The 56,177-nt window shown below is 72.7% G+C and carries 54 protein-coding genes (2 of these 54 only partly in view); 23 read left to right on the forward strand and 31 right to left on the reverse strand.

Going from position 1 to position 56,177, the window contains the following annotated elements:
* Both ABZ386_RS24165 and ABZ386_RS24170 read left to right on the forward strand, forming a co-directional pair.
* Positions 1–179, forward strand: partial view of an alpha/beta fold hydrolase gene (locus ABZ386_RS24165; RefSeq protein ID WP_358965801.1) — the 3' end only. The gene continues 1,366 nt to the left of window position 1, outside the view; 179 of the gene's 1,545 nt are visible here — the last part of the coding sequence; its start codon lies off the left edge, out of view; the stop codon is at positions 177–179.
* A gap of 135 nt (positions 180–314) precedes the next feature.
* Positions 315–1,784 carry an alpha/beta hydrolase gene (locus ABZ386_RS24170; protein ID WP_351342201.1) on the forward strand — a complete coding sequence of 490 codons (1,470 nt, stop codon included), beginning with the start codon at positions 315–317 and terminating at the stop codon, positions 1,782–1,784.
* Between the two features lie 71 nt (positions 1,785–1,855).
* Here ABZ386_RS24170 and moeZ read toward each other — a convergent pair whose 3' ends face one another.
* The 7 genes from moeZ to ABZ386_RS24205 all read right to left on the reverse strand — a co-directional run bounded on the left by moeZ (position 1,856) and on the right by ABZ386_RS24205 (position 11,241).
* Positions 1,856–3,034, reverse strand: coding sequence for an adenylyltransferase/sulfurtransferase MoeZ (moeZ, locus tag ABZ386_RS24175; protein WP_031114325.1), 1,179 nt, complete (start codon positions 3,032–3,034; stop codon positions 1,856–1,858).
* 63 nt (positions 3,035–3,097) lie between these two features.
* Positions 3,098–3,847, reverse strand: a complete 750-nt coding sequence (locus ABZ386_RS24180) for a spherulation-specific family 4 protein (protein ID WP_358965803.1) — start codon at positions 3,845–3,847, stop codon at positions 3,098–3,100.
* Complete coding sequence (locus tag ABZ386_RS24185) at positions 3,835–4,794, reverse strand: NAD-dependent epimerase/dehydratase family protein (protein ID WP_037766309.1); 960 nt, start codon at positions 4,792–4,794, stop codon at positions 3,835–3,837. Before ABZ386_RS24185 ends, ABZ386_RS24180 begins: the two co-directional genes overlap by 13 nt.
* A 159-nt stretch (positions 4,795–4,953) precedes the next feature.
* The gene (locus ABZ386_RS24190) at positions 4,954–6,357 is read right to left on the reverse strand and encodes a hypothetical protein (protein WP_358965804.1); all 1,404 of its coding nucleotides are present in this window, start codon (positions 6,355–6,357) and stop codon (positions 4,954–4,956) included.
* Positions 6,354–8,084, reverse strand: a complete 1,731-nt coding sequence (locus tag ABZ386_RS24195; RefSeq protein ID WP_356501940.1) for a DUF3492 domain-containing protein — start codon at positions 8,082–8,084, stop codon at positions 6,354–6,356. Before ABZ386_RS24195 ends, ABZ386_RS24190 begins: the two co-directional genes overlap by 4 nt.
* Before the next feature lie 230 nt (positions 8,085–8,314).
* Positions 8,315–10,063, reverse strand: coding sequence for a DUF3152 domain-containing protein (locus tag ABZ386_RS24200; protein WP_358965806.1), 1,749 nt, complete (start codon positions 10,061–10,063; stop codon positions 8,315–8,317).
* Between the two features lie 8 nt (positions 10,064–10,071).
* Positions 10,072–11,241, reverse strand: a complete 1,170-nt coding sequence (locus ABZ386_RS24205; protein WP_355725764.1) for an alpha/beta hydrolase — start codon at positions 11,239–11,241, stop codon at positions 10,072–10,074.
* 268 nt (positions 11,242–11,509) lie between these two features.
* Between ABZ386_RS24205 and ABZ386_RS24210 the strand changes: the two genes are divergently transcribed.
* The 4 genes from ABZ386_RS24210 (at position 11,510) to ABZ386_RS24225 (ending at position 13,418) form a co-directional block, all read left to right on the forward strand.
* Positions 11,510–11,734, forward strand: coding sequence for a hypothetical protein (locus ABZ386_RS24210; protein WP_114255175.1), 225 nt, complete (start codon positions 11,510–11,512; stop codon positions 11,732–11,734).
* Positions 11,735–11,941: 207 nt separating this feature from the next.
* Positions 11,942–12,589 carry a TetR/AcrR family transcriptional regulator gene (locus ABZ386_RS24215; protein WP_031114312.1) on the forward strand — a complete coding sequence of 216 codons (648 nt, stop codon included), beginning with the start codon at positions 11,942–11,944 and terminating at the stop codon, positions 12,587–12,589.
* Between the two features lie 135 nt (positions 12,590–12,724).
* Positions 12,725–12,952 carry a DUF3107 domain-containing protein gene (locus ABZ386_RS24220; RefSeq protein ID WP_031114311.1) on the forward strand — a complete coding sequence of 76 codons (228 nt, stop codon included), beginning with the start codon at positions 12,725–12,727 and terminating at the stop codon, positions 12,950–12,952.
* A 196-nt stretch (positions 12,953–13,148) separates the two neighbouring features.
* Entirely contained in the window at positions 13,149–13,418 is a 270-nt protein-coding gene (locus ABZ386_RS24225; protein WP_037766295.1) for a hypothetical protein, read from the forward strand.
* A gap of 106 nt (positions 13,419–13,524) precedes the next feature.
* On the opposite strand, the gene ABZ386_RS24230 is transcribed toward ABZ386_RS24225, so the two are convergent.
* On the reverse strand, positions 13,525–14,271 hold the full coding sequence (locus ABZ386_RS24230; protein WP_358965808.1) for a ferritin-like fold-containing protein: 747 nt from the start codon (positions 14,269–14,271) through the stop codon (positions 13,525–13,527).
* Between the two features lie 479 nt (positions 14,272–14,750).
* Here ABZ386_RS24230 and ABZ386_RS24235 point away from each other — a divergent pair, with 479 nt between their 5' ends.
* Both ABZ386_RS24235 and ABZ386_RS24240 read left to right on the forward strand, forming a co-directional pair.
* On the forward strand, positions 14,751–17,192 hold the full coding sequence (locus ABZ386_RS24235) for a DEAD/DEAH box helicase (RefSeq protein WP_358965810.1): 2,442 nt from the start codon (positions 14,751–14,753) through the stop codon (positions 17,190–17,192).
* A 296-nt stretch (positions 17,193–17,488) separates the two neighbouring features.
* Positions 17,489–18,361 (forward strand): alpha/beta fold hydrolase, encoded by an 873-nt coding sequence (locus ABZ386_RS24240; protein WP_355718610.1) that lies wholly within the window; start codon positions 17,489–17,491, stop codon positions 18,359–18,361.
* Here the strand turns inward: ABZ386_RS24240 and ABZ386_RS24245 are convergent.
* Positions 18,358–19,260, reverse strand: a complete 903-nt coding sequence (locus ABZ386_RS24245; RefSeq protein ID WP_351348351.1) for an NYN domain-containing protein — start codon at positions 19,258–19,260, stop codon at positions 18,358–18,360. The two genes, ABZ386_RS24240 and ABZ386_RS24245, sit on opposite strands and share 4 nt — an antisense overlap.
* A gap of 219 nt (positions 19,261–19,479) precedes the next feature.
* Between ABZ386_RS24245 and ABZ386_RS24250 the strand changes: the two genes are divergently transcribed.
* The gene (locus ABZ386_RS24250) at positions 19,480–19,632 is read left to right on the forward strand and encodes a hypothetical protein (RefSeq protein WP_003992775.1); all 153 of its coding nucleotides are present in this window, start codon (positions 19,480–19,482) and stop codon (positions 19,630–19,632) included.
* A 171-nt stretch (positions 19,633–19,803) separates the two neighbouring features.
* A complete protein-coding gene (locus tag ABZ386_RS24255; protein ID WP_358965811.1) occupies positions 19,804–21,984 on the forward strand; it encodes a serine protease in 2,181 nt (726 codons plus the stop codon).
* A gap of 17 nt (positions 21,985–22,001) precedes the next feature.
* Here ABZ386_RS24255 and ABZ386_RS24260 read toward each other — a convergent pair whose 3' ends face one another.
* From ABZ386_RS24260 to ABZ386_RS24270, 3 genes are all read right to left on the reverse strand, one after another.
* Complete coding sequence (locus ABZ386_RS24260; protein ID WP_351348349.1) at positions 22,002–22,607, reverse strand: MarC family protein; 606 nt, start codon at positions 22,605–22,607, stop codon at positions 22,002–22,004.
* Positions 22,608–22,709: 102 nt separating this feature from the next.
* Entirely contained in the window at positions 22,710–23,570 is an 861-nt protein-coding gene (locus ABZ386_RS24265) for a PHP domain-containing protein (protein ID WP_355718603.1), read from the reverse strand.
* A gap of 110 nt (positions 23,571–23,680) precedes the next feature.
* Positions 23,681–24,322 (reverse strand): DUF6758 family protein, encoded by a 642-nt coding sequence (locus tag ABZ386_RS24270; protein ID WP_351348328.1) that lies wholly within the window; start codon positions 24,320–24,322, stop codon positions 23,681–23,683.
* A 159-nt stretch (positions 24,323–24,481) separates the two neighbouring features.
* Here ABZ386_RS24270 and ABZ386_RS24275 point away from each other — a divergent pair, with 159 nt between their 5' ends.
* Positions 24,482–25,705 carry an MFS transporter gene (locus ABZ386_RS24275; RefSeq protein ID WP_351348326.1) on the forward strand — a complete coding sequence of 408 codons (1,224 nt, stop codon included), beginning with the start codon at positions 24,482–24,484 and terminating at the stop codon, positions 25,703–25,705.
* A 30-nt stretch (positions 25,706–25,735) separates the two neighbouring features.
* Here the strand turns inward: ABZ386_RS24275 and ABZ386_RS24280 are convergent, their stop codons facing one another.
* Complete coding sequence (locus ABZ386_RS24280) at positions 25,736–26,320, reverse strand: suppressor of fused domain protein (protein ID WP_351348324.1); 585 nt, start codon at positions 26,318–26,320, stop codon at positions 25,736–25,738.
* Between the two features lie 457 nt (positions 26,321–26,777).
* Here ABZ386_RS24280 and ABZ386_RS24285 point away from each other — a divergent pair, with 457 nt between their 5' ends.
* Both ABZ386_RS24285 and ABZ386_RS24290 read left to right on the forward strand, forming a co-directional pair.
* A complete protein-coding gene (locus ABZ386_RS24285) occupies positions 26,778–27,893 on the forward strand; it encodes a magnesium and cobalt transport protein CorA (RefSeq protein ID WP_351348322.1) in 1,116 nt (371 codons plus the stop codon).
* 23 nt (positions 27,894–27,916) lie between these two features.
* Positions 27,917–28,432, forward strand: a complete 516-nt coding sequence (locus ABZ386_RS24290) for a hypothetical protein (protein WP_351348320.1) — start codon at positions 27,917–27,919, stop codon at positions 28,430–28,432.
* Between the two features lie 4 nt (positions 28,433–28,436).
* Here ABZ386_RS24290 and ABZ386_RS24295 read toward each other — a convergent pair whose 3' ends face one another.
* Entirely contained in the window at positions 28,437–29,192 is a 756-nt protein-coding gene (locus ABZ386_RS24295; RefSeq protein WP_351348318.1) for a hypothetical protein, read from the reverse strand.
* Between the two features lie 201 nt (positions 29,193–29,393).
* On the opposite strand from ABZ386_RS24295, the gene ABZ386_RS24300 reads away from it, so the two are divergent.
* Genes ABZ386_RS24300 through ABZ386_RS24310 form a run of 3 tightly spaced genes read left to right on the forward strand, consistent with a single transcriptional unit; the run spans position 29,394 to position 32,446 of the window.
* Positions 29,394–30,680: a CBS domain-containing protein gene (locus ABZ386_RS24300; protein WP_351348316.1), complete on the forward strand. Its 1,287-nt coding sequence runs from the start codon at positions 29,394–29,396 to the stop codon at positions 30,678–30,680.
* Complete coding sequence (locus tag ABZ386_RS24305) at positions 30,670–31,269, forward strand: DUF1003 domain-containing protein (protein WP_351348314.1); 600 nt, start codon at positions 30,670–30,672, stop codon at positions 31,267–31,269. The genes ABZ386_RS24300 and ABZ386_RS24305 overlap by 11 nt, the downstream gene beginning before the upstream one ends.
* Positions 31,270–31,312: 43 nt before the next feature.
* Positions 31,313–32,446 (forward strand): Mrp/NBP35 family ATP-binding protein, encoded by a 1,134-nt coding sequence (locus ABZ386_RS24310; protein ID WP_114255160.1) that lies wholly within the window; start codon positions 31,313–31,315, stop codon positions 32,444–32,446.
* 134 nt (positions 32,447–32,580) lie between these two features.
* Here ABZ386_RS24310 and ABZ386_RS24315 read toward each other — a convergent pair whose 3' ends face one another.
* The 5 genes from ABZ386_RS24315 to sigE form a co-directional block, all read right to left on the reverse strand.
* Positions 32,581–33,252: a hypothetical protein gene (locus ABZ386_RS24315; RefSeq protein WP_351348312.1), complete on the reverse strand. Its 672-nt coding sequence runs from the start codon at positions 33,250–33,252 to the stop codon at positions 32,581–32,583.
* A gap of 224 nt (positions 33,253–33,476) precedes the next feature.
* On the reverse strand, positions 33,477–33,926 hold the full coding sequence (locus ABZ386_RS24320) for a sec-independent translocase (RefSeq protein WP_351348310.1): 450 nt from the start codon (positions 33,924–33,926) through the stop codon (positions 33,477–33,479).
* A 193-nt stretch (positions 33,927–34,119) separates the two neighbouring features.
* Entirely contained in the window at positions 34,120–36,105 is a 1,986-nt protein-coding gene (locus ABZ386_RS24325; protein ID WP_358965813.1) for a trypsin-like peptidase domain-containing protein, read from the reverse strand.
* Positions 36,106–36,242: 137 nt separating this feature from the next.
* Complete coding sequence (locus tag ABZ386_RS24330; protein WP_351348306.1) at positions 36,243–37,292, reverse strand: zf-HC2 domain-containing protein; 1,050 nt, start codon at positions 37,290–37,292, stop codon at positions 36,243–36,245.
* On the reverse strand, positions 37,289–37,987 hold the full coding sequence (gene sigE, locus ABZ386_RS24335) for an RNA polymerase sigma factor SigE (protein ID WP_037766263.1): 699 nt from the start codon (positions 37,985–37,987) through the stop codon (positions 37,289–37,291). The genes ABZ386_RS24330 and sigE overlap by 4 nt, the downstream gene beginning before the upstream one ends.
* A 234-nt stretch (positions 37,988–38,221) precedes the next feature.
* Between sigE and ABZ386_RS24340 the strand changes: the two genes are divergently transcribed.
* Positions 38,222–38,920: an O-methyltransferase gene (locus ABZ386_RS24340; RefSeq protein ID WP_269803235.1), complete on the forward strand. Its 699-nt coding sequence runs from the start codon at positions 38,222–38,224 to the stop codon at positions 38,918–38,920.
* A gap of 118 nt (positions 38,921–39,038) precedes the next feature.
* On the opposite strand, the gene ABZ386_RS24345 is transcribed toward ABZ386_RS24340, so the two are convergent.
* The gene (locus tag ABZ386_RS24345) at positions 39,039–39,206 is read right to left on the reverse strand and encodes a DUF3117 domain-containing protein (RefSeq protein ID WP_003966491.1); all 168 of its coding nucleotides are present in this window, start codon (positions 39,204–39,206) and stop codon (positions 39,039–39,041) included.
* Between the two features lie 384 nt (positions 39,207–39,590).
* On the opposite strand from ABZ386_RS24345, the gene ABZ386_RS24350 reads away from it, so the two are divergent.
* A complete protein-coding gene (locus ABZ386_RS24350) occupies positions 39,591–40,394 on the forward strand; it encodes an enoyl-CoA hydratase-related protein (protein WP_114255155.1) in 804 nt (267 codons plus the stop codon).
* Positions 40,395–40,444: 50 nt separating this feature from the next.
* On the opposite strand, the gene ABZ386_RS24355 is transcribed toward ABZ386_RS24350, so the two are convergent.
* Both ABZ386_RS24355 and ABZ386_RS24360 read right to left on the reverse strand, forming a co-directional pair.
* Positions 40,445–41,032, reverse strand: a complete 588-nt coding sequence (locus tag ABZ386_RS24355; RefSeq protein ID WP_114255154.1) for a DNA-3-methyladenine glycosylase I — start codon at positions 41,030–41,032, stop codon at positions 40,445–40,447.
* Entirely contained in the window at positions 41,029–41,397 is a 369-nt protein-coding gene (locus tag ABZ386_RS24360; RefSeq protein ID WP_351348346.1) for a DivIVA domain-containing protein, read from the reverse strand. The genes ABZ386_RS24355 and ABZ386_RS24360 overlap by 4 nt, the downstream gene beginning before the upstream one ends.
* A 150-nt stretch (positions 41,398–41,547) precedes the next feature.
* On the opposite strand from ABZ386_RS24360, the gene folP reads away from it, so the two are divergent.
* On the forward strand, positions 41,548–42,408 hold the full coding sequence (gene folP, locus ABZ386_RS24365) for a dihydropteroate synthase (protein WP_356501960.1): 861 nt from the start codon (positions 41,548–41,550) through the stop codon (positions 42,406–42,408).
* A gap of 205 nt (positions 42,409–42,613) precedes the next feature.
* Here the strand turns inward: folP and ABZ386_RS24370 are convergent, their stop codons facing one another.
* Entirely contained in the window at positions 42,614–43,372 is a 759-nt protein-coding gene (locus tag ABZ386_RS24370) for a TIGR00730 family Rossman fold protein (RefSeq protein ID WP_114255151.1), read from the reverse strand.
* 119 nt (positions 43,373–43,491) lie between these two features.
* Positions 43,492–44,571, reverse strand: a complete 1,080-nt coding sequence (gene dapE / locus ABZ386_RS24375; RefSeq protein ID WP_351348299.1) for a succinyl-diaminopimelate desuccinylase — start codon at positions 44,569–44,571, stop codon at positions 43,492–43,494.
* A gap of 145 nt (positions 44,572–44,716) precedes the next feature.
* Here dapE and ABZ386_RS24380 point away from each other — a divergent pair, with 145 nt between their 5' ends.
* Complete coding sequence (locus ABZ386_RS24380; RefSeq protein ID WP_356501962.1) at positions 44,717–45,637, forward strand: heavy metal transporter; 921 nt, start codon at positions 44,717–44,719, stop codon at positions 45,635–45,637.
* A 346-nt stretch (positions 45,638–45,983) separates the two neighbouring features.
* Entirely contained in the window at positions 45,984–46,430 is a 447-nt protein-coding gene (locus tag ABZ386_RS24385) for an ATP-binding protein (RefSeq protein ID WP_356524078.1), read from the forward strand.
* A 78-nt stretch (positions 46,431–46,508) separates the two neighbouring features.
* On the opposite strand, the gene ABZ386_RS24390 is transcribed toward ABZ386_RS24385, so the two are convergent.
* Positions 46,509–47,600 carry a bifunctional succinyldiaminopimelate transaminase/glutamate-prephenate aminotransferase gene (locus ABZ386_RS24390; RefSeq protein ID WP_351348295.1) on the reverse strand — a complete coding sequence of 364 codons (1,092 nt, stop codon included), beginning with the start codon at positions 47,598–47,600 and terminating at the stop codon, positions 46,509–46,511.
* A 129-nt stretch (positions 47,601–47,729) separates the two neighbouring features.
* Positions 47,730–48,050: a ferredoxin gene (gene fdxA, locus ABZ386_RS24395; protein ID WP_030929316.1), complete on the reverse strand. Its 321-nt coding sequence runs from the start codon at positions 48,048–48,050 to the stop codon at positions 47,730–47,732.
* A gap of 140 nt (positions 48,051–48,190) precedes the next feature.
* Here fdxA and ABZ386_RS24400 point away from each other — a divergent pair, with 140 nt between their 5' ends.
* Positions 48,191–49,198: a GNAT family N-acetyltransferase gene (locus ABZ386_RS24400; protein ID WP_356501964.1), complete on the forward strand. Its 1,008-nt coding sequence runs from the start codon at positions 48,191–48,193 to the stop codon at positions 49,196–49,198.
* A gap of 30 nt (positions 49,199–49,228) precedes the next feature.
* Positions 49,229–50,080 carry a transglutaminase-like domain-containing protein gene (locus tag ABZ386_RS24405; RefSeq protein ID WP_351348290.1) on the forward strand — a complete coding sequence of 284 codons (852 nt, stop codon included), beginning with the start codon at positions 49,229–49,231 and terminating at the stop codon, positions 50,078–50,080.
* A 113-nt stretch (positions 50,081–50,193) separates the two neighbouring features.
* Here the strand turns inward: ABZ386_RS24405 and ABZ386_RS24410 are convergent, their stop codons facing one another.
* From ABZ386_RS24410 to ABZ386_RS24430, 5 genes are all read right to left on the reverse strand, one after another.
* Entirely contained in the window at positions 50,194–50,808 is a 615-nt protein-coding gene (locus tag ABZ386_RS24410) for a response regulator transcription factor (RefSeq protein ID WP_356615200.1), read from the reverse strand.
* Positions 50,805–51,971 carry a sensor histidine kinase gene (locus ABZ386_RS24415; protein ID WP_356501966.1) on the reverse strand — a complete coding sequence of 389 codons (1,167 nt, stop codon included), beginning with the start codon at positions 51,969–51,971 and terminating at the stop codon, positions 50,805–50,807. Before ABZ386_RS24415 ends, ABZ386_RS24410 begins: the two co-directional genes overlap by 4 nt.
* The gene (locus tag ABZ386_RS24420; RefSeq protein WP_351348284.1) at positions 51,968–52,708 is read right to left on the reverse strand and encodes an ABC transporter permease; all 741 of its coding nucleotides are present in this window, start codon (positions 52,706–52,708) and stop codon (positions 51,968–51,970) included. Before ABZ386_RS24420 ends, ABZ386_RS24415 begins: the two co-directional genes overlap by 4 nt.
* Complete coding sequence (locus tag ABZ386_RS24425; protein ID WP_356501970.1) at positions 52,705–53,616, reverse strand: ABC transporter ATP-binding protein; 912 nt, start codon at positions 53,614–53,616, stop codon at positions 52,705–52,707. The genes ABZ386_RS24420 and ABZ386_RS24425 overlap by 4 nt, the downstream gene beginning before the upstream one ends.
* Before the next feature lie 143 nt (positions 53,617–53,759).
* Positions 53,760–56,177, reverse strand: the 3' portion of a protein-coding gene (locus ABZ386_RS24430; protein ID WP_358965816.1) for a hypothetical protein. Its footprint extends 384 nt past the window's final position; the window shows 2,418 of its 2,802 coding nt (coding positions 385–2,802); the start codon falls outside the window, past its right edge — the gene reads right to left on this strand; the stop codon is at positions 53,760–53,762.

A 56,177-nucleotide genomic window follows, 5' to 3' on the forward strand; every position in this document is an offset into this window, starting at 1 on the left:
CGCCGTACGAGGGCGCGCGGAAGATGGTGGACGCGCTGGGCGAGGGCGTCGGGGTCGAGCTGACGTACCGGGGGCAGGGGCACGGCGCCTACGACAGCGAGAACAAGTGCGTGCGAGCCGCCGTGAACGGTTATCTGCTGGACGGAAAGGTGCTGCGGGCTGGGACCGTCTGCACCTGATCCCGACCCGAACCTCACAAACGCGCAGGTCAGAAGGTTATCCACAGGCTGGGACGGCCGACGCGGGATCTGCCTACCATGGCCTGACCGCCATCCGCGGCACGGAGCGGACGGCCTGCGAGGGGGGATGGGCACATGACGCGCTTCGTACGGTGGACCGCTCTGGCGGTCGCCTCGGCGCTGCTGGCGGCGGGCTGCGCCGGCAGCTCGTCCGACGACGACAAGGGCGGGCTCTCCTGGGGCCGCTGCAAGGCCACGGCCGACGGCCCCGCGCCGAGCAGAGACTGGCAGTGCGCGACGCTCAAGGTGCCGCTGGACTGGTCCGAGCCGGACGGCGAGAAGATCGGCCTGGCCCTGATCCGCGCCAAGGCCCGCGGCGACGACCGCGCGGGCTCGCTCCTGTTCAACTTCGGCGGCCCGGGCGCCTCGGGCGTGTCCATGATGCCGTCGTACGCCCCGACGGTCTCCCAGCTCCGCGAGCGGTACGACCTGGTGAGCTGGGATCCGCGCGGGGTGGGCGCCAGCGAGGGCGTGCGCTGCCGCGGTGACAAGGAGATCCAGGCGGCGGAATCGGTGGACGTCTCCCCGGACACCCCCGCCGAGGAGCAGGCCTACTTCGCGGACGCCGCCGACTTCGCCCAGGGCTGCCGGAAGAACGCCGGGAAGCTGCTGGCACACGTGTCGACCGCCGACTCCGCCCGCGACATGGACCGCATCCGGCAGGCCCTCGGCGACGACAGGATGAACTACTTCGGCATCTCCTACGGCACCGAACTGGGCGGCACATACGCCCACTTGTTCCCGAAGAAGGTCGGGCGGATGACGCTCGACGCGGTCGTCGACCCCGGCGCCGACACCGTGGGGCACGCCCAGAACCAGGCCAGGGGCTTCCAGCGCGCGCTGAACGGCTACCTCGAGTCCACCGGCCAGGACCCGGCCGAGGGTTCGCGGAAGATCGCGGCCCTGCTGCGCCGGATCGACGCCCGGCCCCTGCCGGCGGGCACGCCCGGGCGGAAGCTGACCCAGACACTCGCGGTCACGGGCATCATCCTGCCGCTGTACAGCAAGGACAGCTGGCCGACGCTGACCAGCGCCCTCGACGCGGCGGAGCGGGGAGACGGCTCGGAGCTGCTGGCCCTGGCCGACGGCTACAACGAACGCGACCCGTCGGGCCGCTACGGCACGACGACGCACTCCCAGCGGGTCATATCGTGCCTGGACGACCGGCAGCGGCCGACCGCGGCCGAGACGAAGAAGCTGCTGCCGCAGTTCGAGAAGATCTCCCCGGTCTTCGGGACGTTCCTCGGCTGGGACACGGCCGGCTGGTGCCACGACTGGCCGGTGCCCGGGCAGCACGACACCCCGGAGGTGAGCGCGGCGGGCTCGGCACCGATCCTGGTCGTCGGCAACACCGGCGACCCGGCCACCCCGTACGAGGGTGCGCGGCGGATGGCCGACGAGTTGGGCAAGGGTGTCGGCGTGATGCTCACCTGGCGGGGGCAGGGGCATGGTGCCTACGGCAGCGGGAGCGACTGCGTCGACTCGACGGTAAACGCGTATCTGCTGGGCGGTTCGGTGCCGAAGGACGGCAAGGTCTGCTCATGACGACGGCGGGGGCTCCGGGCACCCGTGGTGCGCGAAGCCCCCGCCGCTCCGAAAGGCAGGCCGGGTGCGGCTCAGTAGACCGGCTTGTCCGGCTCGATCTGGTTGACCCAGCCGATCACGCCGCCGCCGACGTGGACGGCGTCCGAGAAGCCCGCGGACTTCAGGACCGCGAGGACTTCCGCACTGCGGACACCCGTCTTGCAATGCAAGACGATCTTCTTGTCCTGCGGGAGGCTCTCCAGGGCGGTGCCCATGAGGAACTCGTTCTTCGGGATCAGCCGGGCGCCCGGGATGGAGACGATCTCGTACTCGTTCGGCTCGCGGACGTCGATGATGTCGATGCTCTCGCCGTCGTCGATCCACTCCTTGAGCTGCTTGGGAGTGATCGTCGAGTCGGCGGCCGCCGCCTGGGCCTCCTCGGAGACGACGCCGCAGAAGGCCTCGTAGTCGATGAGCTCGGTGACGGTCGGGTTCTCGCCGCAGACCGCGCAGTTCGGGTCCTTGCGGACCTTGACCTGGCGGTACTGCATCTCCAGGGCGTCGTAGATCATCAGGCGGCCGACCAGCGGCTCACCGATGCCGGCGAGGAGCTTGATGGCCTCGTTGACCTGGATGGAGCCGATGGACGCGCACAGCACGCCCAGGACGCCGCCCTCGGCGCAGGAGGGGACCATGCCGGGCGGCGGGGGCTCCGGGTACAGGCAGCGGTAGCACGGGCCGTGCTCGGACCAGAAGACGGACGCCTGGCCGTCGAAGCGGTAGATCGAACCCCACACGTACGGCTTGTTCAGCAGCACGCAGGCGTCGTTGACCAGGTAGCGGGTCGCGAAGTTGTCCGTGCCGTCGACGATCAGGTCGTACTGGCTGAAGATGTCCATCACGTTGTCGGCCTCGAGCCGCTCCTCGTGAAGGACCACGTTCACGTACGGGTTGATGCCCTTGACGCTGTCGCGGGCGGACTCGGCCTTCGGGCGGCCGATGTCGGCCTGGCTGTGGATGATCTGACGCTGCAGGTTCGACTCGTCGACCTCGTCGAACTCCACGATGCCGAGGGTGCCGACGCCCGCGGCGGCCAGGTACATCAGCGCCGGCGAGCCCAGGCCGCCGGCGCCCACACACAGCACCTTGGCGTTCTTCAGCCGCTTCTGCCCGTCCATCCCGACGTCGGGGATGATCAGGTGGCGGGAGTACCTGCGAACCTCGTCTACGGTGAGCTCGGCAGCCGGCTCGACCAGGGGTGGCAACGACACGGGGACTCCGTTGGTCGGTCAATCACTACGGTTGTTCTCCCCGTAACAGTGCCATGTGCTTTTTCATTCCGAGACACCTGTTCCGACCAGCGAGACGATGTCGTCCCAGTAGCCGGGCATGGACTCGAAGGGGTCGGTGCGGCCCCCGCAGTCCGTGTGGTCGGTGAACCAGATCGTGGCGGCGCCCTGCCAGCGGGCGATGCGCAGGGCCTCGTCCAGGTGGGCGCGGGGCACGCCGTGCACGAAGTGGCAGAAGCGCTCGGGCGGATGGTCGGCGGTCCACTCGGCCACCTGCGACCAGCGGTAGTCGCTCCAGGGGCCGGAGAAGGTGACGAGCTGGTCGGCGAGCTCGGCGTAGCCGGGGTTCGGGTGGATGCCGTGGCCGAGGACGATGTGGGCATCGTCACGGATCACGCGGAGCGTGGCGACCGTGCGGCGGACCTCGGGCAGCCCGGTGTGGTCCGCCGGGCAGCGGTCCAGGAGGAAGCCGTCGACGTGGTACCAGTCGACGTACCGGTGGGCGTCCGAGACCAGTTCACCGAAGGCCCGGGAGCCGTACCGGGTGTCGAGCAGGCCGAGGACGCGGACGCCCGCGTTGCGCAGACGGCCGGCCGCCTCCAGGCAGTGCGGGTCGGGGCGGGTGCCGGGGCCGTCGGCCACGTTGAGGACCACCCAGTGCAGCGGGGTGCCGGGCCGGGTCAGTTCGCCCCACTCGGCGGGGGCGAGGAGGGGGTGCGCGTAGCCGGGGACGCCGACGCCGGGGCGGAGCTCGGTGCTGGAGGTGCGCGGTCGGGTGCTGGTCAGATGCGGCATGCCGCCTCCATCCAGATGTCCGCGAGGGATTCCTCGAGGCCGATCCGGGGGCGCCAGCCGAGCCGGTCGCGCGCGGTGCGCACGTCGGCCTGCTGCCAGCTGCCGCAGCCGTCCGGGTACGGGTACGCGACCGGGTGCGCGTGGTCCGAGTCGGGCCGGGGGTGCCCGATGGCCGGGCGCAGCGCGCCGGGCGGGCCGTCGAGTTCGTGGAGGGCGCCGCCGTACCCGGCGACGCGGGCGAGGACCGCGGCGGCGTCGCGCAGCCGTACGGCGCGGCCCGAGCCGATGTTGATGACGCCCTGCGCGGCGGAGAGCGAGGCGGCGTGCACGGCGCGGGCCACGTCGCGGACGTCGACGAAGTCGCGCTGCGCGCCGAGGCCGCCGAGTTTCAGCTCGCCGTCGCCGGACTGCATGGCGCGGCGCATGGCCTCGGCGAGACGGCCCAGTGGGGAGCCGGCGGGGGTGCCGGGTCCGGCCGGGGAGAAGACGCGCAGGACGACGGCGTCCAGGCCGGAGCCGAGGACCAGCTCGGTGGCGGCGAGTTTGCTGACGCCGTACGGTCCGCCGGGCCGGGGCACGGCGTCCTCGGCCGTGGAGGAGCCGGGCTGGCTCGGTCCGTACTCCGCGCTGCACCCGATCTGCACCAGACGGGCACCGCAGCCGCTGCGCCGCAGGGCCTCGCAGACGGTGGCCACGGCGACGGTGTTGTGCCGGGTGAGTTCGCGGGCACCGCCACGGGTGGCGCCGGCGCAGTTGACGACGACGCCGGGGTGGACCGCGTCGAGGAAGCGGGTGAGGGCGCCGGGACTGCCGGAGGCGAGGTCGAAGCGGACGTCGGCGTCGTCGCCGCGGCCGAGGGCGGTGAGCTGCACGGCGGGGTCGGCGAGCAGACGGTCGGCGACGAAGCGCCCGATGTAGCCGTTGGCTCCGATCAGCAGGACTCTCATCGCGCGGCTCCCGGGGTGGCGGTGGCTCCGGGGTGGGTGGTCATGCGGGTTCTCCTTGAGGCGGGAAGGGAGGGGTGGGGCAGGTGCCTTCGGTGGTGGCACGGGTGCCTTCGGCGGTGGGGCCGGTGTCCGTGGCGGTGGGGCCGGTGTCTGCGGCGGTCACCGTGCGGGCTCCGGCGGTGCGTGGGCCGAGGCGCGGGTGAGCTTGCGGGTCGCGTGGATCAGGAGGGCCAGGGCCGCGGTTCCGCAGGCGAGGGCGGGAACACTGCCGGCGCCCAAGGTGGTGACGAGGGTTTCGACCGGGGTGGCCAGGAAGCCGCAGCCAGGGAGGCGGGAGGTGAAGACCGTGGCGAGGGCGGCCGCCTCGACGGTGGCCGTGGCGGTGAGGACCACGGCCGGGGCGTAGGTGAAGCCGTGGGTGGTGAGGAGGCGGGCCAGGAAGAGGAGGGCGCCCAGGGTGAGGGCCTGCGTGTAGGCCGCGGGCTCGTCGAGGGCCGCTGCGCAGAGGGCGAGCAGGGCCGCCAGGGCAGCCAGGAACAGGGCGAACGCGCCGAGCAGGAGCGGTCGTACGGCGGCGGCGAAGTCGTCCAGGCCGCGGCTCGCGGCGAGTCTGCGGCGGGCGCGTCCGCTGAGGAGGTGGGTGATCCAGGCCGTCGGCGCGCAGGCCAGGGCGAGAGCCAGTACGGGCGCGGTGGTGAGGGGCCAGGGGCCGTCGGCCGTGCCGGTGGGCAGGGCGTCGGGGCCTCCGGCGACGGCGTTGCGGAGCAGTCCGTCGCCCAGGAGGGAGTAGCCGATGAGCCAGGCGGTCCATGTGGTGGTTCTGCCGGGGGTGGTGCGGTCGGCCGCGCTCAGGGGGCCTCGGCGCAAGGCCGCGTGGAGGGCCAGGGCGACGGTGAGGGCGCCGGCGGCGGCCGCGAACAGGCGCGTCTGGCCGTCGGTGAGGCGCACGGCCGACACGGCGGCGGCGCACAGCGCCCCCGGCAGGAGCGTCAGGAGGACCCAGTCGGCGCGTACCCGGGGGGCGGTCGGCGGGGTGGGTGGGGGCGCGTCCCCGTCCCGGGAAGCCCGTGCGTACATCTCCTCGGCGAGGGAGAAGACGTCCCGGTGGCGGAAGCGTGCGGCGGTCCGGTCGGTGATGCCGTGTGCTTCCAGCCCCGCGGCGATCTCCAGGGGGTCCACGGCGCGTTCGCAGAGGTCCCGGTGACGGTGCATCAGCGCCTTCACGGGGTCGGCGGCGCCGCGGCGCGGGGCGGCGGCCTTGCGGTCGGAGCCCGTCTCGTGCGCGGACGCCTTGCGGCCGGTGCCCGCCTCCCGCGCGGGCGGCTTGCTGCCGGTGGCCGTGTCCCGCGCAGACGGCTTGCTGCTGCCGGTGGCCCCTTCCGGTTTCGCGAGCGGCTCACCGCCGGTGGTCGCCTCGGTGTTCGCGAGCCGGTCGCCGTCGGCCGCCGCCTCCGGGACGGACGATGCGTCGGTCTCGGGGCTCAAGGTTTCCTCCGAGCGGGCGTCCCACGGCCCCGGGCTGGTCGGGGTTTCCGGCCGGTCCAGTTCGCCCAGGTCGTTCATCGTGCTCCCTCCGGGGCCGGGACGGGAGTGGTGGCTCGTACGGGGTTGTCCGTCGCCCAGCCGGGGCCGCCGCGGGCGACGAGGCGGGGTGACGGCGACGGGTCGGCCCAGCGGACCGGGACGTGGGCCTCGGCCGGGACCGCGAAGGGAAGCGGTGCTCCCGTTTCGTCGAGGACGACCCGGCGGATCGGCGCACGCGAGACGATCTCCAGGTAGATGCCGTGGAACGCCTCGGTGTTCTGCTCGACCGTGAACAGTTCGAGGGCGCGGGCGCGAGCGGCGGCCCCCAGGCGCTCACGGCGCTCGGGGTCGCGCAGCAGGGCCACGCACGCCTCGGCGAGCGCCTGCGGGTTGCGCGGCGGTACGACCAGGCCCGTGCCGCCGATGACCTCCGTGACGGCGCCGACGTCGGTGGAGACCGTCACGCGCCCGCAGAGCATGGCCTCGACGAGGCTGATCGGGAAGCCCTCGACGACGCTGGACAGGACGGTCACGGCGCCCGAGGCGTAGGCGTCGGCGGCGGCCGGGAGCTCCGGCCCGCCGATCTCCTCGAAGGACACCGGGTTGTCGCCGGCGGCGTGCGGGCCGTCGGCCTCGTCGGGGAAGAGCTGGGCGGCCAGTGTCCTGCAGTGGCCGAGATAGGCCGCGCCCTCGGCGCCGGCGGGGGCTCCGACGATGCGCAGGCGCGTCCTCGGCTGCCGCTTGCGGACCTCCGCGAAGGCGTGCAGCAGCGAGACCAGGTCCTTGGCGGGCTCGACGCGGCCGACCCAGACGAGGGTGTCCGGGGCCGCGCAGTCGGGGGACTCGCCGACCTCCGCGAAGGGCCGGGCGTCCATGCCGGGATAGACCGTGCGGAGCTTCCCGCGGTCGGCTCCGCAGCGCTCCTGCCAGCGGCGGGCGTGCGTGTTGCCGGCGGTGACGATCTCGGCCCGTGCGTAGGCCTCGGCCGCGAGCCTGCCGTGGAAGGCGGCGAGCAGGGACCGTACGGCGGGTGGGGCGTCGGGCGCGGTGAGGTAGTGCGTGCGCAGGCGCACGCCGTACTCGGTCACCAGCAGGGGTACGCCGGTGAAATGGCGGGCCAGCAGACCCGGCAGGACGGCCGTGCCGCCGGACGCGGCGTGGCAGAGGTCGACCGCCCCGAGGCCGTTGTCCTCGTACCAGTCGAGGGAGAGGGGGCGCAGGGCGCGTTCCAAGTAGGCGGCCACGGCGAGCAGGTCCGGGACGCGCGCCTCGCGTGCCGCGCGGTGTGCGCCGGGCGCACGACAGGCGCGTTCCAGTGTGCGGACGGCGGCCTCGGAGCGGAGCGCTCCGGCCAGGCCGCCCTCGTCCCGGGCGAGTTCGGCGAGCCCGTACAGAGCGTTGGCGAAACGGTCCGCCTCAGGGGTCGACGTCCCCGCGGAGGCCGACGCGTCACCGGGGACCGCCGAACCACCGGACGCCCCGCACAGCACGGCCGCCAGTTCCCCGAAGCACTCCGTGAAGCGCCGGCGCGCACGGCGGCCCAGCACCACGTCGTCGTCCTCGGCCATCCACAGGGGCGCGGTGCGCACCCTGCGGACGTTCGGCGGCAGCGGGACCCAGCCCTCGTCCTCCTGGTCCTGGCTGCGGCTGAGCGCGTAGACGTCGAACTCGTGCTGGGCGAGCCCGCGCACCAGCCGGTCGCACCAGAGCCTGGCGTCACCGCTCACGTACGGATAGCCACCCTCCGTAAGCAGTCCGATGCGCACGAGTGCACCCCCGATCTCCCGTATGGGGAGCCGCCGTTGCCCGGCGGCTCGCAGCGGGACGAACGTATGCGGACAAGGCGGTGGTGCGACGGACGGTTGTCCGTCGCACCACCAAAAGGGGTGAACGGTCGTAACTTTCGCGTGCGGTCCGCGTTCCGTCGCGCTAGGAGATCAAGCGGACACGGATGGTCATGCGCGGTCGACGGCGCCCGTCCGCTCCGGAATCTCTGTCAGCTCGCGGGGTACGGCCAGGGGTTGGCGCGGCAGTGGATGCCGTCGTGGTCGAGGAACTTGGTCTGCTGCTGCATGACCGGGGCGAGGTCGCCGTCCTTGTCGCAGGTGACGTGCCCGTGGCCGAGGCGGTGTCCGACCTCGTGGTTGATCAGCATCTGCCGGTAGGCGTGGATGTCGCGGTCACCGTACGTCTCGGAGCCCTGGGCCCACCGGTAGGCGTTGATCATCACGCGCTCGGTCGCGGCCGAGTCGCAGGAGACGTTGTCCACGGTGGTGTCCAGGCCGGACTTGGCGCACCAGTCGGCGGTCGTGCCGGGGCTGGCGAGGGTGATGACGAAGTCGGGCTTGCCGGTGTAGATGCGCTCGAAGGCGTACGCCCCGTTGTGGGCCCAGCTGCGCTGGTCGTTGAGCGTCTTCTGCACGGCCTCGGCGAAGAGCTCGCCGTCGAGCCCCAGCCCCTGTTCCACGTCCACTCGGTAGGTCAGCTTCTGCCCCGCGCCCGGCGCCTTGGCGATGCCGGGAACGGCGTCGAACTTCCCCGAGCCCTTCAGCGTGGCGGCGAGCGGGTACGTCCTGGCCATCTTCGCGTCGTACGTCAGCGGCGCCGCGGCGGGGCCCGGGGCGGGCGTCGCACGGTCGTCCGCGCGGGACGCGGAGTCCCGGATGTCGCGGGCCTGGTCGGTGGCGGACTGCGACTGCACACCGGCATCGCCGGGGTCGTCGGCGACCTGGCCGGCGACGACGACGGCCAGCACGGTGGTGACGGCGGCGGCCGCGATGCCGGTGAAAGTACGGCTCTTGGCGCCCTTGCCGGGCGCGGGCGTGCCGGTGGGCCCCGCGTCGTCGTGGTCGTCGAAGCGGGGGTCGGCCGGGGTGCCGGCGCTCCAGTCCGTGACGGAGGCGTAGGCGTCCGCCGCGTGCGCGGAGGCGGGCGTGCGGGGGGCGAAGACGTCGTCCTCCTCGTCGAAGGCGTCGAGGTACTCCTGCCGCGGGCCGGGCCCAGACGCCCGGCGCTGCCGCGGTATAGGAGCACCGCCCCCACCACTCCCCCTCAACTCACCCCAGCCGCCCCCGGCTTCCCGCTGCTCGGGATGGCCTCCCCGGGCATGGGGAAAGCCGCGCGCGGGGGTGCCGTCGGGCAGCCGCGGAAAGCCCTGCGCAGGAGTCCCGTCGGGCAACCGCGGAACACCTGGCGCCGGCGTCCCGTGAGGCAACCGAGAAAAACCACGTCCAGGCGTCCCGTCGGACAGCCGAGGAACACCTCGCGCGGGCGTCCCATCAGGCGCCCTGGAAACACCCTGCGCCGAAGCCCCATCAGGCACCCGAGGAACACCGCGCCCTGGCGTCCCGTCGGAGAAGCGCGGCACCCCACGCGCAGGCGTGCCGTCCGGCAGCCAGCCGTCCGGCAAGCGCGGCACCCCGTGCGGCGGCGTCCCCGGTGCCGAATGCGGCCCCGACGTCGGATGCGACCCCGGTACCGGACGTGGGCCCGGCACGCGGCGCGGCCCCGCGCCCGGCGGCGGCCAGCCACCCTGCCCGGCGCCGGGCGGTACCGGGCGGCCGCCCCGGCTCGTGTCCGGTGCCGGGCTGCCGCCCCGGCTCATGTCCGATGCCTGGCCCTGGCCCTGGTCCTGGCCTGCTCTCGGCCCCTGCGTCTGCGCCTGCCCGGCGCGGCCGTCCCGTACCGCGGTTGTGTCCGCGGTGTCGCCCTTGGCGACGGGCCCACGGCGGCTGTGGCGTCCCACGTCGCGCCTCAGCCCCCCATGCTCTCGTCGGTGCCTTCTCCGTCGCCGGCGTCGCCCGCGCGAGCGCCCGGCTCGCGCGTACCCGTGGCGACCGTACCCGCCGCGACCGACTTCCGCCCGTCCACCGCGCCGGTGTCGTCCTCACCCCCGATGTCCGGCCGGCCCGTGCCCGACTCGGCCCGGCCCGCTCCGGTCCGGCTCCGCCGCGCCCGCTGCGTGCCCAACTCGCCTGAGTCCTCGAGGAGTTCACGAAACGCCAGGGCGACCGTCTCCGGGTACTCCATCATGGCCACGTGTCCCGCGTCCGGCAATGTCACCAGCCGCGAGTCGCGGAAGGCCCGGGCGGCTTTCTGGGCCATACGGAAGCCGACGAGCTGGTCGCGGCCGCCGTAGACGAGCAGGGTCGGCGCGAGGACGCGCTCGGCCTGGCGCCACAGGCCCTGCTGGCCACCCAGCGTGTACGCGTTGACGATCCCGCGCGCGGAGCGCGCCATCGCGTCCCAGAAGTACGGCAGCCGCAGCCGCCGCTCCATCTCCTGCACGGCGTTGCGGAATCCTTCCGGCGTCACCCGCGCGGGGTCGCCGTAGCAGAGCGCCATCACTCCGCGGACCCGCTGCTCCGCCGTCCACGTCCTGGTGAGCCGGGTGAAGAGCGCCGCGACACCGGGCACCGCCAGCAGCCCCGTGGGCACGGCGGAACGCTGCACGCGGATTTCCGGCAGGGCGGGTGACACGAGCGTGAGCGTACGGACGAGATCGGGCCGGACCGCGGCGACACGGGTGGTGATGGCGCCGCCGAGCGAGTTCCCGAACAGGTGGACGGGGCCGCGGCCGGAGGCGTCGAGGTATCGGATGACCGCGCGCGCGTGCCCCGTGACGGAGTAGTCGCCGTCGTCCGGGGGCGGGGAGTCGCCGAAGCCCGGCAGGTCGACGGCCTCGCTGTCGACGACGTCGTCCAGCAGCGGCATCAGCGCCGACCAGTTCTGCGAGGAACCTCCGAGCCCGTGCACGTACAGCGCGGGAGGCAGCCCTTCACGCGCGGGGGGCCTCGACCGCACCGTCAGCGTGGCCCCGGGCAGTTCGACCGACCTGAGCCGCTCGCCCTCGGCGACCCTGACGGCCCCCACCTTCGGCAGCACATTGGCGGGCGGCACGAACGGCAGCTCGGTCGAAGACATGCGGCAATGTTACGAGACGATCACGCAGTGGCTCATGTGTTCGCCGTCACAGGAATCGGCCACATGAGAGGGGCAGACACCAGGCAGGAGGGGCAGATGAGAGGGCACACGGGAAGCAGCAGGGGAGTCAGCCGACGGGATGCGCACTGCGTCACGTTCCGGACGCGGATCGCATAGCGTCCGGATCGGGTGTCTCCTAGGCTCGTACAGAGGGCACCCGCGTGTGGCCCCTGCATTCCCAGGGACGTTCGTAGGAAGGGAGCCCAGCATGGCCGTTGACCCCACCGACCCGGAGACGTTCGAGGCCGAGGACGCGCCGGAGGCGCAGGAGTACGACGTCGAGGCCCCCGAGGTCGACGCGGCCGAGCAGCACGCGGACATCACGCCGAACCGCGACGACCCGCTGACCGGCGTCGACCCGGACCGCGCCAACGAGGCCGACCTGGTGGAGCAGACCCGGATCGTCTCGCTCGACGAGGACGACTACCGGTGACGTCCGTCGCCGCAGGGCGACGGACCGCACCATCGAGCAGGAAAGAGGCCGCATTTTGCCCGCTCTGCCCCTGTTTGAAACCTTCGCAACCGCTTTCGTAACCGTCCGGTCCGTGAAATCCTGCGCTCTCACCGCGCACACCACGGTTACCGAAAAGTACGATGGCGACGCGGCCAGATCCGCACGTGGACGACTATGGGAGGCGGCGTGACAGCCATCGAGCAGACAGAGGCGGTTCGCCCGCGGGGCACACGCCTGCCGCGCCGTGCCCGACGGAACCAGCTCCTGGGCGCGGCCCAGGAGGTCTTCGTGGCCCAGGGCTACCACGCGGCCGCGATGGACGACATCGCCGAGCGCGCCGGAGTGAGCAAGCCGGTGCTCTACCAGCACTTCCCCGGCAAGCTCGACCTCTACCTCGCGCTGCTGGACCAGCACTGCGAGTCGCTCATCCAGTCCGTGCGCAACGCGCTCGCGTCGACGACCGACAACAAGCAGCGCGTCCGGGCGACGATGGACGCCTACTTCGCGTACGTCGAGGACGACGGCGGCGCCTTCCGTCTGGTCTTCGAGTCGGACCTGACGAACGAGCCCGCCGTGCGCGAGCGCGTCGACAAGGTCACCAACGAGTGCGCGGAGGCGATCTGCGACGTGATCGCCGAGGACACCGGCCTGTCGCGCGCGGAGTCGATGCTGCTCGCCTCGGGCCTGGGCGGCCTCGCCCAGGTGGTGGCCCGCTCCTGGCTGCACAGCGACCGCAGCGTGCCGCGCGACCAGGCGGTGCAGCTGCTGACCTCGCTGGCGTGGCGCGGCATCGCGGGCTTCCCGCTGCACGGGACGGACCAGCAGCACCACTGACGGGCGCGTTGTTCCCGCCCGGTGTTCGCTCGTGGCGTTCTCGGGCGGAGCCTGTACGTCCCCTCACCGGGCTAATGTGTGCTGCGTACGGCGCGGAAGGTCGCGCACATCACTGACCGTCGGAGGGACAAAGCCGTGGAGGTCAAGATCGGCGTGCAGCACGCGCCCCGCGAGATCGTTCTGGAGAGCGGTCAGAGTGCCGAGGAGGTCGAGCGGGCCGTGTCGGAGGCGCTGGCCGGGAAGTCGCCGCTGCTGACCCTCGTGGACGAGCACGGCCGCAAGGTCCTGGTGCCGGCCGACCGTCTCGCCTATGTCGAGATCGGCGAGCCGGCGCCGCGCAAGGTGGGCTTCGGCGCGCTGTAGGCGCTTGTGTCGCGTGGGGCGGGGCGGCTGTCGGCCGCCCCGCCCCCGTTTGCGTACTCCGGCCCCGTGCGGCGCACGGGTTCCTTCACGGATGGAGCACAAGTCGCCCCTGGAGGTGGATTGGATTCCGCAGGTCAGGGGTAAGACGGGCTACGACCGTTCCGGCCAGGCCGGCCATGTGGGAGGGACCCCCGACATGCTCCTGGAAGCGCTGAGCTCCGCGATCCTCGGCCTCGCTCTGGCGTGGGCGGCCACGCACCGCCTGCCGCACCGTCTGCCGGCTCGCCCGCTGGTCCTGTCGACCGGCGTCGCCGGCGCCCTCTTCGGGGCCTTCGTGATGCACAGCGCGCTCGACGCCGGGCACCTGCTGCTGGTGCTGCTCGGCGCGGTGATCGTCTCGGTGGCCTCGCTGTCGCTGCTGCTGCGCCCCTCGGGAAGACTGCGCCGCCGATCAGCGACGGCGTAGCGGGCCGGGGGCAACGGCGTAGCCGGCGCGGGGGCGCGGGGACCTGCGCGCCCACCCGGCTACGTCCCGCAGCCGCGGCACAGCCGAAACCACCCCGTACGGAGCCTCAGGCGGCCAAGCCCAGCGCGGCCATCCGCTTGGTGTGCGCCTCGGTGATCCGGGAGAACATCTTGCCGACCTCGGCGAGATCGAAGCCGTCCGCGACACCGCCCACCAGCATGGTCGACAGCGCGTCCCGGTCGGCGACCACCCGCTGGGACTGCGACAGGGCCTCGCCCATCAGCCGCCGCGCCCAGAGCGCGAGCCGTCCGCCCACGCGGGGGTCGGCGTCGATCGCGGCACGCACCTTCTCCACGGCGAAGCCACCGTGCCCGGTGTCGTCGAGGACGGCCAGCACCAGGTCACGGGAGTCGGAATCCAGCCGGGCGGCGACCTCGCGGTAGAAATCGCTGGCGATGGAGTCGCCGACGTAGGCCTTGACCAGGCCCTCCAGCCAGTCCGAGGGGGCCGTCTGCCTGTGGAAACCGTCGTACGCGGCGACGAACGGCTCCATCGCCCGCGTCGGCTCCTCCCCGATCTCGGCGAGCCGGTCGCGCAGCCTCTCGAAGTGGTGGAACTCCGCCGAGGCCATCTTCGCCAGCTCCGCCTTGTCCGCCAGGGTCGGCGCCAGCTTGGCGTCCTCCGCGAGCCGCTCGAACGCCGCCAGCTCCCCGTAGGCGAGCGCGCCGAGCAGGTCCACGACCGCGGCGCGGTACTGCGGGTCGGCGGAGGCCGTCGCCCAGTCCCGGGCGGCGACTCCGGTGTGTTCGGCGGCGGTGTCCGAGGCGTTCTCAGGCTTGTCAGAGCTCGTCATGAAGCGCACAATAGCCCGCTCGCCGGGAGCCGTAAGGCCCTGGTCAATCACTGTGACGACGACTACGTGACCAAATCGGCCATCGCATGTGCGCGATTCCGGGGTATGGTGGTAATGCGCCTGCTGGTACGTCGCCGTACCTCGACAGGCCGCACGTATGAGGATGCCCGGTCGGTGGCCCGATCGGCTCCGACCCGACAGCCCTCCCCGGCGTACGGCACTACGCGTACGAAACCCGGAGGGGACACCCTCAGCGGCACGAGCGCTAGAGCGTCGGCGCGGTCCCGTGCTCTACGGCCCGCCCGTAGGCAGCCGACGTCCCCGGCACGGTCCTTGACACGACCCCCGCGCTCGCCTCGCGCCGCCCACACAGAAGAGGCAGCACCCTGACTACGACGTTCCGAGAGCTCGGGATCCTTCCCGAGACCGCCGAGGCCCTGGAGGCCGTCGGCATCATCACCGCCTTCCCCATCCAGGAGATGACGCTCCCCGTGGCCCTGTCGGGCTCGGACGTCATCGGCCAGGCCAAGACCGGCACCGGCAAGACGCTGGGCTTCGGCCTCCCGCTCATCGAGCGCGTCACCGTCCCCGCCGACGTCGAGGCCGGACGCGCCAAGCCCGAGGACCTCACCGACGCCCCGCAGGCCCTCGTCGTCGTCCCCACGCGCGAGCTGTGCACGCAGGTCACCAACGACCTCCTGACGGCCGGCAAGGTCCGCAACGTCCGCGTGACGGCGATCTACGGCGGCCGGGCCTACGAGCCCCAGGTCGAGGCGCTCAAGAAGGGCGTCGACGTGGTCGTCGGCACCCCGGGCCGCCTGCTCGACCTCGCCGGGCAGAAGAAGCTGAACCTGAAGCACGTCAAGTGCCTGGTCCTCGACGAGGCCGACGAGATGCTCGACCTGGGCTTCCTGCCCGACGTCGAGAAGATCATCAACATGCTGCCGGTGCGGCGCCAGACCATGCTGTTCTCGGCCACCATGCCGGGCGCGGTCATCGGCCTGGCCCGCCGCTACATGTCGCAGCCCACGCACATCCGCGCCACGGCGCCGGACGACGCGGGCGCGACGGTCGCGAACACCAAGCAGTTCATCTACCGCGCGCACAACATGGACAAGCCGGAGATGGTCGCGCGCATCCTGCAGGCCGAGGGCCGGGGACTGGCCATGGTCTTCTGCCGCACCAAGCGCACGGCGGCCGACCTCGCCGACCAGCTGAAGCAGCGCGGTTTCGCCTCCGGCGCGGTCCACGGCGACCTCGGCCAGGGCGCCCGCGAGCAGGCGCTGCGCGCCTTCCGCAACGGCAAGGTGGACGTGCTCGTCTGCACCGACGTCGCCGCGCGCGGCATCGACGTCGAGGGCGTGACGCACGTCATCAACTACCAGTCGCCGGAAGAGGAGAAGACGTACCTGCACCGCATCGGCCGTACGGGCCGCGCGGGCGCGAAGGGTACGGCGATCACGCTCGTCGACTGGGACGACATCCCGCGCTGGCAGCTCATCAACAAGGCGTTGGAGCTGGACTTCAACGACCCGCCGGAGACGTACTCCACGTCCCCGCACCTCTACTCCGACCTCGGCATCCCCGAGGGCACGAAGGGCATCCTGCCGCGCTCGGAGCGCACGCGTGCCGGGCTGGACGCGGAGGAGCTGGAGGACCTGGGCGAGCCGGGCGGCCGGGGGCCGCGCGGTCGTGGCGACCGCGCTGGCCGCGGCGGCCGGGACGAGTCCCGGTCGGCCGACCGCGAGCGTCCGTCGCGTACGCCGCGGCGCCGCCGCCGGACGCGTGGCGGAGCGCCGTTGGCGGACGGGGCTCCGGAGACCTCCGGCACCACGGCGACCGGTCCGGCCAAGGCGACCGGCCCGGAGACCGCGGCCGTAGGCGGTACCGCCGAGGCGGAGGCCGTCACGGCTCCGCGCACCCCGCGTCGCCGTCGGCGCACGCGCGGGGGTGCCCCGGCCGAGTCGGCGCCGGTCGCGGCCGTCGAGTCCGCGGCGTCCGCTCCGGCTGAGGACGCCGTCGCGACGGCGGAGGGCACGAGCATGGAGGCGCCCGAGACTCCCGAGGCGGCGAAGCCGCGCCGCCGCCGGACGCGCCGGTCGGAGACGCCGGTCGCGCAGACGCCGGTGGAACAGACGCCGGTGGCGGAGACCGAGGCCGCGGTGACGCCGTCGGCCACGGAGTCCACGCCTGCGGCGCCGCTGACGGTGGAGTCCACGGCTGCCGTGGATGCCGCGTCGGTGACCACGGAGCCCGAGGCTGCCGCGGCCAAGACGCGCCGCCGCACCCGCAAGACCACGTCGTCCGCGTCGTCCCCGCCGTCCACGGCCGAGTCGGCGCTCGACACGGCCGAGGGCGTCACCGAGTCCGCCTCCGAGCCGACGGAGACGAAGCCGCGCCGCACCCGCAAGGCGGCGGCCAAGGCCGAGGTTCCCGCCGAGGGCGCCGAGGCCACGGAGACCAAGCCCCGGCGCACGCGCAAGACGGCCGCCGCGGCGGAGGAAGCGGTCGACACGGCGGAGGCCACCGAGGCCAAGCCGCGGCGCACGCGCAAGACCGCCGCAGCCGCCGAGGCCTCCGAAACCACGGCAACCACGCCGCGGCGGACCCGCAAGACCGCAGCCACGGCCGAGGCCGCCGTCGACGCGGCCGAGGGCGCGGAGGCCAAGCCCAAGGCCCGCCGCACCCGCAAGACCGCCGCCGCGCCCGAAGCCGCCGCGCCCGAGGCCACCGCCGGAATCCCGGCCCAGACGGCTCAGGAGCCGGAGGCCGCCGAGGCCAAGCCGCGCCGGACGCGCAAGACCACCGCGTCCAAGACGGCTGCCGCGCCCGCCGAGGTCTCCGGGGACGTGCCCGAGGCGAAGCCCAGGGCCCGTCGCACGCGGAAGGCCACGGCCGCAGCGGAGCCCACGGAAGGCTGACACTCCACCCGACGGCCCGGTCCCACACCTGTGGGACCGGGCCGTCGTCGTTCGCCGAGGCCCCTGGCCGGCCCTCAGGCGCTACCCCCGCCCCAGCCGAGCCAGCCCGCCAGCGTTCGCCCCACGCGCCCGGCCCACCCTCAGCCACTCCATCCCCCACCTTGCGGGACCGGACCGCCGACATTCGAACCACGCACCCGACCAACCCGCAGCCACCGCCACACCCGCCCCCATGGGACCCGCCCGCCAGCCCTCGCCCCACACACCCGGCCAACCCCAGCCGCTACCCTCACCCCGTGACCAGCCACCCCACCTTCCCCCTGCCGCCGGGCGCCCGTGCCTACCGTCTGTGTACCTCCCGCGGGGAGTTCGCCGTCGTCGACTCGTCGCCGGGGGCGGGTGCGGAGGTCAGGGGCGTTGCCCTGATGCTGCCCGGATTCACCGGCAGCAAGGAGGACTTCAGCCTGCTGCACGAGCCGCTCGGCGAGCGTGGGTACCGGGTCGTCGCCGTGGACGGGCGGGGGCAGCACGAGTCGGACGGGCCCGTGGACGACGAATCCGCCTACGCCCAGCGGGAACTGGCCCGGGACGTGCTGGCGCAGGCCGCGGCGCTCGGCGTTCCCGTGCACCTCGTCGGGCACTCGCTCGGCGGGCAGATCGCCCGTGCGGCCGTGCTGCTCGATCCCTCCCCGTTCCTCTCCCTCACCCTGGTCTCGTCCGGCCCGGCGGAGATCTCCGTCTCGCAGCAGCAGCGCGTGAAACTGCTGCGGGACGCGCTCGCCGTGATGTCGATGGAGGACGTGTGGGAGGCCATCCAGGCCATGGGACCGCCGGAGGAGGTCGGCGGACCCGCCCGCGGCATCGGCGACCAGGAGCAGCTGCGCCGCCGCTGGCTGGGCAACCGTCCCGCCCAGCTCCTCGCGACCGGCCGCCAGTTGTGCACCGAGCCGGACCGCGTCGCCGAACTCGCCGCCGTACGACTGCCGTTCCACGTCCTGTCGGGCGCGCACGACGACACCTGGCCGGTGGCGACCCTCGACGACATGGCCGCGCGGCTGGCCGCGCACCGCACGGTCGTCGCGGGGGCCGAGCACTCCCCCAACGCCGACCGCCCCCTGCCGACGGCCCACGCCCTCGCCGACTTCTGGGACGGCATCCGAGAGGGCTAGTACTGCGTCCGCAGGTGCTCCCAGAAGCCGTCGCGCAGCGCGCGCCGCAGGTCGGCCTGGCCGCGTAGGGAGTACTGGAGCAGGCTTTCCGCCTCCACGAGCAGGTCCTGGTCCACCGAGCCGGGCAGGTACGGGTGTCCGGGCAGCAGCTCCACGAGCGTGTCCCGGCCCCGGGCCGCCAGCCATTTCGCCGCGATCTGCGCGCCCACGAACCGCACGTCCTCACGGGCGGGCCGGCCCGTGGCCGCCTCGTAGGCGGGGGCCGCGCGGCGGGAGACGTACGGCTTGAAGAAGTCGAGGTCGAGGGTGCGCTGGCTGTCGACCTCCCACAGCAGCGGCTCCGCCTGGTTGCGGCCCTCCGGCGCCTCGATGCCCCAGAGGTGGACCCGGGCGCCGTAGCCCTGGGCGGCCTCCACCGCCGACACCAGGTCCTCGTCGCCGCCGAGCAGGGCCGCGTCGCTGATGGCGCGGTGGCGGGCCAGGGACTCCAGGTCGGAGCGGATGAGGGAGTCGACGCCCTTCTGCTGGTTGTTGGCGTTCAGGTTGCCCAGGCGCACCTTGACGTCCGGCAGCTCGGCGATGGTCTGCTGCTCGGCCGTGTGGATGCGGCGGCGGGCGCCGTCGTACCAGTAGACCCGCAGCAGCCTGCTGTCCGCGAAGATCGTGCGGGCCCGGTCGATGAGGGCGTCGATCAGGCCCTCGGCGTCCAGGTCGAAGGCGCGGCGGTCCTCCGTGCCGGCGACGAGCCGTCCCGCGGCGGCGTACAGGTACCCGGCATCGACGAAGATCGCGTGGGTCGAGGGTGTCTTCGCCACCTCGGCGAGCATGCGCTGGAGCAGCTCGTTGGTGCGGTCGATGCGGGCGCTGAGGGCCGCGAGGTCGTCGTTCATCACCTCCATTGTCCCGGCGGTCACGCTGCGAACACAACCGGTCCCGGTCGGTCCCGTAACCACACTCTTACGGCTCAGTAATTAGTAGTTCGAAAAATTTCCTTAGCGTAGGGAATGTTTGAGGGGTGCATCCCTGTTGACCCATACGGAACACCGAGCACCGCAGCCTGGTGGGCCGCCACTCAAGTAGTTCTCCTCAGGAGGATGACCAGACGAAGGGAGAAGCCCTTGCGCTTCGAAATCATGCGACTCGACGACGTCGACGGCACACCTGTGGACTCGACCGTTGTGGACGCCGCCTCCGTCAACCGCATCGTTCAGCAGGCCGCCGCCATCGGGCAGCGCCTGTGGATCCGCCCGGCCGAGACCACGGCCTCATAACGCGCGGCTCTCCCACACGAAGACCTCGGAGCCCCCGCCCGGCATCGGCCGTGCGGGGGCTCCGCTGTTGCGGACCGCCCTGGTCGGGGGCGTACTGGCGAGAGAGGCACAGCGCGAGCGAGAGGCACAGCGCGCCGGCGAGACAGCGAACGAGGACAGGACGGTGACCGCATGTCCGTGACGGGCCGGTCGAACGTGGAGTTGCACGAGCAGGCCGCGGCGGAGGCAGCGCGGCGGTACGAGGACTCCGCCGCGGAGCGCGAGCGGGTCGAGAGCCGGCTGGCGGCCGGCGTACGGTTCCCGGACGCCCCGGACGCGCTCGCCGTCCGCGCCGACCGGATCCTCGACCGGGGCGGCCTGTCGCCCTCGGCGGTGGTGGCGGACATCCACGGCGAGGCCATGGACCTGCCCGACGCCAACGAACGCATCATCAACCTGTCCAACGAGCTGCAGGCCTGGAGCTTCCTGCCCCGCGGGGTCAGGGCCGGGGCCACGGTCGCCCGGATCACCCTGCGCCGCGACGGCCGCGAGCTGCCGCACGGCACCGGCTTCATGGTGTCGCCGCGGCTGATGATGACCAACCACCACGTGCTGCCCGACGAGAGCTTCGCCCGCCATTGCTTCGCCGAGTTCAACGCCCAGATCACGGCCGACAACCTGCCCGACACCGTCGTCCGGGTGGAGCTCGACCCCGGGACCTTCTTCGCCGCGGACAGACGGCTCGACTTCGCCCTGGTGGCTCTCGCGCCCGCCCTGGACGGCCGTCCGCCGGGCGAGGTCTTCGGCTGGAACCGGCTGAGCGTCCAGCTCGGCAAGCTGGTGCTCGGCGAGAAGGTGAACATCATCGGCCACCCGCAGGGGCGCCTGAAGGAGATCGCCCTGCGCGACAACGCGCTGTTGGTGCGGCTCGACGACTTCGTCCACTACACGACCGACACCGAACCGGGGAACTCGGGCTCCCCCGTCTTCAACGACCAGTGGGAGGTCGTGGCTCTGCACCACAGCGGCGTGCCGAAGAAGGACGACCAGGGGCGGGTCCTGCGCAAGGACGGCAAGCCCTGGGCCCACGGCGACGGCGACGACGCGATCGACTGGGTCGCCAACGAGGGCGTCCGCATCAGCTCGATCCTGAAGCACCTGGCCGGGCTGGACCTCGGCCCCGGGCGACGCGCCCTGCTGGCCGAGATGGGCCCGGACTCCGGCCTGGACCGGAGCACGGTCACCGGGCCGGCGCTCCCCTCACCGACGGGCCCCATGACATCGCCGGACGGGACGACGGCGACGGCGGTGCCGGGCGGCACGGCCCCACAGACCGCTTCAGCCCCGCAGACGGCTTTCGCCCCTCAAACCACTTCGGCCCCGCAGACCGCTTCGGCCCCGCAGACCGCTTCGGCCGCGGCAACCGCGCCCGAGGCGCGCCCGGTGCCCCACAAGGCCGGGCTCCCGGCCCGCGGCACCGCCTTCGGCGGCCGGCGGCATCTGGTCTTCCTGCACGGCAGGGACCAGCAGAGCAAGGAGCCCGTGGACCTCCGCCGGGAGTGGACGGCCGGCCTGAACCGCGGACTCACCCTCGCGTCGCTGCCCCCGCTCGATCCGGACGACGTGTGGTTCCCGTTCTACGGCACGAGACTGCACAACCTGGTGAGCGGCAGGGAGAGCACGGCCGAGGCCATCGCCCTCGACCGGCTGAGCGCCGCCGCTGCCGCCGAGGCGTTCGCCGCTCAGTCGCCCACGGGCTCCTACGAGCAGTTGCTCTACGAGGCGGCCGCCCGGGCCGGCATGCCCCAGGACGGGCCGGCGGCCACGGAGGGCTTCGGGGCGGGTCTGGTCGGGACGCTGCACCGGCCGCTGAGCTGGCTGGCCGCCAGATCCGACCTGGACGAGTGGACCATCGCCACGTTCCTGCGGGACGTCGACCTGTACCTCGCCGACAGTGCCGTCCGGCAGTCCGTACTGGACAGCGTCCTGGAGACGATGCCCGCCCAGGGCGAACTGGTGCTGGTCACGCACAGCCTCGGCACGGTCGTCGGCATGGACCTGCTGACCCGGCTCCCCGACGGGCTCGATCCCGTCCTGCTGGTGACGGCGGGCAGTCCGCTCGGCATGGACGGCGTCAACGGACGGCTCCTCGCGCGCGGCCCGCACCGGCCGCCCCGGGTGCGCGACTGGGTCAACGTCTGGTGCCCCACCGACACGGTGGCGATCGGCTGCCCGCTGGCGGACGAGCGGTGGGGGAAGCTCGACCAGCTGGCCGTCGCCAACGGCCGCGGCCGCGCGCACGACATCGACGAGTACCTCGCCCACAAGAAGGCGGCCGAAGCGATCGGCTCCGTGCTCGCCGACCGGGGCTGACAGGCCGTTCGGTACCGTCAGCTCGCCTGGATCACCTGGGTGACGCCGTTGATGATCTGCTGCACGGCGATCGCGGAGAGCATCATGCCCGCGAGCCGTGTCACCAGCACCACGCCGCCGTCCTTGATGATCCGGATGATCACCAGCGAGTAGCGCATCACCAGCCACAGCACGACGTGGATGGCGAGGATCGCCGTCCACACGGACACCTGCGCGGTGACGCTGTGGGCCTTCTGCACGGCGAGGATGACCGACACGATCGCACCCGGTCCCGCCAGCAGCGGCATGCCCAGCGGCACGAGGGCGACGTTGACGTCCTTGGTCTGCTTCGGCTCGTCGGTCTTCCCGGTGAGCAGGTCGAGCGCGATGAGCAGAAGCAGCAGTCCGCCCGCGATCATTAGCGCGGGCACGGAGACGTGCAGGTAGTCGAGGATCTGGTGCCCCAGGAGCCCGAACACGGTGATCACACCACCGGCGACGCAGACGGCCTGGAAAGCCATCCGCTTCTGCACCTTCCCGGGCCGGCCGGCGGTGAGCGCGAGGAAGATCGGGGTGATCCCGGGGGGATCCATAATGACGAAGAGGGTCAGGAAGAGGGAGCCGAAGACGGCGACGTCGAACATGAGCGTGATGGCCTTGCGGGTGTGAGTCGAGCGCGCGAAAGGCACGGCGAACAGCGCCGAGTGCCTGGGAAAGGGACCTGAGGCGTCAGAGGCGGGAAACCGTCAGAGGGATCCGCCGGCCCCCGGCACCGGAAACGCCCCGAAGGCCCGCCGCGTGATCTCCCCGTACACCTCGGGGTCGGTCGTGTACTCCCCGAGCACACAGGTCTTCCGGCTGCCGTGGTAGTCGGAGGACCCGGTGACGAGAAGCCCCAGCTCCTTCGCCAGCCCCCGCAGCCGCGCCCGCGTGTCCGCGTCGTGGTCCATGTGGTCGACCTCGATGCCGTCCAGCCCGGCCGCGGCCATCTCGGCGATCGCGGCCTCCGGCACCGTACGCCCCCGCTTGCTCGCCCCGGGGTGCGCGAACACCGCGACCCCTCCCGCGCCCTTGATGAGCCGGATGGCCTCGAAGGGGTCGGTCTCGTGCTTCTCCACGAAGGCCCGGCCGCCGTCGGCCAGCCAGTCCTGGGTGAAGGCGTCGTTCACGGTCGGCACGACACCCAGCTCGACGAGCGCGGTCGCCACGTGCGGACGCCCGACGGACCCGTCGCCGGCGATCCGCAGCACCTGCTCCCAGGTCACGGGCACGCCCAGCTCCCGGAGCTTGGCGACCATGCCCTGGGCCCGGGGCACCCGGTCGTCCCGGACCAGCTCCCGCTCGGCGAGCAGCGCCGGCTCCTCGGGGTCGAAGAGGTAGGCCAGCATGTGCATGCTGATGCCGTCGAGCCGGCAGGACAGCTCGGCCCCGGTGACCAGCGTGAGCCCCTCGGGCAGCGCGGCGACCGCCTCGGCGTGCCCGCGGGTGGTGTCGTGATCGGTGAGCGCGACGACGTCGAGCCCGGCGGCGGCAGCCTTGCGCACCAGCTCGGCCGGGGTGTCCGTGCCGTCGGAAGCGGTGGAGTGGGTGTGCAGATCGATACGCACGACACGGACTCCAGACACGAACGACACGAACAGGGCTGCTCAAGGATAACCGCATTTTCCGGGCCCCCTGTCACACCCGAATCCGAGGAGCGCCCCCTACATTAACGGCGCTACGGCCCGAGCAGGCGCGGCGACAACGCCCCGCAAGGCACCAGCTCGACCTCGGCACCCGCGTCCCGGAGATCCGCCAGCACCAGCTCGTCGTACATCAGCAACCCCGACTGCTCGGGCCACACCACGGCCCACAGCCACATCCCCAGCGCCTCCCCGGCGAACACCGCGCGGTCGCCCGGGGCCCCGGAGACGTGCCACAACGGCGTCGGCCGCCCGGCGGCCAGCACCTTCGCCTGAGCCGGCTTCCCCACATCCATGTACGGCCCGGGGTCGGGCCCGTCCATCCCGGCGTACCGGGCCCCGAGCCCGACACCCAGTTCCTCGGCGACCAGGATCAGCTCCCCCATCCCGCCGAGCGGCCCGGGCCCGGTGCAGGCCACGGCCGTGGCGCGGCCGCCCGTACGGTCGTCCCCCGCACAGGCCACCCCCGTGAACAGCCAGCCCACCGGCAACGGCCACGGCATCCACACCGGCACCTGCGTGCGGTGCACCACGACGTTGAGGGCGTCGACGCTGGGCGGTATCACGGGCTGCACCGGATGAACGGTGCCGTGCACATCGCACTGCCACGAGTCGGAGAAGAGGCCGGGAGCCCTGACCCGGCCACCGCACTTCGGGCAACTGGGTTCGCCCCTCATAGGGCCCCACGGTCCTACCCCCGCCGCGCCGCGTCAAGGACGATCACCCATCCGGACGGAACCCTTCACCACCCACACTAGATGCTACTTGCATTAATTAGCCTAGCTAACTTAGTGTGTGTATATACCAACTACTTCCGTCTCGGAAAGGGAGCGAGCATGGACCCCTTCGACGCCGGAGCGGGCGGCCTCCTGAAGCAGCCCAAGTCCGTGTGGGCGACCGCCGGGGCGTCGGTCGTCGCCTTCATGGGCATCGGACTCGTCGACCCGATCCTGCCGTCCATCGCGCAGGGCCTCCACGCCACGGCAGGCCAGGTCTCCCTGCTCTTCACCTCGTACTTCCTCATCACCGCCGTCGCGATGCTGGTGACCGGCTTCATCTCCAGCCGGATCGGCGGCCGCAAGACCCTGCTGCTCGGGCTCGCGTTCGTGGTCGTCTTCGCCGGGCTCGCCGGCACGTCCGGATCGGTCGCCGAACTGGTCGGCTTCCGCGCGGGCTGGGGACTCGGCAACGCGCTCTTCGTCTCCACGGCGCTCGCGGTCATCGTCGGCGCGGCGGCCGGCGGCAGCGCCGCGGCGATCCTGCTGTACGAGTCGGCCCTCGGCCTCGGCATGGCGTGCGGTCCGCTGCTGGGCGCCCTGCTCGGCGACGCCAGCTGGCGCTACCCGTTCTTCGGCACGGCGTTCCTGATGGCCGTCGGCTTCCTGTGCATCGCGGCGTTCCTGAAGGAGCAGCCGAAGCCGGCCCGCAGGACCTCGCTGCTGGACCCGCTCAAGGCCCTCGGCCACGGCGGGCTCGCCTCCGCCGCGGTCTCGGCGTTCTTCTACAACTACACGTTCTTCACCGTGCTGGCCTTCACGCCGTTCGTGCTGAACATGAGCCCGTACCGCTCGGGTGCGGTGTTCTTCGCCTGGGGCGTGCTGCTCGCCGTCTTCTCGGTGATCGTGGCGCCCCGGCTGCAACGGCGGTTCGGCTCGCTCAAGGTGCTCGGCGCCTCCCTGGTGCTGCTCGCGGCCGACGTGCTCGTGCTCGGCTACGGCTCCCACACCACGGCCGTGGTCTGCACGATCCTGTCCGGTGCCTTCATCGGCGTGAACAACACCGTCTACACCGAGCTGGCGCTCGGCGTCTCGGACGCGCCCCGGCCGGTGGCGAGCGCGGGCTACAACTTCGTCCGCTGGTTCGCGGCGGCCGCCGCCCCGTACTTCGCGCCGAAGATCGAGGAGTGGACCGACCTCCACATCCCGTTCGTGGTGGCCGCGGTCACGGCCGTGCTGGGCGCGCTCGTGGTCGTCGTACGGCGCAAGGCCCTCACGCACGAAGCGGAGGAACTGGAGACGAAGCACGCCACCGAGGACAGTGTCACCGTCTTCGCCAACTGACCTTTTCCGGCCAGGGGTTGGTGACCTTCCTCACTCCAGCGGGACGGACTTCCGGGACGGATCCCGGAGGTCCGTCCCCTGGTTCAGCCACCTCTCCGTCAGCGCCTGGGCGCCGTGCACGCGCTTCCAGGCGGCCTCGTTCGGGGTCATCGGCAGCAGCGGCAGGAACCGCACGGCCTCGAGGGGCTCGTCCAGCTCCAGGTCCTCGACCAGGCCGCCCGGCTCGGCGACCAGGACGGAGGTGAAGGGGGCGCCGGGCCACAGCGGCTCACCGACGTCGAGGGAGGCGCCGGGAGCCACCACCAGACCCTCCACCTGCGGAGACGCGGCCAGCACGGCGAGCGGGCGCAGCGCCTTGTCGGTGTCGGCGAGCCCCGCGCGGACCGACAGGACCAGCTCCGCGCGCGGGCCCTTCACGGGGTCGGCGACCACGGCCGTGGGGTCCGTCATGGGGTGCGCGGACATGCCGAGCGTGGCGTAGCGGACGATGTCGCCCTCCTGGAAGCGGAGCACCTCGATGCGGTCCGTGCCCAGGAAGGTGACGGCCGCGCGCGCGTCCGGTTCGCCCAGTGCCGTACGCAACCGGGCCTCGACCAGAGGAAGAACATCTGCCATGCGGCGAGCATAGAACTCGTCAGTAGCGGGCAAACAAGCGCCTTGACACGTCGGGCGACTGATACTCTTGCCCGGTGGTTCGGGGCAGCACGCAGAAGCGTCGCGATCAAGCCCCGACGCCGAAGGAACTCCCTTACGAGGGACCGGCCGGAGGAGGTGGGACTGCAATGGACCGAAGTCGACCGTGCAGTAGCACCACGCTCTTCCCGCCGCTGACGTAGCTGTTCTGGCTCTGGCTGGTCGCCACCTCTCGCACTCGCTTCACGCGGAAGAGCGCTTCGTTTCGCTTTGCCTGATCTGCCTCAGTAGCTGAATCAGTAACGAGACGCGCCACCGCGACGGTGCGGTGCTCCCCGCTTTGTGGACGTGCCAAACATCATCAGTCACAACGTCCTCATTCCGGGTAGCTCCACCCGACGTCGGCGTCTTTCGTTGCCCGCCCGCGAAGGAGCCCGCCATGTCGATGATCCGCGACCTGCGCGCCGTCGTCCGCCCGTCCCGCGTGTCGCTCCGCAAGGACAGTGGGACGTACGACGCCACCCGCAGCCCCGCGACGGCCTCCGCCGTCGTCGACTGCGCCGTCTACCGCGACGGCCGCCGCATCGAGACCGAGTCCCCGCTGACCCCGCACGAGGCGGTGCGCCTGGTGCGCCGCGACGGCGGCTTCGTGTGGATCGGCCTGCACGAGCCGACCGAGGCCGAATTCTCCGGCATCGCCAGTGAGTTCGGGCTGCACCCGCTGGCCGTGGAGGACGCCGTCCAGGCCCACCAGCGGCCCAAGCTGGAGCGCTACGACGACTCCCTCTTCACGGTCTTCAAGACCATCCACTACGTGGAGCACGACCAGCTCGACGCCAACAGCGAGGTCGTCGAGACCGGCGAGGTCATGTGCTTCACCGGACGGGACTTCTTCATCACCGTCCGGCACGGCGGCCAGGGCTCCCTGCGGGCTCTCCGGCACCGCCTCCAGGACGACCCCGAGCTGCTGTCCAAGGGCCCCTCGGCCGTGTTGCACGCCATCGCCGACCACGTCGTCGACGGGTACATCGCCGTCGCCGACGCGGTGCAGGACGACATCGACGAGGTCGAGACCGAGGTGTTCTCCCCGGGCCGCAAGGGCGCGCCGCGCGGCACGGACGCCGGCCGGATCTACCAACTCAAGCGCGAGGTGCTGGAGTTCAAGCGGGCCGTGTCGCCGCTGCTGCGGCCCATGCAGCTGCTGAGCGAGCGGCCGATGCGGCTGATCGACCCGGACATCCAGAAGTACTTCCGGGACGTCGCCGACCACCTGGCCCGGGTCCAGGAGCAGGTCCTCGGCTTCGACGAGCTGCTCAACTCCATCCTCCAGGCCAACCTCGCGCAGGCGTCCGTGGCGCAGAACGAGGACATGCGGAAGATCACCTCCTGGGCCGCGATCATCGCCGTGCCGACGATGGTCTGCGGGGTGTACGGCATGAACTTCGACCACATGCCGGAGCTGCACTGGCGGTACGGCTACCCGGCGATCATGGGCGTCACGGTGGTCATCTGCCTGGGCATCCACCGCACGCTGAAGCGGAACGGCTGGCTGTGAGCAGCGTGGATAGGCTGGCGACCATGACAAGCGAGCTGCTCGACCAGGCCCTCGTCGAGGAGGCCACGAAGAAGTCCGGCCTCGTCTGGGTGCAGGGCCCCGACGCCCCCGCGCGTGCCCTCTGGCATGTGTGGCACGAGGGCGCGGCGTGCCTGGTCGGCGACGGCCCCGGCGAGCAGCCGCTGCCGGGGCTGGCCGACGGGGCCGAGGCCCGGGTGACGGTCCGCAGCAAGGACAAGGGGGGCCGGCTGGTCTCCTGGACGGCGCGGGTCACGCAGCTCGCCCCGGGCACCGAGGCGTGGGACGCGGCGGTCGCCGAGCTGAAGGGCAAGCGGCTGAACGCGCCCGACGGCGAGGCCATGACCGACCGCTGGGCCCGCGAGTGCCGGGTGCTGCGGCTGGAGCCGACCGGGGCGACGGCGCCGCTCCCCGACGACTCGCTGTCCGAGCCTCCGCTGCCGTCCCCGGCGATCACCCGCCGGCCGATCCCCGCGGGCCTGCCGCGCCTGCTGCTGAAGAAGCGCAAACGCAGGCAGTGACGTTTCAGGACGTCGGCAGCTGCTTGCCGTAGTCCACCGTCTCGTTCCGCTCCGGTTCCCTGAGGGCGAAGTCCTGCCCCCAGGCGGAGAACGTGAGGGTGCCCGCCCCTCCGGCCCGTTCCAGGCGCAGCGGGTACGGCTTGCCCTCGAGGGAGACCTCCAGGGTGCCGCCGGAGCCCTTGTCGCCGGTGACGCGGATGGTGCGGACGCCCGCCTGCTCGTCGTGGCCGTCCGTCGCGAGTGTGCCGTGCAGGGTCAGCAGACCGTCGAGGAGGACCGCCTTGTCCGTGAAACCGCTGAACTTCTTGTACGAAGGGTCGCCCTGCGGCACCTTCACGAACTTGCCGCCGAGCTTGGAGGCCGCCGCCGCGTCCCCCTTGCCGCCCTCGCCCTGGCCGCTGCCATGACTCCAGAACTCCGCGTCGGCCTTGACGAAGAGCTGCTCGCCGACGCGCAACAGCTCGAAGGTCGCGCCCTGCGTGGTCACCGAGCCCGTGCCGCCGTCGTCCTTCAGCCGCATGTCGAGCGCGTACGTCCGCCCGCCGCTGACGACGTTGCCGTGCACGCGGACCGCGCCGGCGGACTCGGCGGCCGCGCGGGTCTTGCCCTGGATCTTCTGGGCGGGCAGCCGGCCGACGCCGTTGGTGCCCTCGTTCGGATCCTCCGCGCAGCCCGTGAGCACCGTTCCCGTCACGAGCAGTGCGCACATCGCGCTCGCGAGCGCGGCACCGCGGCTGCGGCCCTGGCGAATCGGAGTCACAGGTGGGGCTGCCTCTCTGACGGGAGACCTGAACGGCGTACGGCAGGGTACCGGGGCCGTGGGGGCCGATCGGAGCCGGTCCGTCCGGACCGCCCGCCGACGCACCCCCGATCGGGACGGGCTAGCCTGAAGCCCACCCGAGCGGGCAATTCGGAAAACACAGGCACCAGGAACGACCCCGCACGAAAAGGAGCCGCGGCCATGGCAGCGGGCGCCCCCCGGATCTTCGTCTCGCACCTCTCCGGTGTCGCCGTCTTCGACCCCGCCGGCGACCAGGTGGGACGGGTGCGCGATCTGGTCGTCATGCTGCGGGTCGGCCAGAAGCCGCCGCGACTGCTCGGCCTCGTCGTCGAACTCGCCACCCGCCGCCGCATCTTCCTGCCCATGACCCGGGTCACCGCCATCCAGTCCGGCCAGGTCATCACCACCGGCGTGCTCAACGTCCGGCGCTTCGAGCAGCGGCCCACCGAGCGGCTGGTCTTCGGGGAGCTGCTGGACCGGCGCGTCACCCTGACCGAGACCGGCGAGGAGGTCACCGTCCTCGACCTGTCGGTGCATCAGCTGCCGGCCCGCCGGGAGTGGGAGATCGACCGGGTCTTCGTCCGCAAGGGCCGCAAGGGCAGTGCCTTCCGGCGCGCCAAGGGCGAGGCGCTGACCGTCGAGTGGACCGCCGTCACCGGCTTCTCCCTGGAGGAGCAGGGGCAGGGCGCCGAGAACCTGCTCGCCACGTTCGAGCAGCTGCGCCCCGCCGACCTGGCCAACGTGCTGCACCACCTCTCCCCCAAGCGCCGGGCCGAGGTCGCCGCCGCCCTCGACGACGACCGGCTGGCCGACGTCCTGGAGGAGCTGCCGGAGGACGACCAGATCGAGATCCTCGGCAAGCTGAAGGAGGAGCGGGCCGCCGACGTCCTGGAGGCCATGGACCCGGACGACGCGGCCGACCTGCTGGGCGAGCTGCCGACGGACGAGCAGGAGCGGCTGCTGAGCCTGATGCAGCCGGGCGACGCGGCGGACATGCGGCGCCTGATGTCGTACGAGGACCGCACGGCGGGCGGTCTGATGACCACCGAGCCGATCGTGCTGCGCCCGGACTCCACCGTCGCCGACGCCCTCGCCCGGATCCGCAACCCGGACCTCTCCCCCGCCCTGGCCGCCCAGGTGTACGTCTGCCGGCCACCGGACGAGACGCCGACCGGCAAGTACCTGGGCACGGTCCACTTCCAGCGCCTGCTGCGGGAGCCACCACCCGCCCTGGTCAGCTCGATCGTGGACAGCGATCTGCAGCCGCTCGACCCGGAGGCGGACCTGCCCGCCATCGCCGGGTTCTTCGCCACGTACGACATGGTCGCGGCGCCCGTGGTGGACGAGGCCGGGTCGCTGCTGGGCGCGGTGACCGTGGACGACGTGCTCGACCACATGCTCCCGGAGGACTGGCGGGAGACGGAGTTCCACCTGGACGAGGAGGAGGTGGCGACCGATGGTTCCTGAGCGTGAGAGCCTGCGCGAACGCACGCCGGCGGGTGCCACGGCGGCTTCCCGGCCGCGCACCGCCCGCCTCGACCAGCCGGGTGTGCCGAAGCGCCGGATCCTGCCCGAGTACGACCCGGAGGCATTCGGCCGGCTGTCGGAGCGCATCGCGCGCTTCCTCGGCACCGGACGCTTCCTGGTCTGGATGACGGCCGCCATCATCCTGTGGGTGGCGTGGAACACACTCGCCCCGCGCGACCTGCGCTTCGACGAGTACCCGTTCATCTTCCTGACCCTGATGCTGTCGCTCCAGGCCTCCTACGCCGCCCCGCTGATCCTGCTCGCGCAGAACCGGCAGGACGACCGCGACCGGGTCAACCTGGAGCAGGACCGCAAGCAGAACGAGCGGTCGATCGCGGACACCGAGTACCTGACCCGCGAGGTCGCCGCCCTGCGCATCGGCCTGGGCGAGGTCGCCACCCGCGACTGGATCCGCTCGGAGCTCCAGGACATGGTCAAGGAACTGGAGGAACGGCAGAACGGCCACCGTCACGACGCCGTCGTATTCCCGGCGGAACGGTCACGGGGACGTGACGCAGACGACCGGTGACGGGCTTTCCTACGCCCCGGTACGGCGCCGTACCATCGTCCTTATGGCTACGGAAGACGCGGTGCGCGAGGCACTGGCGACGGTGAACGACCCCGAGATCCACAAGCCCATCACCGAACTCGGGATGGTCAAATCCGTGGAGATCGGCGCGGACGGGGCGGTCGCGGTCACCGTGTACCTCACGGTCTCGGGCTGCCCGATGCGGGACACGATCACGCAGCGCGTGACGGAGGCGGTCTCCGGCGTCGAGGGCGTCACCCGCGTCGACGTCACGCTCGACGTGATGAGCGACGAGCAGCGCCGCGAGCTGGCGACCGCCCTGCGTGGCGGCCAGACCGAGCGCGAGGTGCCCTTCGCGAAGCCTGGCAACCTGACCCGCGTCTACGCGGTCGCCTCCGGCAAGGGCGGCGTCGGCAAGTCCTCGGTGACGGTCAACCTGGCGGCGGCGATGGCGGCCGACGGCCTCAAGGTCGGTGTCGTCGACGCCGACATCTACGGCCACAGCGTGCCGCGCATGCTCGGCGCCGACGGCCTCCCGACCCAGGTCGAGAACATGATCATGCCGCCGTCGGCGAACGGCGTGAAGGTCATCTCCATCGGCATGTTCACGCCGGGCAACACCCCGGTCGTCTGGCGTGGCCCGATGCTTCACCGCGCCCTCCAGCAGTTCCTGGCGGACGTGTACTGGGGCGACCTGGACGTCCTCCTCCTGGACCTGCCGCCCGGCACCGGCGACATCGCGATCTCCGTCGCCCAGCTGGTCCCGAACGCCGAGATCCTGGTCGTCACGACCCCGCAGCAGGCGGCGGCCGAGGTCGCCGAGCGGGCCGGCTCCATCGCCGTGCAGACGCACCAGAAGATCGTCGGTGTGGTGGAGAACATGTCCGGCCTGCCCTGCCCGCACTGCGGCGAGATGGTCGACGTCTTCGGCACGGGCGGCGGCCAGCTCGTCGCCGAGGGCCTGACCCGCACGACCGGCGCGAACGTCCCGGTCCTCGGCAGCATCCCGATCGACGTCCGCCTCCGCGAGGGCGGCGACGAGGGCAAGCCGGTCGTCCTGACCGACCCGGACTCCCCGGCGGGCTCGTCCCTCCGCGCGATCGCGGGCAAGCTGGGCGGCAGGCAGCGGGGCCTGTCGGGCCTGTCGCTCGGTATCACTCCGAGGAACAAGTTCTAGCTCTGACGTCCCTGGGGGCAGCGTCCTCAAGGGGCGCGGGGAACTGCGCGACAAGCCACGACGCAGCCGCAGCCGCCCACGATGCTGCGGCCCCACGGCGAAGGGGCGCCGAAAAACCCGGCGCCCCGAGGGACTCACGCGTACGCGGCGATGTCCTTCACCACGGCGAAGCCGAGCCCGTACGCGCTCATGCCACGCCCATACGCACCCACGTGGACCCCCGCCGACGTCGACCCGGCGAGCACCCACCCGAACTCCGACTCCCGGTAGTGGAACGCCGTCGGCACCCCGTCCACGGGAAGCGACAGCGTCGACCAGTCGGGCCCGTCGAGGTCGTCGGCCAGCACCCACGCCGTCTCGGTCTGCTGCTCCAGCCAGTCGTCCCGCAGCGAGTGGTCCATCTGCCCCGGCCAGGTGAAGGACAGCAGCCCCACACCCGCGAGCCACGCCGCGGACGACACCGACGTGGCCTCCAGCAGCCCCGTGCCGTCGGCACTGCGCCGTGAGGGATGCGCCGCCACGGTCACGACGACCGCGAACTTCTCCTTGGACTCCTGGTCGCCCCCGGCGGCATGCTCGTTGCGCACCGTGGGCTCGTCACCGTGCCCGATCGACCCGTGTTCCACGGCCCCGTCGGCCGTCACACCGACCTGCATCAGCCAGCGCGGCCCCGTGAAGGCCTCGTCGAGGCCGTACCACGGGAAGGGCGCGCGCAGGTAGCCGTCGACCGTACGCCGGGCGGAGGGGACCTGTTGTCCGCCCTCCGTGGCCGGCGCCTGCGCGACTGCCCCACTCGTCGTCTCCATGTGCCCGAGCCCTCCTCGCTCTAGTCGAACCGAGCGGCCCGCCCCCCATCGGGCGTACTCGACCGGTCCGCACAACAACTCGGCAGCATAGCCACACCGCTGCGAGCAGCAGGGAAACCGCCCGGCGCGTGGGCCGCACGGGCGCCTCGTTCAGGCCGTACACAGCCCGACCGGAGTATGAAACGCGTCACGCGCGCCGGGGCGCACACCCCGGGGCGGGTCGCTCAGGTGGCGTCCGCGTCGAAGGGCGGCCGGTCGTCCCGGTCGGGCGTCTCGGGCTTCTTCGTCATGTCGATCCGGCCGCCGGAGGAGCCGGACGACGAGGAGGACGACGAGGACGAGGTGTCCGAGTCGCGGCCGTGGACGGCGTCGGTGACCTCGGCCATCTCCTTCTTCAGGTCGAAGCCGTTGCGGATCTCCTTGAGCCCCAGGTCATCGTTGTCCAGCTGCTTGCGGATGAACGTCTTGGGGTTGAGGTCCTCGAACTCGAAGTCCTTGAACTCCGGGCCGAGTTCCTCCCGGATGTCCTGCTTGGCGCTCTCCGAGAACTCACGGATCTTCCGGATCGTGCGCGTCACGTCCTGGATGACCTTGGGGAGCTTGTCCGGACCGAAGACGAGCACGGCAAGGACGATGAGCGTCACCAGCTCGAGTGGTCCTATGTCATTGAACACCTGAAGCTCCTTGCGATGTCCTCGGTCCTCGGCCCTCGTGGTCGGTGCGGGTGTTGCCGTGGTCCGGGCCGGCTCCACGGTACCCGGCGATCCTGTCCGACCGGTACCGTCCCGAGACCTCCGGGTGCGGCCAGTGGCAGCGCTTTCCCGATTGTTTGCCTTGTTCGCCCCTGTAAGCCCTGGTCGTCACGGCTCAGCCCCCTCCGGAGGACCCGAGGACGAGCGACACGGTCCGCTCCTTGCCGCCCCGCTCCAGGGTCAGCTTCAGCCGGTCGCCGGGGCGGTGCGCCCGGGTCTTGACGATCAGCTCCTCGCCGGAGTGGACGCGCTGGCCGTCGACCTCGGTGATGACGTCACCGGCCTTGATGCCGGCCTGGGCACCCGGGCCGCCCGCGGTGACCGGGGGCCCGCCCTCGCTGCCCTGGGCGGCGACACGGGCGCCGTCGCCGCCGTAGTCCATGTCCAGGGTGATGCCGATCACCGGGTGGGTGGCCTTCCCGGTGTTGATCAGCTCCTCGGCGACGCGCTTGCCCTGGTTGATGGGGATGGCGAAGCCGAGGCCTATCGAGCCGGACTGTCCGCTCTCCAGGTCGGAGCCGCTGCCCGCCGAGCGGATGGCCGAGTTGATGCCGATGACCCGGCCCTTGGCGTCGAGCAGCGGGCCGCCGGAGTTGCCGGGGTTGATGGGCGCGTCGGTCTGCAGCGCGTCGACGTACGACACGTCGCTGCCGTCGCCCTTCTCGCCGCCTGCCGTGATGGGCCGCTCCTTGGCGCTGATGATGCCGGAGGTGACGGTGCCCGCCAGGTCGAAGGGCGCGCCGATGGCCACGACCGGGTCGCCGACCTGCACGTTGTCGGAGTTGCCCAGGGGCAGAGGGGTGAGTCCTCGGACGCCCTTCACCCTCACGACGGCGAGGTCGTAGCCGCTGTCCCGGCCGACGAGCTCGGCCTGGGCGGTCTCCCCGCCGTTGAAGGTCACGGTGATCTCGCCGCCGGATCCGGCGGGCTGCACGACGTGGTTGTTGGTGAGGATGTGCCCTCGGGTGTCGAGCACGAAGCCGGTGCCCGTGCCCTGTTCGCCGGCGCCGCTCACATGCAGGGTGACCACGCTGGGCAGGGCACGCCCGGCGATCCCGGCCACGCTGCCCGCGTCGCGCCCGGTGGACTCCTTCCCGGCCTGCGGCAGCTCGACGGTCCCGACGCCCCCGTTCCGCTCCAGGTACGTCCCCAGGGCGCCGCCGATGCCCCCGGACACGAGCGCGAGCAGCACGGCCCCGCCGACCAGGGTTTTCCTGCCCCGCTTGCGCCGCTGTTCCGTGCTGGGGACGGCGGCGCCGTTCTGCTGGAGCGGGGCGAGGCCCCCGGGCGGCACGGGAGCGGCCCAGGGGTCGTAGCGCTGCCAGGGGTCGGGGGCGGGCCCCTGGGGCGGGACATCGGCGTGGACCGGGGCGACGGGCACCGGCGCGGGGGCGACCGGCACCGGCGCGGGGGCGCTGGGCACCTGCGCCGGTGCCTGCGCCTGCGCCTGCGCCTGCTCCAGCGCGGCGGGGACGTGGGAGGACTGCGCCGGCACCACCGGCGCCACGGGCGGGCCCGGCACACTCGCCTGCCCCGGCATCACCACGCCGTGCGTCGGTGTAGCCGCCGGGTGCTGAACGGGCGGCGCGGGCGCCCAGGGGCCGGGTTCGCCATAGGGCGGGGTGCTGTACGGGTCGGGATCGTGCAGAGGCTTGACCCCGACGTCGACCGGCACGGCGGCCGGGGCGGCAGCGGGGGCGGGAACGCCGCCTCCGACCTCGGCGGCGGCAACGCCCGCCTCGGTGCCGGACTCCACGGCGCTCGTAGGAGCAGGATCCGCCTCGACGCCGGGCTCGACCACGCTCGCAGCAGCGGAAGCCCCGGCCGGTGCCTCCCCGGCCGGTGTCTCCCCCGTCGTCGCCGCCTCGGGGCTTCTCAGCTCGTAGTCGCCGGCGTCGTCCTGCTGCGTCGCGGCGGGACGCGGCAGCTCGAAGTCGCCGTCGGTGTCGGCGGCGGCCGCCGGGGGCGCCGCCTGCTCCCGGGCGTCAGCCGTGCCCCGGTCCGCCGCCATGGGCCCGTCCGTGCCCTCCGGCTCCCCCGACGGGCCCTGCGGGCGCGGACGGCTCCACCACTTCGCTTTCGTGGGCTTCCCCTCGTTCATGCTCTCCCCACAGCACAGCCGCGGCACGGCTCGTCGGCGGTGGCCGCAGTTCGTCGAATCGGCGCCCGGCCACACCTCGGCCGGGGGCGCCACCCCCGGGATTCAATCAGGTTCGCGGGCCGGTGCGCAGAGGCCGGTCAGCGGGCCCTGTGTGCGGAGGAGGGCGGAGAGGGGGACGAGGTGGTGTCCGGGAGGGGCACGGCGAGCAGGGGCGCCGTGATCTCGGGGACCGCCGCCCAGGAGTGCAAGGGGGCCGGCGGGGCGGCCTCGAGCGGGCGTATCAGCGGGGACATGACGGCCGCGCCGGCCATCACCGGGGCGGTCAGCGCGTGCACCACCTGGTGCCGGACGGCGGGCTGCGGCACTCCGGGCAGCAGGGGTGCGGACACCTCGGTCGGCGCGGCCGGGGTGTCGCCGAGCGCGCTCTGGCCGTGCACCTGCCCGAGCAGCGGCCCCACGGCCCGGCGCCGCTGGGATTCGGGCGCCGTCGCGGCGCCCCCGCCCTGCGGGCGCATCGGGGTCACGTTGCTCCCCGTGCCGGAGCCGCCGCGGGCTTCCGCGTCGGTCGGGCTGCCGGTGGTGACGCCGCCGAGGGCGATCGCGGCCAGGGACACGGCCCCGGCGGCCACGAAGGCGAACCGCAGCCGCGAGGAGGATCGGTCCGTCTCGTGCCGGCCGACGTCGTGGATACGGAAGCCCCGGCTTCCCGACGGCAGGCCGCGGGGGTCGGAGGGGAGGCCGCGGTCGCCCCCGGGGAGGCGCCCGCCCCCCGCGGAGGACGGCAGCACGGGCAGGTGCGGCCGGGACGGGGCGTACCCGAACTCGAACCGGTCGCCGCGCTTCATCCCGAAGGCGCCGGACGATCCGAACCGCCCGGTCAGTCCGCCGGGCAGCCCTCCCCCGCCCGGCGGCAGTTCGTCACCGTCCGGGCCGCTGCCCGCGGGTAGTCCCTGCAGGCGGGCCAGGAAACTCTCGGAGGGGGGCGGCGGGGCCGCTTCCGCGAAGACGTTCTTCAGCCGGCGCTGGGCGTCCACCTCCGCCTTGCACTTCGCGCAGGTGGCGACATGCGCCAGTACGCGCTCACGCGCGTCATGACCGAGCTCTCCGTCCACCAGGGCGGAGAGTCGGTCTCCCAGGTGCTGCTCTGCGAGGTGTCCCTCGGAAGCTTTCGGCCGTGATCCGCTCACGCGCTCGCGCCCCCTCCTCCCAGGGCGGGAACACGGGGCACGAAGGAGCGGCGCTCGGCGCGCGCCTCCGGGGAGCGGTGCGCGAGGGCCTTGCGCAGCTGGGAGCGGCCGCGGTGGATCCGCGAGCGGACCGTGCCGAGCTTGACGCCGAGGGTCGCGGCGATCTCCTCGTACGAGAGTCCTTCGATGTCGCACAGGACGACCGCGGCGCGGAACTCGGGGGCGAGGGTGTCGAGGGCCTGCTGGACGTCCGCGTCGAAGTGCGCGTCGTTGAAGACCTGCTGGGGGGTGGGCTCCTTGCTGGGCAGCCGCTCGGCCGCGTCCTCGCCGAGGGCGTCGAAGCGGATGCGCTGCTTGCGGCGGACCATGTCCAGGAACAGGTTCGTGGTGATGCGGTGCAGCCAGCCCTCGAAGGTGCCGGGCGTGTAGGTCGACAGGGAGCGGAAGACGCGGACGAAGACCTCCTGTGTGAGGTCCTCCGCGTCGTGCTGGTTGCCGGTCAGACGGTAGGCGAGCCGGTAGACCCGGCCGCTGTGCGTGCTGACGATCTCCTCCCACGTGGGCGGAGTCCACGCCTGCCCGTCCGCGTCGGTGGTGAAGGTCGCGGTCTGGGCGAAGCCGGCGGCGTGGTGGTCAGCAGCGGTGTCGTTCACGGATGTCGGCCTGCCCGCTGATCCGAGGAAGCGCCGGAGCACTCCCCCGCGATCCACAGGCGCAGCCGCACCTCCCCTGTCAGCTCTGGTGGTGTCCAGTGGAGCCCCTACCATAGCCACCTCGCCCGTTAGGACCGGATAAGCGGTTTTACGAGAATTTGATCTGGGCTGATACGCCTCGTACTGCTGCGTCGGCACTTGCTCGGCGTCCTGATCCACTGCCTGCCCCCCGTCCCGGCCCGCGCCGCTTGCTCATCCCTTCAAACGACCGGTCCCATCTGCGGGTTCCCGGGCCCAACGGATACAGTCACGCCCAGGCATTCACGGGGACAGGAGAGGGTCATTACCGGCAACCGGCAGACGAGCTGGGCGTTCGCCGACGCCTATGTCGCCGAGGACGAAGCGCTGCACTGGGCCCGGGACCGGGCCCGCGAGGCAGGGCTGCGCTCGGTGTCGCCCGGCACGGGCGCCGCGCTGCGGTTGCTGGCCGCCTCCGTCGACGCGAAGGCCGTCGCGGAGATCGGGACCGGCTGCGGTGTCTCCGGGATCCACCTCCTGCACGGTATGCGGCCCGACGGTGTCCTGACGACCGTGGACCCGGAGCCGGAGCACCAGCAGTTCGCCCGCCAGGCCTTCCGCGCTTCGGGCTTCGCCAGCAACCGGGCCCGCTTCATCCCGGGCCGCGCCCTGGACGTGCTGCCCCGTCTGGCCGACGCCGGCTACGACCTCGTCTTCTGCGACGGTGACCGCCTCGAGGTGATGGACTACCTCGCCGAATCGTTGCGTCTGCTCCGCCCCGGCGGACTGGTCGTCTTCGAGGGCGCCTTCGCCAATGGCCGGACGGTGGACTCCGGCCCGCAGCCCACCGAGGTGCTGCGACTGCGGGAGCTGCTGCGCGCGGTGCGCGAGAGCCAGGAGCTGGTGCCGTCGCTGCTGCCGGTGGGCGACGGTCTGCTGTGCGCGGTGAAACGGTAGCCCGCGGGCGCGTTAGGGGAACGGAAGCCGGGGCAGGCGAGAGTCAGCGGTGAGAAAACAGCCGCCCCGGCACCTCATGTGATGCCGGGGCAGCTGAAAGGGTATGGTCGCTTGCGCGTCAGCCGACGACCTTCTTGAGGGCGTCGCCCAGGGCGTCGGCCTCGTCCGGGGTCAGCTCGACGACGAGCCGACCGCCGCCTTCGAGCGGAACGCGCATGACGATGCCCCGCCCCTCCTTGGTCACCTCGAGCGGGCCATCACCCGTTCGCGGCTTCATGGCCGCCATGCTCGTTCCCCTTCCTGAAACCCAGCTCATCGTCAAAGCCGACGGCCCTGAGAAGGGCACACGTGCGGTCCTTGAGACAGGACACGCGACACCGGCATCGAACACATTGCTTCCAAGCCATTATCCCGCATCTCAGGACCCGATGACCAACATCAGTAGGCATCGCTTGGGCAACGCACGCGAGCAAAACCACTCAATTCGGCGATGAGACTGCGATACTCCGCCACCCTGCTCACATCCGCCGAACGGATTCGGGTGAGAATTCTTTGACGCAGGTCACACGTCCGGCCCGGTCCGCGGTCGGCGATCTCCGTCATGCTGTCCTGCAGACCCGGGACGTACCGGCCGGTACGTCCCCGAGCCGCGACACGGAGGGGATACGCCATGGCCGACACCGTGCTCTACGAGGTGAGCGACGGACTCGCGACGATCACGCTGAACCGCCCGGAGGCGATGAACGCGCTGAACGTGGAGACCAAGGTCGCCCTGCGGGAGGCGGTCCGGTCGGCGGCGGACGACGCCGCCGTGCGGGCGGTGCTGCTCACCGCCGCCGGTGACCGGGCGTTCTGCGTCGGGCAGGACCTGAAGGAGCACATCGGGCTGCTGGCCGCGGACCGGGAGGCCGGCTCGGGGCAGACCATGAGCACGGTGCGGGAGCACTACAACCCGATCGTGCGGGCGCTGGCCGGGGCGGCGAAGCCGGTCGTCGCCGCGGTGAACGGGGTGGCGGCGGGGGCGGGCTTCGGTTTCGCGCTCGCCGCGGACTACCGGATCGTGGCGGACACGGCGGCGTTCAACACGTCCTTCGCGGGGGTCGCCCTGACCGCGGACTCGGGGATCTCCTGGACGCTGCCCCGGGTGGTCGGACCGGGCCGGGCCGCTGACCTGCTGCTCTTCCCTCGGAGTATCGGCGCGCAGGAGGCGTACGAGCTGGGGATCGCCAACCGGGTGGTGCCGGCCGGAGAGCTGCGGGCCGAGGCCGGGAAGGTGGCGCGGGCGCTGGCCGAGGGGCCGACGGTGGCTTACGCGGCGCTGAAGGAGTCGGTGGCGTTCGGGTTGACGCACTCCTTGGAGGAGGCCCTGGAGAAGGAGGACGAGCTGCAGACGCGGGCCGGGTCCTCCGAGGATCACGCGATCGCCGTGCAGGCCTTCGTCAACAAGGAGAAGCCGAAGTATCTGGGCCGGTGAGTTCGGGGGCTTCGCATCGCGGAGGCCATATCGGCACAGCCCAGCGCCCCTTACGGGGCGCTTCTCGCCACGCAGGTTTCCAGGTGGTCGTCGACCAGGCCGCACGCCTGCATCAGGGCGTACGCCGTCGTGGGGCCGACGAAGCGGAGGCCCCGCTTCTTCAATGCCTTGGACAAGGCCGTCGACTCCGGGGTGACGGGAGGGACGTCGGAGAGCGTCTTGGGGACCGGGCGGGTCGCCGGGTCGGGGGCGTGGGACCAGATCAGGGCGTCCAGGTCGCCGGGGGACCACTCGGCGAGCACGCGCGCGTTGGCGAGGGTCGCGTCGATCTTGGCGCGGTTGCGGATGATGCCGGCGTCGGCCAGAAGGCGCTCGCGGTCCTCGTCGGTGAAGGCGGCCACCGACGCGATCTTGAAGTCGGCGAAGGCGGCGCGGAAGCCTGGGCGGCGGCGCAGGATCGTGATCCAGGACAGGCCGGACTGGAAGGCCTCCAGGCTGAGCCGCTCGAACAGCGCGTCGTCGCCGTGGACCGCGCGGCCCCACTCCTCGTCGTGGTACGCCACGTACTCCGGGGCGGACAGGGCCCAGGGGCAGCGCAGTGCGCCGTCCGGGCCGGCGAGGGCGGCGCCGTCGCTCACGGCCGGTCCTCCTGCCTCGGGGCGGGCTTGTCCATGGACACGTGGTGCTCCCCGGTGTGGGTGGCCGCCGCTCGGGCGCCCGCCAGGGCCGACTCCAGGTCGGCGATGCGGGCGTCGCGTTCGGCGAGCTCGGCGCCCAGGCGGCTGAGGGCGTCGTCCACGTCCGCCATGCGGTAGCCGCGGGCGGCGAGCGGGAAGCGCAGGCCCTCCACGTCCGCGCGGTCGACCGGGCGGTCCGGCGGCAGCGGGTCCCGCAGCCGCTCGGGGGCGGCCTCGGGCAGCGGACCGTTCTCGCCGCCGCCCACCACGGCGAGGGTCACCGCCGCGACCACGACGGCGAGCGCGACGACCAGGAACAGGAACATAACCATCGCGGGGCCCCCACGGTCGGACGGATCGGACTCTTCGGAGTCTGCCGAGTCGGATGTTGTCAGGCTCCGATCGTGCCATGCGACTCTGACAGTTAGGGTCGCAGGCGGCGGAAGACGGGGACGTACCAGGAAAGGTCACAGGGGATGCTCAGGCTGGGCAGGCGGGAATTCGGGCCGCACGAGCCGGTGATCATGGCGATCGTGAACCGGACCCCCGACTCGTTCTACGACCAGGGCGCCACCTTCCGCGACGAGCCGGCCCTCGCGCGCGTGGAGCAGGCGGTGGCCGAGGGGGCCGCGATCATCGACATCGGCGGGGTCAAGGCCGGGCCGGGCGAGGAGGTCACGGCCGCGGAGGAGGCCCGGCGGACGGTCGGGTTCGTGGCGGAGGTGCGGCGACGGTTCCCGGACGTGATCATCAGCGTCGACACGTGGCGGGCCGAGGTCGGCGAGGCCGTGTGCGAGGCCGGGGCGGACCTGCTGAACGACGCGTGGGGCGGGGTCGACCCGGGGCTCGCGGAGGTCGCCGCGCGCTACCAGGTCGGGCTCGTGTGCACGCACGCGGGAGGCGCGGAGCCGCGGACCCGGCCGCACCGGATCGAGTACGACGATGTCATGGCCGACATTCTGGAGGTCACGGTCGGGCTGGCCGAGCGGGCGGTGGCGCTGGGGGTGCCACGGGAGTCGGTCATGATCGACCCCGGGCACGACTTCGGGAAGAACACGCGGCACAGTCTGGAGGCGACGCGGCGGCTGGACGAGATGGTCGCCACGGGGTGGCCGGTGCTGGTGTCGCTGTCCAACAAGGACTTCGTCGGGGAGACGCTGGACCGGCCCGTGAAGGAGCGGGTGGTGGGGACGTTGGCGACGACGGCCGTGTCCGCGTGGCTGGGGGCGCGGGTGTACCGGGTGCACGAGGTGGCCGAGACGCGGCAGGTGCTGGATATGGTCTCGGCGATCGCCGGGCATCAGGTGCCGTCCGTTGCGCGGCGGGGGTTGGCCTAGCCGAGGCACCGGCACCAGGGGGCTCCGCCCCCTGGCCCCCCGGACCTGTGCCCACCCACCACCCGGATCACTTGGACAGGAAGCCCGACTCGCCCGCCCGACCAGCCGGACACGAAGCCCTGCTCGCCCGCCCGAATCACCCGGCCACCAAGTCCGACTCGCGCGCCCGAATCGCCCGAACAGGAAGCCCGACCCGACAGACCCCCTACCGCCCCGCCTCCTTGGACACCAGTGCCACCGCCTCGTCCACGTCGTCCGTCACGTGGAACAGCAGCAGGTCCTTCTCCGCCGCCTTCCCCTGCGCGATCACCGTGTCGCGGAGCCAGTTCACCAGGCCGCCCCAGTACTCCGTGCCGAAGAGCACGATCGGGAAGCGCGTCACCTTCTGCGTCTGGACGAGGGTGAGGGCCTCGAAGAGTTCGTCGAGGGTGCCGAGGCCGCCGGGCAGGACGACGAAGCCCTGGGCGTACTTGACGAACATCATCTTCCGGACGAAGAAGTAGCGGAAGTTGAGGCCGATGTCGACGTACGGGTTCAGGCCCTGCTCGAACGGCAGCTCGATACCCAGGCCGACCGAGATGCCGCTCGCCTCGACGGCACCCTTGTTGGCCGCCTCCATCGCGCCCGGGCCGCCGCCCGTGATGACCGCGAAGCCCGCGTCCACCAGACCCCGGCCCAGCCGCACCCCGGCCTCGTACTCGGGCGAGTCCGCCGGCGTCCGGGCCGAGCCGAACACGCTGATCGCGGGAGGGAGTTCGGCGAGCGTGCCGAAGCCCTCGATGAACTCCGACTGGATGCGCAGCACGCGCCAGGGGTCGGTGTGCACCCAGTCGGAGGGGGCCCGCTCGTCCAGCAGCCGCTGGTCGGTCGTGCTGGCCTGCACCTGATCCCGCCGCTGGAGGACCGGGCCCAGGCGCTTCTCCTCCGGCGGCTGCTTCTTCCCCTCGGGGTTGCCGGTCGCCATGTGCGCTCCCTCCGTCGTGCCTGTCTTTCCACCTCAGCGTAGATCTACGCGGGTTACGAACGAGGGACGTGAGCATGTCCGCGATGGAGCGCCGTAAACACGAAGGGCTCCGGGTGGGGTCAGGCGGTCAGCCAGTTCCGCAGGCGCTCCTCACCCGCGAGGATCTTCGCGACCTCCACGCGCTCGTCCCGCTTGTGCGCCAAGTGGGGGTTGCCCGGGCCGTAGTTGACCGCCGGGACACCCAGGGCCGAGAAGCGGGAGACGTCGGTCCAGCCGTACTTGGGCATCGGGGTGCCGCCGACCGCCTCGATGAACGCCTTGGCCGCCGGGTGGGACAGGCCGGGCATCGCCGCGCCGCTGTGGTCGACGACCTCGAACTCCGTCACCCCGCAGTCCGCGAAGACCTCCCGGACGTGCGCCACGGCCTCCTCGGGCGTGCGGTCGGGCGCGTAGCGGAAGTTGACGGTGACGACGCACTCGTCGGGGATGACGTTGCCGGCCACTCCCCCGCTGACGGCGACCGCGTTCAGGCCCTCGCGGTACTCCAGGCCGTCGATGACCGGCCAGCGGGGTTCGTAGGAGGCGAGGCGGGCGAGGATCGGGGCGGCCGCGTGGATCGCGTTGGAGCCCATCCAGCCGCGTGCCGAGTGGGCCCGCTCGCCCGTGGTCTTCAGCAGCACCCGCAGCGTGCCCTGGCAGCCGCCCTCGACCTGGCCGTCCGACGGTTCCAGGAGGACCGCGAAGTCGCCCTCCAGCCACTCGGGGTGCGCCTCGGAGACGTGCTTGAGGCCGTTCAGCTCCGCGGCGACCTCCTCGTTGTCGTAGAAGACGAAGGTCAGGTCGCGGTTCGGGGCGGGGACCGTGGCCGCGATGCGCAGCTGCACGGCGACGCCCGACTTCATGTCGCAGGTGCCGCAGCCCCACAGCACGCCGTCCTCGTCGAGCCGGGAGGGGACGTTGTCCGCGATCGGGACGGTGTCGATGTGTCCGGCGAGGATCACCCGCTCCGCGCGGCCGAGGTTCGTGCGGGCGACGATGTTGTTGCCGTACCGGTCGACGGTCAGGTGGGGCAGCGCGCGCAGCGCGGTCTCGATCGCGTCCGCCAGCGGCTTCTCGGTGCCGCTCTCGGAGCGGAAGTCGACGAGCCGGGCGGTGAGCTCCGCGGCGTCCAGCGTGAGGTCAAGCGAGGTGTCGGCCATGCCGTCGACCCTAACGCGCCATGCCGTGTGCACACCTTCCCCACCCGGCTCATGGCACTCCGTACTCTCCAGTACCTTGTACGGCGTGCCAGAGCCGTCCTCTCCCAAGCGTCGTGGCCGCCTCTTCCGATGCGGGTCCGCTTTCGTGATCCTGCTCGCGGTCGCCGGTTACCTCGTCGTGCAGTACGTCACCGGGGGCACAGGCGAGCCGGGCTGCAAAGTCGTCTCCGGCAAGGGCGACGGGGCGTCGTACTCGTTCACGCCCGAGCAGGCCGTGAACGCGGCGACGATCACCGCCGTCGGGACCGCGCGCGGCCTGCCCGAGCGGGCCGTGACCATCGCGCTGGCGACCGCGCTCCAGGAGTCGAGCCTGCGCAACATCAGCCACGGCGACCGGGACTCCCTCGGCCTGTTCCAGCAGCGCCCCTCGCAGGGCTGGGGCACGCCGAAGGAGATCATGGACCCGACGTACTCGGCGGGCGAGTTCTACGACCACCTGGTCAAGGTGCCCGGCTACACACGGCTGCCGCTCACGGTCGCCGCGCAGCGCGTGCAGCGCAGCGGTTTCCCGCAGGCCTACGCCAAGCACGAGCCGGACGCCGCGCTGCTCGCCGCGGCCCTGACCGGGCAGTCCGCGGCCACGCTGACCTGCGAGGGCCGCCCGGCCGCGACCCGGGCGACGGGCGCCGACGGGGTGCGTGCCGCGCTCGCGCGGGACTTCGGGCGCGATGTGCTGGAGCCGGCCGGGGCCCAGGTGGGCGGCTCCTCGACGGCCACGCCGTCGCCGTCCCCGAGCGCCACGGACGGGGACGGCGACCGGACCATGACGCTGCCGGTGGCATCCGACACGAGTCCGGCCGGCGGGCGGAGCCTGGACCAGCGCGGCTGGCAGCTGGCGCACTGGGCCGTGGCCAACGCCTCCGAGCTGCATATCGCGCGGGTCACGTACGCGGGCCGGGAGTGGGTCGCCGGGAACACCGCCAGCGAGTGGCGGGACGTCCCGGCGAAGGGCACCGCGGGGGCGCAGCGCAGCGTGGACGCGGTCCGTATCGTCACGATGGGTTAACTCGCGCAGGGGTGCGGGGGCTCACCCGGAAGGGTCAGCCGCGGGGCTCGGCGGCGACGGGGTGCGCTGGTTTTCGCGTTCACGTCCCGTGATCCGCGACAACCCTTGGGAACACAGGGCTGGAAGGATTCGGCGGGTTCTGGGGCGGGAGTCTCTTTGCCCGTTTTTATCCGCAGCCGATAATGCGACGCATTACCAACTCTTTACGTTGCGGCGCCGCAACCTTCACGGGCTTCGAGCGGTAGTCACTGCGTCCGAGCCGGGGCGATCAACAGCCAGTCGATCAACTCCCGGACCCGGTCGGACACTTCACGAACCTCACTGTTCTCTCCGTCGAAGGAGCACCATGTCCCTCCCCCTGACCCGCCGGATCGCCCGTGCCGCGCTGATCGTCGCTGCGGGAGCGGCTGCCGGGGTCGGTGCGGCCGGCTCCGCCAGCGCGGCCCCCGAGCTGCCGGCCACCCCGAACCTCGGCGGGCTGACCGCCCTGGACGGGGCGAACGTCGGCAACACCGTCGACGGCGCGGCGCAGAACGTCACCCAGTCCGCGGGTGACACCGGCGGCAAGGCCGTCAAGAAGGCCGTGCCGGCCGCGGGCAAGACCGGCGGCAAGGCCGTCAAGAAGACCACGCCCGTCGCGCAGAAGGCGGCCGGTGACGCGGCGGGTTCCGCCGGGCAGCTCGTCGGTGACGCGGCCGGTTCCGCCCAGGGCGGGCTGCCGACGGACGGACTGACGAAGGGTGGCGTGCCGTCCGCCGACTCGCTGCCGGTGAAGAGTCTGCCGGTCGGCTGACGCCGGTTTCCGACGCCTGAAGGGGTCCAGGGAGCTTCCCTGGACCTCTTCGGCATGCTCGTGTGGACGCGGCAGCGGTCAGAGGCGCCGTACGGCCGCCGCCACCCGCTCGTCCGTCGCGGTCAGCGCCACGCGGACGAACTCGGCGCCCGCGGGTCCGTAGAAATCGCCCGGGGCCACCAGGATGCCCCGTTCCGCGAGGTGGGCGACGGTGTCCCAGCAGGACTCGCCCCGGGTGGCCCACAGGTAGAGGCTGGCCTCGCTGTGCTCGATGCGGAAGCCGTGGGCGAGGAGCGCCTCGCGCAGGAGCGCGCGCCGGGCGGCGTAGCGCTCCCGCTGGACGCGGACGTGCTCGTCGTCGCCGAGGGCCGCCACGACCGCCGCCTGGGTCGGCGCGGGCGTCATCATGCCGCCGTGCTTGCGGATCTCCAGGAGCGGGGCGAGGACGGCCGGGTCACCGGCCAGGAAGGCCGCCCGGTAGCCGGCGAGGTTCGAGCGCTTGGAGAGGGAGTGCACGGAGACGATGCCGTCGTACGAGCCGCCGTTGACGTCCGGGTGCAGCACCGAGACCGGGTCGGCCTCCCAGCCCAGCTCCAGGTAGCACTCGTCCGAGAAGAGCAGGACGCCGTGCTCGCGGGCCCACGCGACGATCCGGGTCAGGTCCGCCTTGGAGAGGACCCTGCCCGTCGGGTTGGACGGGGAGTTCAGCCACAGGAGCTTCAGGCCGGCCGGGTCGAGCTCGGTCGGGTCGTCGTAGACCTCGTACTCGGCCCGGGCCAGGCGGGCGCCGACCTCGTACGTCGGGTAGGCCAGGCGCGGGTAGGCCACCCGGTCGCCGGGGCCGAGGCCCAGCTGGGTCGGCAGCCAGGCGACGAGCTCCTTGGAGCCGACGACCGGCAGGACGTGGCGGTGGGTGACGTCCCGGGCGCCGAGGCGGCGCTCCACCCAGCCGGTGATCGCGTCGCGCAGCTCGGGCGTGCCCCAGACGGTCGGATAGCCCGGCGAGTCCGCCGCGGCGACCAGCGCTTTCTGGATCAGCTCGGGGACCGGGTCGACCGGGGTGCCGACGGACAGGTCCACGATGCCGTCCGGGTGGGCGGCGGCCGTGGCCTTGTACGGCGTCAGCTTGTCCCAGGGGAAGGTGGGGAGGCGGTCGGAGACTGCGGACACGGGTGCTGGCTCACTTTCTGGTACGTACGAGCCGAGTGGTCACGGCAAACGCCTCGGCCCCGCACGGCGATCGGGCGTGATCGGGCCGTGCGGGACCGAGGCGGCACGGAGTGCGGGCCGCTTACGGGATTACTCGGCCTGCGGCGGCAGCGCGGCGATGAACGGGTGGTCGCGCTCGATCAGGCCCAGCTTGCTGGCGCCGCCCGGGGAGCCGAGCTCGTCGAAGAACTCGACGTTCGCCTTGTAGTAGTCCTTCCACTCCTCGGGAGTGTCGTCCTCGTAGAAGATGGCCTCGACCGGGCAGACCGGCTCGCAGGCCCCGCAGTCGACGCATTCGTCCGGGTGGATGTACAAGGACCGCTGGCCCTCGTAGATGCAGTCGACCGGGCACTCCTCGATGCACGCCTTGTCCTTGACGTCGACACAAGGCTGCGCGATGACGTAGGTCACGCTGTCGTTCCTCCTCGATAGGGCGCTGGCGGGCCTCCTCAGGCTCCGCCGCCTGGCGCGCGGGAGCGCGGCGTCGTCGATGCCCGCCCCTAGTATCTCCGTTCCTGGGCATGATCCGAACAGGAGGGGTGAACTGACCTGTGGAAATCTCTGCCGCCGGGCGACTCGAGGTCCGTATCACCGCTGCTGACGTGGGCAAACGGGTCTCGGTACGGAGCTTGATCGAACATGGTCCCCCGGGTGAGAAGTTCACCGATACGGTCGGAGTTCTCACATCATGGGACAACGGTGTGCTGCTGATCACACGGAAGAGTGGCGAGAGCGTCCGCATCGCGGAATCCGCGCTGGTCGCGGGCAAGATCGTGCCCGCCGCCCCGGCGCGTCGCCGCGGTCCGGCCGCCTCCTACGAGGAGCTGGCCCGGGTCGCCGCGCGGGCCTGGCGGCCCGTGGAGAGCGAGCGGCTCGGGGACTGGGAGCTGCGGGCCGCGTCCGGCTTCACGCGCCGGGCCAATTCGGTCCTGCCGCTCGGCGATCCGGGCGTGCCGCTCGACGAGGCGCTCGGCGCGGTCCGCCGGTGGTACGGCGAGCGCGGGCTGCCCGCCTACGTCCAGACCGCGACCGGCGCCGAGGGCACGCAGGAGCTGCTCTGCGCCGAGCTGGAGGAGCGGGGCTGGGTGCGGGAGGTGACCGCCGAGCTGTGGGTGGGGCCGCTGGCGCCGGTCGCCGACCTGGGCGACCCGGCGGGCGTCGCGCTGTCCCGGGAGGCCGACGAGGCGTGGTTGGCCCGGTACCAGCGCAAGGGGGTGAGCGAGGTGGCGCTGCGGGTGCTGGGGAGCGGGCCGTCGGTGTGGTTCGCGACCGTGCCCGGGCCCGCGGAGCCGGCCGCCATCGGGCGGTGTGTGGTCGACGGGCGGTGGGCCGGGTTCGCCGCCGTCGAGGTCGACCCGGCGCTGCGGCGCCAGGGGCTCGGTACGGCCGTCATGGCCGCGCTGGCCCGGCGGGCGCTCGACGAGGGCGCCTCGGCCGCCTGGCTCCAGGTGGAGACCGACAACGCGGGAGCGCGGGCGCTGTACGCCGGGATGGGCTTCACGGCGCACCACGCCTACCACCACTACCGGGCGCCTGACGCCGACGGCCCCGGCCGGTAATCGATCGTCGTGAGAGGGCACGAGCCAGCCATGCGTCCCCCGTTTCCCCCGCCCCCGGAGCGTTCCGCCGAGCTGCGGCGGCGGTTCGCCGAAGAGGCCCGGTCCGAACGGCCCGACCTGTCGGCGCTGTGCCTGCTGGTGGGCGCGGAGGCGGACGGGGGGCTGGACGAGGCGGGCATCGACGCCGCGCAGGTCGAGCTGGACCGGCTGGCCGGGCTGCTGCCGTACCGGCCCGGCGGGCCGCGGGCCTGGGCGGTCGCCCTGCGGGAGCTGCTCGGTGAGCGGATGGGCTTCCACGGCACACCGGCCGACTACCAGCGGCTGGAGTCCTCGCTGCTGCACGAGGTGCTGGTGCGGCGCAGGGGGTTGCCGATCCTGCTGTCGGTGGTGTGGATGGAGGTGGCCCGGCGGGCGGGGGCGCCGGTGTACGGGGTGGCTCTGCCGGGGCACTTCGTGGTCGGGTTCGGGCCCGAGGAGGAGCAGGTGCTGGCGGACCCGTTCGACGGCGGGCGGGTGCTGACCGGGGCCGACGCGGAGTTGCTGGTGGCCGGGGCGACGGGGGCGGGCCTGGATGCGGCGATGCTGCGGCCGGCCGATCCGCTGGACGTGGTGCTGCGGATCCTGAACAACGTCCGGGCGTGGGCGGCGGCCCGGCCCGAGCGGTCGGATGTGGCGTTGTGGGCGGTCGAGTTGTCACTGCTGCTGCCGTCGCATCCGGCGCGGTTGCGGTACGAGCGGGCGCGGTTGCTGGTGCGGCGGGGGGATTTTCTGGGTGGGGCCTCGGAGTTGGAGGCCTATGCGGAGGTCGTCTCGGCGGTGGACGAGGGGGCTGCGGAGCAGGTGCGGGGGGAGGCTTTCGCGGCCAGGGCGATGTTGAACTGACCCCTCGCCGTGGGGCTTCGCGTGGTGCGAAGGTGCGGGCTCGGCGTGGTTGATCGCGCCCACGCGGCGGAGCCGCATATCGACACAGCCCCGCGCCCCCTTCGGGGCCCGTCCTACAACCAGCCCTTGTCTCGTGCCACTCGGACCGCCTCCGTGCGGTTTCTCACCGCCAGTTTCTGGATCGACGTGGAGAGGTAGTTGCGGACCGTGCCCTGGGAGAGGTGGAGGGCTGCCGCGAGTTCCGCGTTGGTGGAACCGTCGGCCGCCGCGCGGAGGACCTCGCGCTCGCGGTCCGTCAGCGGGTTGGCGCCCTCCGCCAGGGCCGCTGCCGCGAGCGTCGGGTCGATGACGCGTTCGCCGGTGAGGACCTTGCGGATCGCCTCGGCCAGCTGGGCGGCGGGGGCGTCCTTGACCAGGAAGGCGTCGGCGCCGGACTCCATGGCGCTGCGCAGGTAGCCGGGGCGGCCGAAGGTGGTGAGGATGACCAGCTTCACGGCGGGGAGTTCCGCGTGGAGTCGGGCCGCGGCCTCGATGCCCGTCGCGCCGGGCATCTCGATGTCCAGGAGCGCCACGTCGACGGCGTGGGCCCGGGCCGCCGCCAGGACCTCGTCGCCGCGGGCCACCTGGGCGACGACCTCGATGTCCTCCTCCAGGCCGAGCAGGGCGGCCAGGGCCTCGCGGACCATCGACTGGTCCTCGGCGAGCAGGACCTTGATCGTGCGGCTCATGCCGGGGATCCTACGTCCGCCGCACCGGCCGCGGGGACGCGGGCGACCAGGCGGAAGCCGCGCTTGAGCGGGCCCGCCTCCAGGGTGCCGCCCGCCTTGGCGAGGCGTTCGGCGAGGCCCGTGAGGCCGTTGCCGTGGCTGTCGCCCGGGCCGCCGGAGCCGTTGTCCTCGACGGTGAGTTCGAGCATCGGGCCGTCGAGGGTCTGGCGGTGCAGCAGCTCCACCGTGCAGCGGCGGGCGCCGCTGTGCCGTACGACGTTGGTGACCGCCTCGCGCAGGGCCCAGGCGAGGGCGGACTCGCTCTCCTCGGGGACGCCGGTGAGGCCGGGCTCGACGGGCAGTTCGGCGGTGACGCCCGCCGCGGCGAGGGCGACCCGGGCACCGGCGAGTTCGGCGTTCAGTCGGGGGCGGCGGTAGCCGGTGACGGCCTCGCGTACGTCGACCAGGGCCTGGCGGCTGACCTGCTCGATGTCGGCGACCTGCCGGGCCGCCTTCTCGGGCTGGCCGGGCAGCATCCGGCCGGCCAGCTCGCTCTTCAGCGTGATCAGGGACAGGGAGTGGCCGAGCAGGTCGTGCAGGTCCCTGGCCAGGCGCAGGCGCTCCTCGTTGGCGGCGAGCTGGGCGACGGTCGCGCGGGCCTCGCGCAGCGCGATGGTCGTCCGGACGAGTTCGCGTACGCCGGTCATCGCGAAGCCGCCGAGGAGGGCCGGAATGAGCAGGCCGGAAAGGTACCCCAGCCCGTCGTGGGTGGCGAACGCGACGGCGGTCAGCAGCGCGCACGCGGCCGGGATCGTCCAGCGGGCCAGGCGCGGGGGCAGGGCCGCGCCGGACGCGATCGACACGTACACGAAGAGCACCAGCCACTCGCGGCCGAGGGTGAGGGCGAGCAGCGTGGACTGGGCGGCGAGCACCCCGAGCGAGCCGAGCACCACGGGGTTGCGCTCGCCGCGTCCCGTGCGGAAGACCAGCAGCATGTACCAGGTGACGAACGCGGCCAGGCCCAGCCAGCCGAGGATCCGCACGCCCGTGCCGTGGCCGCCGTGCAGCAGGTCGGTGACGGGAGCGCTCAGGTAGACCAGCCAGATGCCCGTCCACAGCGACTTCACGACCCGCTGTCTGCGGTTCACCGGGCGCTGCCCGATACCGACGCCTACGCCGCTCACGCCTTCAAGGTGTCCTTCCGGTACAGCCAGGCCGCGCCGCCCGCGAACAGGGCGAACGACACCACCAGGACGGCGAGGTCCTGGACGTGCGGGGCGCGGCTCTGCTCGATGGCCTGCCCGAGGGCAGCGTACGCGTGCGTGGGCAGCCACTTCGCGATGTCCTGCAGCCAGCCGGGGAACGTCGTCGTGGGCATCCACAGGCCACCGAGCATCGACAGGCCGAAGTAGGTGATCATCGTGATCGGGCGGACCGCGTCCCCGCTGGCCAGGTAGCCGATGGCGACGCCCAGCGCGGCGAAGACGAGGCTGCCGGCCCAGATCGCGCCGGTGAGGGCGAGCCACTGCCAGGCGTCCAGGGTCACGTCCTTCACGGCCGCCGCGACGACGAAGACGATGACGATGGACGGCAGGCTGACGACGGCGGCGCTCGCGGTCTTGGCGAGGACGTAGCCGCGGCCCGGCAGCGCGGTCAGGCGCAGCTGCCGCACCCAGCCGCCCTCGCGCTCCTTGGCGATGCGCTCGCTGTTGCCCATGAGGACGGCGGTGAGGGCGCCGAAGGAGGCCATCGAGACCATCATGTAGGTCGGGAGGGTCAGGCCGGTGCCGGGGACCTTCGTGGTGCTGTCGGCGTTGCCGGCGATGATCAGGAACAGCACCGACGGGTAGATCACCGAGAAGAACAGGAACTTGCGGTTGCGCAGGGCGCGGGTGAGTTCCAGCTTGATCAGGCTGTTCACTTCGACTTCGCCTCCTCGGCGGTGGTGAGGGCGACGAAAGCCTGCTCCAGGCCGAGTCCGGCGACCTCCAGGTTGCGGGGGTAGAGGCCGAGGCCGTACAGCGCGTGGACGGTGGCGTCGGCGTCGGCGGACTGGATGCGGACGGTCCGGCCGGAGACCGTCAGCGAGGTCAGGAAGGGCAGGGCGCGCAGCGCCGGCTCGTCGATCGGGTCCGCCAGGTCGAAGGAGACGCGGCGGACGCCGGCCTTGGCCTTGATCTCGGCGGCCGTGCCGTCGGCGAGGAGCCGGCCGCGGTGCAGGACGAGGACCCGGTCGGCGATCGCGTCGGCCTCTTCGAGGTAGTGGGTGGCGAAGAGGACGGTCCGGCCCTGGTCGGCCTGCTCGCGCATGGTGGCCCAGAAGGCGTGGCGGGTGGTGACGTCCATGCCGGTGGTGGGCTCGTCCAGCACGATGAGATCGCTGTCGCCCGCGGTGGCCAGGGCGAAGCGGACGCGCTGGGCCTGGCCGCCGGAGAGCTTGTGGACCTTGCGGTCGGCGATCTGCGCGATGCCCGCGCGGGCCAGGACCTCGGACGGCTGGTACGGCCTGGGGTGCAGGGCGCAGGCGAGCCGCACGAGTTCGGCGACCGTCACCTCGTCCATCAGCCCGCCGCTCTGCAGCATGGCGCCCACGCGCCCGGCGACGATGGCCTGCCGGGGGCTGGTGCCGAAGAGCCGGACCGTGCCGCTGTCCGGGTTCTTCAGGCCGAGCAGCAGGTCCAGGGTGGTGGACTTGCCGGCGCCGTTGGGGCCGAGCAGCGCCACGGTCTCCCCCGGGCGCAGGGTCAGGGTCAGTGCGTCCACTGCCCGGACCGCGTCGTATGCCTTGCTCACCTGGTCGAAGGCGACCACCGAGGCTGTCGTTGTCATACGGCCATCGTGGCTTCGGGCCTGCGGACGGGGGCAGTGTCGGGCGTCCGGAGTGCCGTATGACAGGTGTCATGCCCGCCGGGTGACGAGGAGAGCCCCCGCCTTCACCGGGCGGGGGCTCTCGTACGGCGGGCGGCCGGGGGTCAGTTCGGCTTGGTGTCGATGACTCCGACGCGCTCCGCGGGCGTCTTGCCGCGCAGGGCCTTGCGCAGTGCCGCGACGACGTCCTGTGGTGTGACGTCCCTCTTGCCGCTCGCGCCCTCGATCTGGACGCCCACGAAGGTCGTGCCGTAGGCCTCTCGGAGGGCCTTGAGGTTGTACGTGTCCACCAGTTTGCCGTCGACGGCCTTGAAGCTGAGGATCTTCGGCAGCGACAGCCGGCCGAAGTCGATGCTGTGGGCCGCGTCGGTGCGGACGGTGACGAGGTCGGACATCGCGGGCTGCGCGATCTCCTTCAGCACCCGGTCGACCTCGGCGTTCGAGACGCTCGGCTGCCGGGTGGTGGTCGGCAGGTTCACCGTGCCCGCCGCGCCGGTCTCCACCTGGGTGCGGTACGCCTCCTCCACCGCCTTGGTCGACCGGGCGAGGTCGATGCCCTTGCCCGGCTTGCCGTAGACGGGGACGGCCTTGCCGCCCTCGAACTTGATGGTGCCGTCGGTCGAGGCGCCCGAGCCGCCCGCGGCGTTCTCCAGGGAGGCGTGCAGCTTCTCCTCGTCGACGGGCATGACGGGCGTGACGACCCGGTGGTTGCCGAACAGCGAGCCGATCACGGAGACCGGGTTGTAGTCGCTCTTCGCCGCCGCGTCGGCCGTGGCGTCCATGTCGAACTGGAGGCCCGCGTTGTCCGGGTCGAGGGCGACGGTCCTGCCGCCCACCGACAGCTTCAGCTCCTTGCCGACGTTGTCGTCGAAGGCCTTGTCGAGCTTCTTGACCGCGTCGTCGCGGGTGCCGCCGCCGATGTCGACGCCGAGCACGGTGGTGCCCTTGGGCACGTCGGTGCGGTTCATCAGCAGGCCGGCGCCGTAGACGCCACCGGCCAGGACGACCACGCCGGCGGCGAGCAGCACGAGCTTGCTGCGCCCCTTCTTCTTGGGCGCCTTCGCGGAACTCGCCGGGGCCGGCGAGCCCGGCTCGGGCAGCTTCGGGGCCGTGTGCGGCACCGGGCCGTCGCCGGGCGCGCCCGGGCCGAACGGCGAGGCCGTGCCGGGCGGTACCACCGGGATGCCGCTGGTGACGGTGTGCCCGGAGACGTTGTCGTGGCGGGGGGCGTAGCCCTGACCGTCCGGCGGCTCGGGGGCCGGCTTCTGCGGGGTGAGGATGGCGGTGTCATCACTCATGCCACCGCCCGGGCCTGCGGCGCCCTGGCCTGCGGCACCGGGGCCGGTGGGGGCGCCGCCCCCGGGGCGCGCGGGACCGCCCGGGCCGCCGGGGGCACCAGGGCCTGCGGGGCCGCCGACGGTGGGGTGGCTGCCCGTGGCCGCGAGGCCGCCGCCAGGGCCTCCCGCGCCGGCGGGGCTGCCGGGTGCGCCCGGGCCGCCGGGGGCACCGGGGCCGCCTATGGCGCCCGGACCGGCGGGTGCGCCGGGGGCTCCCGGTCGGCCGGGGTCGGTGAAGGCGCTGGGAGCGCCGGGCGTGCCAGGGGCGCCGGGGCCACCCGGACCACCCGGGCCTCCGGGGCCGCCGAAGGCACCAGGGCCGCCGGGGCCGCCGCGCTCGTTGTATCCACCGGGGCCGCCCGGAGCGCCGGGACCACCGGGCTCGTTGAAAGCACCCGGACGACCGGGGCCACTCGGTTCGTTGAAGGCACCGGGGCCGCCGGGCTCACCGAAGGCGCCAGGCCCGCCGGGGCCACCCGTACCGCCCGGCTCGTTGAAAGCACCGGGGCCGCCAGGGCCACCCGGCTCCCCGAAGCCACCAGGACCACCTGGACCGCCCGGCTCGCCGAAGGCGCCAGGCCCCCCGGGGCCACCCGGACCACGCTCGGTGTAACCGCCCTGGCCGTTCTGCCCCTGGAAGCCGTCGGGCGCGCCCGGGCCGGCGGCCGGCGGCATCATCGGGCCGTCCCCGGTGACCGGGCCGCCGGTCGGGCCGGTCGGCCCCTGGGTGCCGGGGCCGCCGTGCTCGCCGAAGTCGCGGGACGCGCCCGGGTCGCCGTAGCCGCCCTGGCCGTTCTGGCCGCCGCCGTTGTCCGAGAAGTAGGGCAGGTCGTCGCGGCGCGGTTCGCCGCCGTTGCCCGGGGCGGGACGCGAGCCGTTGCCGAACGGGCCGGCCGCCAGTGCCTCGGTGACGTCGAAGGAGCCGGTGCCGCCGCCGTGCCCGGGCGCGACGGGTCCGCCGGTCGCGCCGCCCGGGAGCCCCGCGCCGTTCGTACCGCCGGACCGGGAGCCGCCCGGCGCGCTCATGGAGCCGACGACGCCTCCGGGCCGTCCGGCACCGGGCCGGGCCCCACCGGACGCACCCGCGCCGGAACCGGACGCCGCCGGACCGGAACCGCCCGGCAGACCGGCCCCGTTGGTGGAGCCGCTGCCCTGACCGCCCTTGCCGCCGCCGGACTTGCGGGG

It is taken from the genome of Streptomyces sp. NPDC006140 (assembly GCF_040628815.1).
Lineage (GTDB): Bacteria > Actinomycetota > Actinomycetes > Streptomycetales > Streptomycetaceae > Streptomyces.

Coding starts and splice junctions, on each gene's coding strand:
- dapE (WP_351348299.1), bottom strand. CDS start 44,571: ATGGCCGACACCTCGCTTGACCTCACGCTGGACGCCGCGGAGCTCACC.
- ABZ386_RS24270 (WP_351348328.1), bottom strand. CDS start 24,322: ATGAGGGGCGAACCCAGTTGCCCGAAGTGCGGTGGCCGGGTCAGGGCT.
- ABZ386_RS24185 (WP_037766309.1), bottom strand. CDS start 4,794: ATGAGAGTCCTGCTGATCGGAGCCAACGGCTACATCGGGCGCTTCGTC.
- ABZ386_RS24275 (WP_351348326.1), top strand. CDS start 24,482: ATGGACCCCTTCGACGCCGGAGCGGGCGGCCTCCTGAAGCAGCCCAAG.
- ABZ386_RS24405 (WP_351348290.1), top strand. CDS start 49,229: ATGCGTCCCCCGTTTCCCCCGCCCCCGGAGCGTTCCGCCGAGCTGCGG.
- ABZ386_RS24280 (WP_351348324.1), bottom strand. CDS start 26,320: ATGGCAGATGTTCTTCCTCTGGTCGAGGCCCGGTTGCGTACGGCACTG.
- ABZ386_RS24205 (WP_355725764.1), bottom strand. CDS start 11,241: ATGTCTTCGACCGAGCTGCCGTTCGTGCCGCCCGCCAATGTGCTGCCG.
- ABZ386_RS24360 (WP_351348346.1), bottom strand. CDS start 41,397: ATGTTCCTGTTCCTGGTCGTCGCGCTCGCCGTCGTGGTCGCGGCGGTG.
- ABZ386_RS24290 (WP_351348320.1), top strand. CDS start 27,917: ATGACAAGCGAGCTGCTCGACCAGGCCCTCGTCGAGGAGGCCACGAAG.
- ABZ386_RS24210 (WP_114255175.1), top strand. CDS start 11,510: ATGGCCGTTGACCCCACCGACCCGGAGACGTTCGAGGCCGAGGACGCG.
- ABZ386_RS24370 (WP_114255151.1), bottom strand. CDS start 43,372: ATGGCGACCGGCAACCCCGAGGGGAAGAAGCAGCCGCCGGAGGAGAAG.
- ABZ386_RS24345 (WP_003966491.1), bottom strand. CDS start 39,206: ATGGCGGCCATGAAGCCGCGAACGGGTGATGGCCCGCTCGAGGTGACC.
- ABZ386_RS24245 (WP_351348351.1), bottom strand. CDS start 19,260: ATGGAGGTGATGAACGACGACCTCGCGGCCCTCAGCGCCCGCATCGAC.
- ABZ386_RS24255 (WP_358965811.1), top strand. CDS start 19,804: ATGTCCGTGACGGGCCGGTCGAACGTGGAGTTGCACGAGCAGGCCGCG.
- ABZ386_RS24260 (WP_351348349.1), bottom strand. CDS start 22,607: ATGTTCGACGTCGCCGTCTTCGGCTCCCTCTTCCTGACCCTCTTCGTC.
- ABZ386_RS24285 (WP_351348322.1), top strand. CDS start 26,778: ATGTCGATGATCCGCGACCTGCGCGCCGTCGTCCGCCCGTCCCGCGTG.
- ABZ386_RS24325 (WP_358965813.1), bottom strand. CDS start 36,105: ATGAACGAGGGGAAGCCCACGAAAGCGAAGTGGTGGAGCCGTCCGCGC.
- ABZ386_RS24190 (WP_358965804.1), bottom strand. CDS start 6,357: ATGAACGACCTGGGCGAACTGGACCGGCCGGAAACCCCGACCAGCCCG.
- ABZ386_RS24170 (WP_351342201.1), top strand. CDS start 315: ATGACGCGCTTCGTACGGTGGACCGCTCTGGCGGTCGCCTCGGCGCTG.
- ABZ386_RS24235 (WP_358965810.1), top strand. CDS start 14,751: ATGACGCTCCCCGTGGCCCTGTCGGGCTCGGACGTCATCGGCCAGGCC.
- ABZ386_RS24225 (WP_037766295.1), top strand. CDS start 13,149: ATGCTCCTGGAAGCGCTGAGCTCCGCGATCCTCGGCCTCGCTCTGGCG.
- ABZ386_RS24385 (WP_356524078.1), top strand. CDS start 45,984: ATGTCCCTCCCCCTGACCCGCCGGATCGCCCGTGCCGCGCTGATCGTC.
- ABZ386_RS24410 (WP_356615200.1), bottom strand. CDS start 50,808: ATGAGCCGCACGATCAAGGTCCTGCTCGCCGAGGACCAGTCGATGGTC.
- folP (WP_356501960.1), top strand. CDS start 41,548: ATGCTCAGGCTGGGCAGGCGGGAATTCGGGCCGCACGAGCCGGTGATC.
- ABZ386_RS24310 (WP_114255160.1), top strand. CDS start 31,313: ATGGCTACGGAAGACGCGGTGCGCGAGGCACTGGCGACGGTGAACGAC.
- ABZ386_RS24230 (WP_358965808.1), bottom strand. CDS start 14,271: ATGACGAGCTCTGACAAGCCTGAGAACGCCTCGGACACCGCCGCCGAA.
- ABZ386_RS24425 (WP_356501970.1), bottom strand. CDS start 53,616: ATGACAACGACAGCCTCGGTGGTCGCCTTCGACCAGGTGAGCAAGGCA.
- ABZ386_RS24315 (WP_351348312.1), bottom strand. CDS start 33,252: ATGGAGACGACGAGTGGGGCAGTCGCGCAGGCGCCGGCCACGGAGGGC.
- ABZ386_RS24180 (WP_358965803.1), bottom strand. CDS start 3,847: ATGCCGCATCTGACCAGCACCCGACCGCGCACCTCCAGCACCGAGCTC.
- ABZ386_RS24300 (WP_351348316.1), top strand. CDS start 29,394: ATGGCAGCGGGCGCCCCCCGGATCTTCGTCTCGCACCTCTCCGGTGTC.
- ABZ386_RS24350 (WP_114255155.1), top strand. CDS start 39,591: ATGGCCGACACCGTGCTCTACGAGGTGAGCGACGGACTCGCGACGATC.
- ABZ386_RS24305 (WP_351348314.1), top strand. CDS start 30,670: ATGGTTCCTGAGCGTGAGAGCCTGCGCGAACGCACGCCGGCGGGTGCC.